Source organism: Streptomyces sp. NPDC034084, assembly GCF_055575535.1.
On the sequence record NZ_JBVISK010000005.1, the window covers coordinates 1 to 56,674 of the forward strand.

General features: G+C 72.5%; 45 protein-coding genes, 8 tRNA genes and 1 riboswitch. Of the genes, 20 read left to right on the forward strand and 33 right to left on the reverse strand.

The genetic code is table 11. The annotated features are described in order from the left end of the window. Window positions 1–456: 456 nt before the first annotated feature. The gene (locus tag ACZ51I_RS18500) at window positions 457–1,023 is read right to left on the reverse strand and encodes a MarR family winged helix-turn-helix transcriptional regulator (protein ID WP_468876878.1); all 567 of its coding nucleotides are present in this window, start codon (window positions 1,021–1,023) and stop codon (window positions 457–459) included. Between the two features lie 154 nt (window positions 1,024–1,177). On the opposite strand from ACZ51I_RS18500, the gene ACZ51I_RS18505 reads away from it, so the two are divergent. Continuing rightward, window positions 1,178–2,452: an MFS transporter gene (locus ACZ51I_RS18505; RefSeq protein ID WP_468876880.1), complete on the forward strand. Its 1,275-nt coding sequence runs from the start codon at window positions 1,178–1,180 to the stop codon at window positions 2,450–2,452. Window positions 2,453–2,478: 26 nt separating this feature from the next. Here ACZ51I_RS18505 and ACZ51I_RS18510 read toward each other — a convergent pair whose 3' ends face one another. Further along, the gene (locus ACZ51I_RS18510) at window positions 2,479–4,119 is read right to left on the reverse strand and encodes an ATP-binding SpoIIE family protein phosphatase (RefSeq protein ID WP_468876882.1); all 1,641 of its coding nucleotides are present in this window, start codon (window positions 4,117–4,119) and stop codon (window positions 2,479–2,481) included. 106 nt (window positions 4,120–4,225) lie between these two features. After that, entirely contained in the window at window positions 4,226–5,590 is a 1,365-nt protein-coding gene (locus ACZ51I_RS18515) for an NAD(P)/FAD-dependent oxidoreductase (protein ID WP_468876884.1), read from the reverse strand. A gap of 357 nt (window positions 5,591–5,947) precedes the next feature. Between ACZ51I_RS18515 and ACZ51I_RS18520 the strand changes: the two genes are divergently transcribed. After that, the gene (locus ACZ51I_RS18520) at window positions 5,948–6,733 is read left to right on the forward strand and encodes a TetR/AcrR family transcriptional regulator (RefSeq protein ID WP_468876885.1); all 786 of its coding nucleotides are present in this window, start codon (window positions 5,948–5,950) and stop codon (window positions 6,731–6,733) included. Window positions 6,734–7,000: 267 nt separating this feature from the next. Next, window positions 7,001–9,166: a sigma-70 family RNA polymerase sigma factor gene (locus ACZ51I_RS18525; protein ID WP_468876887.1), complete on the forward strand. Its 2,166-nt coding sequence runs from the start codon at window positions 7,001–7,003 to the stop codon at window positions 9,164–9,166. On the opposite strand, the gene ACZ51I_RS18530 is transcribed toward ACZ51I_RS18525, so the two are convergent. The 3 genes from ACZ51I_RS18530 to ACZ51I_RS18540 form a co-directional block, all read right to left on the reverse strand. After that, window positions 9,153–12,455, reverse strand: a complete 3,303-nt coding sequence (locus ACZ51I_RS18530) for an ATP-binding protein (RefSeq protein ID WP_468876889.1) — start codon at window positions 12,453–12,455, stop codon at window positions 9,153–9,155. The genes ACZ51I_RS18525 and ACZ51I_RS18530 overlap by 14 nt on opposite strands. A gap of 58 nt (window positions 12,456–12,513) precedes the next feature. Continuing rightward, complete coding sequence (locus tag ACZ51I_RS18535) at window positions 12,514–12,909, reverse strand: Uma2 family endonuclease (protein ID WP_468878177.1); 396 nt, start codon at window positions 12,907–12,909, stop codon at window positions 12,514–12,516. A gap of 97 nt (window positions 12,910–13,006) precedes the next feature. Beyond that, on the reverse strand, window positions 13,007–15,193 hold the full coding sequence (locus ACZ51I_RS18540; protein WP_468878179.1) for an asparagine synthase-related protein: 2,187 nt from the start codon (window positions 15,191–15,193) through the stop codon (window positions 13,007–13,009). Between the two features lie 589 nt (window positions 15,194–15,782). Here ACZ51I_RS18540 and ACZ51I_RS18545 point away from each other — a divergent pair. The 4 genes from ACZ51I_RS18545 (at window position 15,783) to ACZ51I_RS18560 (ending at window position 20,736) form a co-directional block, all read left to right on the forward strand. Further along, complete coding sequence (locus ACZ51I_RS18545; protein WP_468876891.1) at window positions 15,783–17,222, forward strand: MFS transporter; 1,440 nt, start codon at window positions 15,783–15,785, stop codon at window positions 17,220–17,222. Between the two features lie 76 nt (window positions 17,223–17,298). After that, window positions 17,299–18,483 carry an L-2-hydroxyglutarate oxidase gene (gene lhgO / locus ACZ51I_RS18550; protein ID WP_468876893.1) on the forward strand — a complete coding sequence of 395 codons (1,185 nt, stop codon included), beginning with the start codon at window positions 17,299–17,301 and terminating at the stop codon, window positions 18,481–18,483. Window positions 18,484–18,601: 118 nt separating this feature from the next. Continuing rightward, window positions 18,602–19,321: a tRNA (guanosine(46)-N7)-methyltransferase TrmB gene (gene trmB / locus ACZ51I_RS18555; protein WP_468878181.1), complete on the forward strand. Its 720-nt coding sequence runs from the start codon at window positions 18,602–18,604 to the stop codon at window positions 19,319–19,321. Window positions 19,322–19,404: 83 nt separating this feature from the next. Next, the gene (locus tag ACZ51I_RS18560) at window positions 19,405–20,736 is read left to right on the forward strand and encodes a PrsW family intramembrane metalloprotease (RefSeq protein WP_468876895.1); all 1,332 of its coding nucleotides are present in this window, start codon (window positions 19,405–19,407) and stop codon (window positions 20,734–20,736) included. Here ACZ51I_RS18560 and ACZ51I_RS18565 read toward each other — a convergent pair. The 9 genes from ACZ51I_RS18565 to ACZ51I_RS18605 all read right to left on the reverse strand — a co-directional run bounded on the left by ACZ51I_RS18565 (window position 20,733) and on the right by ACZ51I_RS18605 (window position 28,914). Beyond that, window positions 20,733–21,680 (reverse strand): aldo/keto reductase, encoded by a 948-nt coding sequence (locus tag ACZ51I_RS18565; protein ID WP_468876896.1) that lies wholly within the window; start codon window positions 21,678–21,680, stop codon window positions 20,733–20,735. The genes ACZ51I_RS18560 and ACZ51I_RS18565 overlap by 4 nt on opposite strands. A gap of 52 nt (window positions 21,681–21,732) precedes the next feature. Continuing rightward, window positions 21,733–22,845 (reverse strand): M23 family metallopeptidase, encoded by a 1,113-nt coding sequence (locus ACZ51I_RS18570; RefSeq protein ID WP_468876898.1) that lies wholly within the window; start codon window positions 22,843–22,845, stop codon window positions 21,733–21,735. Between the two features lie 11 nt (window positions 22,846–22,856). After that, window positions 22,857–23,021, reverse strand: a riboswitch (cyclic di-AMP (ydaO/yuaA leader). Window positions 23,022–23,233: 212 nt separating this feature from the next. Next, window positions 23,234–24,445 carry a PP2C family protein-serine/threonine phosphatase gene (locus ACZ51I_RS18575; protein WP_468876901.1) on the reverse strand — a complete coding sequence of 404 codons (1,212 nt, stop codon included), beginning with the start codon at window positions 24,443–24,445 and terminating at the stop codon, window positions 23,234–23,236. 184 nt (window positions 24,446–24,629) lie between these two features. After that, the gene (locus tag ACZ51I_RS18580; RefSeq protein WP_468876903.1) at window positions 24,630–25,847 is read right to left on the reverse strand and encodes an MFS transporter; all 1,218 of its coding nucleotides are present in this window, start codon (window positions 25,845–25,847) and stop codon (window positions 24,630–24,632) included. Then, window positions 25,844–26,866: a PLP-dependent cysteine synthase family protein gene (locus ACZ51I_RS18585; RefSeq protein WP_468876906.1), complete on the reverse strand. Its 1,023-nt coding sequence runs from the start codon at window positions 26,864–26,866 to the stop codon at window positions 25,844–25,846. Before ACZ51I_RS18585 ends, ACZ51I_RS18580 begins: the two co-directional genes overlap by 4 nt. A 62-nt stretch (window positions 26,867–26,928) precedes the next feature. After that, entirely contained in the window at window positions 26,929–27,306 is a 378-nt protein-coding gene (locus ACZ51I_RS18590; protein ID WP_468876909.1) for a hypothetical protein, read from the reverse strand. A gap of 104 nt (window positions 27,307–27,410) precedes the next feature. Next, a complete protein-coding gene (locus tag ACZ51I_RS18595; protein ID WP_468876912.1) occupies window positions 27,411–28,151 on the reverse strand; it encodes a MerR family transcriptional regulator in 741 nt (246 codons plus the stop codon). Window positions 28,152–28,292: 141 nt separating this feature from the next. Beyond that, a tRNA-Met gene (locus tag ACZ51I_RS18600) sits at window positions 28,293–28,366 on the reverse strand. A 53-nt stretch (window positions 28,367–28,419) separates the two neighbouring features. Further along, the gene (locus tag ACZ51I_RS18605; protein ID WP_468876915.1) at window positions 28,420–28,914 is read right to left on the reverse strand and encodes a rhodanese-like domain-containing protein; all 495 of its coding nucleotides are present in this window, start codon (window positions 28,912–28,914) and stop codon (window positions 28,420–28,422) included. A gap of 185 nt (window positions 28,915–29,099) precedes the next feature. Between ACZ51I_RS18605 and ACZ51I_RS18610 the strand changes: the two genes are divergently transcribed. Then, window positions 29,100–30,032: a sigma-70 family RNA polymerase sigma factor gene (locus ACZ51I_RS18610; RefSeq protein WP_468876916.1), complete on the forward strand. Its 933-nt coding sequence runs from the start codon at window positions 29,100–29,102 to the stop codon at window positions 30,030–30,032. Between the two features lie 30 nt (window positions 30,033–30,062). Here the strand turns inward: ACZ51I_RS18610 and ACZ51I_RS18615 are convergent, their stop codons facing one another. From ACZ51I_RS18615 to ACZ51I_RS18640, 6 genes are all read right to left on the reverse strand, one after another. After that, window positions 30,063–30,644, reverse strand: coding sequence for a phosphatase PAP2 family protein (locus ACZ51I_RS18615; RefSeq protein ID WP_468876919.1), 582 nt, complete (start codon window positions 30,642–30,644; stop codon window positions 30,063–30,065). 41 nt (window positions 30,645–30,685) lie between these two features. Beyond that, a complete protein-coding gene (locus ACZ51I_RS18620) occupies window positions 30,686–32,095 on the reverse strand; it encodes a diacylglycerol/lipid kinase family protein (protein ID WP_468876922.1) in 1,410 nt (469 codons plus the stop codon). 152 nt (window positions 32,096–32,247) lie between these two features. Then, window positions 32,248–32,320: transfer RNA gene (locus ACZ51I_RS18625), tRNA-Lys, on the reverse strand. A 198-nt stretch (window positions 32,321–32,518) separates the two neighbouring features. Next, the gene (locus tag ACZ51I_RS18630) at window positions 32,519–34,834 is read right to left on the reverse strand and encodes a DEAD/DEAH box helicase (protein WP_468876925.1); all 2,316 of its coding nucleotides are present in this window, start codon (window positions 34,832–34,834) and stop codon (window positions 32,519–32,521) included. Between the two features lie 198 nt (window positions 34,835–35,032). Beyond that, complete coding sequence (locus ACZ51I_RS18635; RefSeq protein ID WP_468876927.1) at window positions 35,033–35,596, reverse strand: hypothetical protein; 564 nt, start codon at window positions 35,594–35,596, stop codon at window positions 35,033–35,035. 264 nt (window positions 35,597–35,860) lie between these two features. Further along, complete coding sequence (locus ACZ51I_RS18640) at window positions 35,861–36,211, reverse strand: metallopeptidase family protein (protein WP_468876930.1); 351 nt, start codon at window positions 36,209–36,211, stop codon at window positions 35,861–35,863. 104 nt (window positions 36,212–36,315) lie between these two features. Here ACZ51I_RS18640 and ACZ51I_RS18645 point away from each other — a divergent pair. The 3 genes from ACZ51I_RS18645 to ACZ51I_RS18655 all read left to right on the forward strand — a co-directional run bounded on the left by ACZ51I_RS18645 (window position 36,316) and on the right by ACZ51I_RS18655 (window position 36,599). Beyond that, window positions 36,316–36,388, forward strand: a tRNA-Glu gene (locus tag ACZ51I_RS18645). Between the two features lie 41 nt (window positions 36,389–36,429). Next, window positions 36,430–36,503 (forward strand) — tRNA-Asp (locus ACZ51I_RS18650). A gap of 22 nt (window positions 36,504–36,525) precedes the next feature. Further along, window positions 36,526–36,599, forward strand: a tRNA-Phe gene (locus ACZ51I_RS18655). A gap of 166 nt (window positions 36,600–36,765) precedes the next feature. Here ACZ51I_RS18655 and ACZ51I_RS18660 read toward each other — a convergent pair. Genes ACZ51I_RS18660 through ACZ51I_RS18670 form a run of 3 tightly spaced genes read right to left on the reverse strand, consistent with a single transcriptional unit; the run spans window position 36,766 to window position 38,753 of the window. Next, window positions 36,766–37,599, reverse strand: coding sequence for a cytochrome c biogenesis CcdA family protein (locus tag ACZ51I_RS18660; RefSeq protein WP_468876932.1), 834 nt, complete (start codon window positions 37,597–37,599; stop codon window positions 36,766–36,768). After that, window positions 37,596–38,339: a DsbA family protein gene (locus tag ACZ51I_RS18665; RefSeq protein ID WP_468876934.1), complete on the reverse strand. Its 744-nt coding sequence runs from the start codon at window positions 38,337–38,339 to the stop codon at window positions 37,596–37,598. The genes ACZ51I_RS18660 and ACZ51I_RS18665 overlap by 4 nt, the downstream gene beginning before the upstream one ends. A gap of 57 nt (window positions 38,340–38,396) precedes the next feature. Then, window positions 38,397–38,753 carry a hypothetical protein gene (locus ACZ51I_RS18670; protein WP_468876936.1) on the reverse strand — a complete coding sequence of 119 codons (357 nt, stop codon included), beginning with the start codon at window positions 38,751–38,753 and terminating at the stop codon, window positions 38,397–38,399. A gap of 112 nt (window positions 38,754–38,865) precedes the next feature. On the opposite strand from ACZ51I_RS18670, the gene hrpA reads away from it, so the two are divergent. The 3 genes from hrpA to ACZ51I_RS18685 all read left to right on the forward strand — a co-directional run bounded on the left by hrpA (window position 38,866) and on the right by ACZ51I_RS18685 (window position 43,333). After that, the gene (hrpA, locus tag ACZ51I_RS18675; protein WP_468876938.1) at window positions 38,866–42,843 is read left to right on the forward strand and encodes an ATP-dependent RNA helicase HrpA; all 3,978 of its coding nucleotides are present in this window, start codon (window positions 38,866–38,868) and stop codon (window positions 42,841–42,843) included. Window positions 42,844–42,942: 99 nt separating this feature from the next. Beyond that, a tRNA-Asp gene (locus ACZ51I_RS18680) sits at window positions 42,943–43,016 on the forward strand. 125 nt (window positions 43,017–43,141) lie between these two features. Continuing rightward, the gene (locus ACZ51I_RS18685) at window positions 43,142–43,333 is read left to right on the forward strand and encodes a DUF6274 family protein (protein WP_468876941.1); all 192 of its coding nucleotides are present in this window, start codon (window positions 43,142–43,144) and stop codon (window positions 43,331–43,333) included. Between the two features lie 380 nt (window positions 43,334–43,713). On the opposite strand, the gene bldC is transcribed toward ACZ51I_RS18685, so the two are convergent. Together bldC and ACZ51I_RS18695 are read right to left on the reverse strand one after the other, a co-directional pair. Continuing rightward, complete coding sequence (bldC, locus tag ACZ51I_RS18690; protein WP_003949541.1) at window positions 43,714–43,920, reverse strand: developmental transcriptional regulator BldC; 207 nt, start codon at window positions 43,918–43,920, stop codon at window positions 43,714–43,716. Window positions 43,921–44,454: 534 nt separating this feature from the next. Next, window positions 44,455–45,315: a DUF8083 family protein gene (locus tag ACZ51I_RS18695; RefSeq protein WP_468876943.1), complete on the reverse strand. Its 861-nt coding sequence runs from the start codon at window positions 45,313–45,315 to the stop codon at window positions 44,455–44,457. A 155-nt stretch (window positions 45,316–45,470) separates the two neighbouring features. Here ACZ51I_RS18695 and ACZ51I_RS18700 point away from each other — a divergent pair, with 155 nt between their 5' ends. Further along, on the forward strand, window positions 45,471–46,562 hold the full coding sequence (locus ACZ51I_RS18700; RefSeq protein WP_468876945.1) for a Leu/Phe/Val dehydrogenase: 1,092 nt from the start codon (window positions 45,471–45,473) through the stop codon (window positions 46,560–46,562). 312 nt (window positions 46,563–46,874) lie between these two features. Next, a complete protein-coding gene (locus ACZ51I_RS18705) occupies window positions 46,875–47,129 on the forward strand; it encodes a DUF3073 domain-containing protein (RefSeq protein WP_468876947.1) in 255 nt (84 codons plus the stop codon). A 132-nt stretch (window positions 47,130–47,261) separates the two neighbouring features. On the opposite strand, the gene purM is transcribed toward ACZ51I_RS18705, so the two are convergent. The 4 genes from purM to ACZ51I_RS18725 form a co-directional block, all read right to left on the reverse strand. Then, a complete protein-coding gene (gene purM / locus ACZ51I_RS18710) occupies window positions 47,262–48,341 on the reverse strand; it encodes a phosphoribosylformylglycinamidine cyclo-ligase (protein WP_468876950.1) in 1,080 nt (359 codons plus the stop codon). A gap of 49 nt (window positions 48,342–48,390) precedes the next feature. Next, window positions 48,391–49,917: an amidophosphoribosyltransferase gene (gene purF, locus ACZ51I_RS18715; RefSeq protein WP_468876953.1), complete on the reverse strand. Its 1,527-nt coding sequence runs from the start codon at window positions 49,915–49,917 to the stop codon at window positions 48,391–48,393. Between the two features lie 216 nt (window positions 49,918–50,133). Then, a complete protein-coding gene (locus ACZ51I_RS18720) occupies window positions 50,134–50,940 on the reverse strand; it encodes an META domain-containing protein (protein ID WP_468876955.1) in 807 nt (268 codons plus the stop codon). 38 nt (window positions 50,941–50,978) lie between these two features. Next, the gene (locus tag ACZ51I_RS18725; protein ID WP_468876957.1) at window positions 50,979–51,767 is read right to left on the reverse strand and encodes a maleylpyruvate isomerase family mycothiol-dependent enzyme; all 789 of its coding nucleotides are present in this window, start codon (window positions 51,765–51,767) and stop codon (window positions 50,979–50,981) included. A 67-nt stretch (window positions 51,768–51,834) separates the two neighbouring features. Between ACZ51I_RS18725 and ACZ51I_RS18730 the strand changes: the two genes are divergently transcribed. Next, on the forward strand, window positions 51,835–52,242 hold the full coding sequence (locus ACZ51I_RS18730) for a nuclear transport factor 2 family protein (RefSeq protein WP_468876960.1): 408 nt from the start codon (window positions 51,835–51,837) through the stop codon (window positions 52,240–52,242). A 51-nt stretch (window positions 52,243–52,293) separates the two neighbouring features. Here ACZ51I_RS18730 and purL read toward each other — a convergent pair whose 3' ends face one another. Genes purL through purS form a run of 3 tightly spaced genes read right to left on the reverse strand, consistent with a single transcriptional unit; the run spans window position 52,294 to window position 55,501 of the window. Beyond that, on the reverse strand, window positions 52,294–54,579 hold the full coding sequence (purL, locus tag ACZ51I_RS18735; protein WP_468876961.1) for a phosphoribosylformylglycinamidine synthase subunit PurL: 2,286 nt from the start codon (window positions 54,577–54,579) through the stop codon (window positions 52,294–52,296). Beyond that, window positions 54,579–55,259 carry a phosphoribosylformylglycinamidine synthase subunit PurQ gene (gene purQ / locus ACZ51I_RS18740; protein ID WP_225804323.1) on the reverse strand — a complete coding sequence of 227 codons (681 nt, stop codon included), beginning with the start codon at window positions 55,257–55,259 and terminating at the stop codon, window positions 54,579–54,581. Before purQ ends, purL begins: the two co-directional genes overlap by 1 nt. Then, window positions 55,256–55,501: a phosphoribosylformylglycinamidine synthase subunit PurS gene (purS, locus tag ACZ51I_RS18745; RefSeq protein ID WP_015035032.1), complete on the reverse strand. Its 246-nt coding sequence runs from the start codon at window positions 55,499–55,501 to the stop codon at window positions 55,256–55,258. Before purS ends, purQ begins: the two co-directional genes overlap by 4 nt. Before the next feature lie 366 nt (window positions 55,502–55,867). Between purS and ACZ51I_RS18750 the strand changes: the two genes are divergently transcribed. From ACZ51I_RS18750 to ACZ51I_RS18760, 3 genes are all read left to right on the forward strand, one after another. Next, on the forward strand, window positions 55,868–56,230 hold the full coding sequence (locus ACZ51I_RS18750) for a histone-like nucleoid-structuring protein Lsr2 (RefSeq protein WP_468876965.1): 363 nt from the start codon (window positions 55,868–55,870) through the stop codon (window positions 56,228–56,230). A 134-nt stretch (window positions 56,231–56,364) separates the two neighbouring features. Beyond that, a tRNA-Gly gene (locus ACZ51I_RS18755) sits at window positions 56,365–56,436 on the forward strand. An 80-nt stretch (window positions 56,437–56,516) separates the two neighbouring features. Further along, a tRNA-Gly gene (locus tag ACZ51I_RS18760) sits at window positions 56,517–56,589 on the forward strand. Window positions 56,590–56,674: the final 85 nt, after the last annotated feature.

Here is a 56,674-nt window from a genome sequence, read left to right on the forward strand (position 1 = left end):
GCTGTTGAGTTCTCAAGGTGCGGACGCTTCCTTCGTTCCTGTTTCCAGGCCCTCCGGGCGCTTCCTTCGTTTCCGACTCTATCAGATCTTTCCGACCCGATTTCCTCGGTGCTTTCCGGTCCCGTTCGCTTTCGCTCCGGGCCCTTCCGGCGTTTCCGACTCTATCAGATCCTTTCGGCGTCTGATTCCCAGTCAGGGGGGTTTGTCTTTCCGGCTGTTGGGCCGTTCCGACGTCTCGAACTCTAGCGGTTCTCCCCGGCGACTCATAATCGAGCCATTCGAAATGAATTTCGGCATGCCGAAATTCATCCCGGTGGGGAGTTCGTGCTGAGTAGAGGTGCCGCATCAGCGGCGGGAGTGGTCGACGCAGAACCGTTCCGGCTCCGTGACAACTCGGAGAACACTACGCATCGGGGAAGGGTGTGTCAACCCTCGCCCAGGGGCCCTCGCAGGAGGTCAGTCCAGATCCGTCAGGCGGCCGCCGGCGTCCGGTTGGGTGAGCTCCACGCGGCGGAGGAGACGGATGAGCACATCGCCGAGGACGCCCTTCTCCTCCGTCGTCAGGTCCTGGAGCAGGTCCTCCTCGAAGCCGGTGGCCATGCGCATGGCCTCGAGCCACTTCGAACGGCCCTCGTCGGTGAGCTCGACGATCACGCGGACGCGGTTGTTCTCGTCGCGGTCGCGGGTGACCAGGCCCTCGCCGGCCATGCGGTCGATGCGGTGGGTCATCGCGGCCGGGGTGAGGCCAAGACGCTTGGCGAGCTCGCCGGGGCCCAGGCGGTAGGGCTCTCCGGAGAGGACCAGGGTCTTGAGGACCTCCCACTCGGCGTTGCTGATGCCGAGGTCGGCGAGTTGGCGGCCGTACGCCACGTTCATCCGGCGGTTCAGCCGGCCGAGGGCGGAGACGACCTTCTCGACCTGGGGGTCGAGGTCGCGGAACTCGCGCTGGTAGGCGGCGATCTGCTCGTCGAGGCTCGGCTCCTGTGGAGCCTGCGGGCCGGACCGCTCGGGGTTGTCGGACATGCGGGCGAGTATCCCACGGTGGCGTTGGCGTTGAAGTCCTTCGGTGTGTACTGTTAAGGATCGAACTTTAGTGTTGAAGTCTTGAGGGTTCAGGCGTACAGCTCTGAACTCGCTACCGAAGTGGGTGAGTGTGACCAAGGCGAGGGGCGCTGCGATGCGCCGGATTCAGACAGGCAGCGCGCTGAGCGCGTTCGGACTCGGCTTCACCGTGCCGTACCTCTACGTGTACGTGGCGCAGGTGCGGGGTCTGGGCGCGGCCACGGCAGGGATCGTGCTGGCCGTCTTCGCCATGGCCGCCCTGGTGGTGCTGCCCTTCAGCGGGCGGGCCATCGACCGACGGGGGCCCGTGCCGGTGCTCCTGGTGGCCTCGGTCGTCGCCGCCGTGGGGGCGGTGGCGATGGGCTTCGCCTCCAGCGTGCCGGCGGCCGTGGGGGCCGCGGCGCTGCTCGGTGCCGGTACGGCCGTGCTCCAGCCGGCCCTCGCGACGATGATCGTCTGGTGCTCGGAGCCCGTGGGTCGGACACGGGCGTTCGCGATGCAGTTCTTCCTGCAGAACCTCGGCCTCGGCATCGGTGGTCTGATCGGCGGCCTGCTGGTCGACACGAGCCGGCCGGGCAGCTTCATCCTGCTGTTCTCGATCGAGGCGGCGATGTTCCTCGTGCTGGCCGCGGTCGTCGGGACCGTCCGGATGCCGGGTTCGCCGGCGCTCCAGGACACCCGTCCGTCCGGGGCGGGCGCCGGCGGCGGTGTCCGCGCGCTGCTCGGGCACAAGGCGATGGTGCAGCTGTGTGTCCTCGGCTTCGTGCTGTTCTTCGCCTGCTACGGGCAGTTCGAGTCGGGTCTCGCCGCGTACGGCACGGAGGCCGCAGGCATTCAGCCGTCGGCGCTCGGGATGGCGCTGGCCGCCAACACGGCGGTGATCGTGGTCGCCCAGTTCCTGGTGCTGCGGTTCGTCGAGCGCCGGAAGCGGACCCGGGTGATCGCGGCCGTGGGTCTGATCTGGACCGTGGCGTGGCTCATCGCCGGGTACGCGGGCCTCGGGCACGGCAGCCAGACCATGGCGACGGCGGCCTTCGTCGCCACGTACGCCCTCTTCGGGCTCGGTGAGGCGATGCTGTCGCCGACGGTGGCCCCGCTGGTGGCCGATCTGGCGCCGGAGTCGATGGTCGGGCAGTACAACTCGGCCTTCGCCCTGGTGAAGCAGCTGGCGCTGGCCGTCGGTCCGGCCGTGGGCGGGCCCATGGGGGCCGCGCTGCACGGTCCGTACATCCTGACCTTCGTGTTCTTCTCGCTCGGGATCACGTTCCTGGCCGTCCGGCTCGGCAAGCGGCTCACCCCCGAGCAGAACCAGCCCGCCCTCGCCCTCAAGCCGTCGAAGGTGGTCGCCCGGCACGAGCCGGTGCGCGAGAGCGAGACCGCGACCGCCTAGTCGGGATCGGTCCGGACGCGTCCGGGTCAGTCCGGCAGGGCGAACTCGCACCAGACCGCTTTGCCGCCCCCGGGCGTGCGGCGGCTTCCCCAGGACGAGGCGATCGTCGCGATGATCGAGATTCCGCGACCCGCCTCGTCCTCCGTCTCCGCCCTGCGGCGGCGCGGCAGATGGTCGTCGCCGTCGGTGACCTCGATGATCAGGCGGCGGTCGGTACGACGCAGGCGCAGGCGCATGGGCGGGGTGCCGTGCTGGAGGGAGTTCGCCACGAGCTCGCTGGTGGCGAGGACGCCCAGGTCGCGCAGCTCGACCGGGAAGCGCCAGGACGACAGCACCCCCGAGGCGAAGGCACGCGCGCGGGGAGCGGCCTCCACTCCGCCGAGCAGTTCCAGGGCGGCGTTGTGGAAGAGCTCGGCGTCCGCGCCTTCGCGGGAGGGGTGCTGGACGACCAGGACGGCGACGTCGTCGTCGTGCTCGGCGGTGACCCCCAGGGCGCGCAGGAGCCGGTCGCAGACGACCTGCGGGGTGCCGTCGGCGCCGGCCAGGGCGCGGGCCAGGGCGGCGACGCCCTCGTCGATGTCCTCGCGGCGGCGCTCGACGAGGCCGTCGGTGTAGAGGACGGCGGTGGAGCCGGGCGGCAGGGCGATGGAGCCCGAGGCGTGCAGCCAGCCGCCGGTGCCGAGCGGCGGTCCCGTCGGGCCCTCGGCGCAGCGGACGGTGCCGTCCTCGTCCCGTACGAGGATCGGGAGGTGGCCGGCGGAGGCGTACACCAGCTTGCCCTCGCTGGGGTCGTGGATCGCGTACACACAGGTGGCGATCTGGCTGGCGTCGATCTCGGCGGCGAGGCCGTCGAGGAGCTGGAGGACCTCGTGCGGGGGCAGGTCCAGGCGCGCGTAGGCCCGGACGGCGGTGCGGAGCTGGCCCATGACGGCGGCGGCCCGGACGCCCCGGCCCATCACGTCGCCGATGACGAGCGCGGTGCGGCCCGCGCCGAGGGTGATCACGTCGTACCAGTCGCCGCCGACGGCCGCGTCCGCGACGCCGGGCTGGTAGGTCGCGGCGATCCGGAGGTCGTCGGGCTGCTCCAGCTCCTGCGGGAGCAGGGAGCGCTGGAGGGTGACGGCGGTCTCGCGGTGTCGGCGCTCGCTGGCCCGGAGCCGCTCGGCGGCCTCGGCGTGGTCGGTGACGTCGGCGGCGTGGACGAGGACTCCGCCGCCGTCGACGCGGGTGCTGTCGACGGGCAGGCAGGTGACCGTGTACGAGCCGCCGTCGCGGGTGCGGCGGGACTTGACCGTGCGGGGCTTGCCGCTGCGCAGCACCTGGTCCATGAGGGGCAGCAGGCCGAGCTCCTCGGCCTCCGGGCAGGTGTCGGCGACGGTGGTGCCGGCGGGGCGGGGGCCGAAGGCGGCGGCGTACGCGTCGTTCACGTACGCGATGCGGTGCTCCGGGCCGTACACGAGTGCCACGAGGCCGGGGAGGCGGCCGAGCAGCTCCCGTACGGAGAAGTCCTCCAGGGCGGGGACGTCGGCGGTCTCCCCGGCGCTGTCGGTGAGCTGCTCAAGCTGCTGACCGTACTCACCGCGGGCGGCGGGCACGGAGCCTTCGGGCCCCCGCGCCGCGCGGCGCTGCGTGCCGGGGAGCCGGGCGCTCCAACGGGTGAAGTTCACGGATGTGTATGCCTCGTGGTGTCGGTGCCGTGCAGAGTCACGCTGTGCAGGTGTGAGCCCACCTATGGTCACACGTCCAGTGTGGACGAGTGCACTGACAGTGATGTCAGGACCGCGGCTTGTCGCCGTCGCCGGGGGGTGGCGCGGCGGCGAGTTCGAACTCGGCCCTGGGGTGTTCGAGCGAGCCCAGGGAGACGATCTCGCGTTTGAACAGGCCGGAGAGGGTCCATTCGGCGAGGACCCGGGCCTTGCGGTTGAAGGTCGGGACGCGGCTGAGGTGGTAGGCGCGGTGCATGAACCAGGCCGGGTATCCCTTGAGCTTGCGTCCGTAGACGTGGGCGACTCCCTTGTGGAGGCCGAGGGAGGCGACGGAGCCGGCGTACGCGTGCGCGTACTCCTTGAGCGGCTGCCCGCGCAGGGAGGCGGCGATGTTCTCGGCGAGGACCTTGGCCTGGCGGACGGCGTGCTGGGCGTTGGGCGCGCACTCCTTGCCGGGCTCGTCCGCGGTCACGTCGGGGACGGCGGCGGCGTCGCCGGCCGCCCACGCGTGCGCGACGCCCTCGACGGCGAGGGCGGCCGTGCAGCGGAGCCTTCCGCGCTCGTTCAGCGGCAGGTCGGTGGCGGCGAGGAGGGGCGCGGGTTTCACGCCGGCGGTCCAGACGACGGTACGGGTGGGCAGGCGGGTGCCGTCGCTGAGGACGGCGACCCGGTCCTCGCAGGAGTCGAGGCGGGTGCCCAGGCGCACGTCGATGTTCCGGCCGCGCAGCTCGCGGATGGCGTACCGGCCCATCTCCTCGCCCACCTCGGGGAGGATCCGGTCGGAGGCCTCGACGAGGACCCAGCGGAGGTCCTCGGGCTTGACGTTGTGGTAGTACCGCGCGGTGTAGCGGGCCATGTCCTCCAGCTCGGCGAGGGCCTCCACGCCCGCGTAGCCGCCGCCGACGAAGACGAAGGTGAGGGCGGCGTCGCGGATGGCGGGGTCGCGGGTGGAGGAGGCGATGTCCATCTGCTCGATGACGTGGTTGCGCAGGCCGATGGCCTCCTCGACGGTCTTGAAGCCGATGCCGTGGTCGGCGAGGCCGGGGACCGGGAGGGCGCGGGAGACGGAGCCGGGCGCGATGACCAGCTCGTCGTACGTCATGTCGACGGCGCCGGTGCCCTCCTCCTCGGTGGCGAGGGTGGAGAGGGTCGCGGTGCGCTTGGCGTGGTCGACGGACCGGACCTCGCCGATGACGACGCGGCAGCGGTCGAGTACCCGGCGGAGCGGTACGACGACGTGGCGCGGGGAGATGGAGCCGGCCGCGGCCTCCGGCAGGAACGGCTGGTACGTCATGTACGGCTCGGGCGTGACCACCACGACCTCGGCGGTGCCGGCTCTGAGCTCCGCCCTGAGCTGCCGCTGGAGGCGCAGCGCGGTGTACATGCCGACGTAGCCACCGCCGACCACGAGAATGCGCGCAGGTTCGGTCACTGTCCCATGACGCACTCCCGTCCGCGGTTTGTCCACAGCCCCGGCAAATTGTGTGACCGGAGGGATACGGAGGCGCGGGGTGGCGCGCGGCGGGCGCACGGGGGAATCCGCGCAGGTCACGGCGGCCGGAGAGGGGCGGGAGAGGGGTCGGAATCGGGAGTCTTCCGGTCCTTGCTCCGATCGGGGGGCGCACCGTACGGAACTTCCCCTTCTGAATTGACCCCGACTCAACTATGTTCGTACTTCGTCGGGGTGTCGGATCGGGGCGTGCGCGTGGACCGAAGCGCTCGTCCGCCCGGGGTCCCGTGTCAGGGCGGGGAGTCTCCGGGGGGAGACATCATGAGCGGGGGAACGCTTATGCATATTCAGGATTCACGGTGGCAGTCGGGCGCCGGGACGGTGACCGTCGACGACGGGCACGTCCCGGGGACGGCCGAGTCGCGGGGCGGTACGGCGGTGGTGGGCGGCAGGTCCGCGCCGCTTCGGGTGGACGCCCAGCGCAATCTGGAGCACGTGCTGCGGGCCGCGCGCGAGGTGTTCGGCGAGCTCGGCTACGGGGCGCCGATGGAGGACGTGGCGCGCCGGGCCCGGGTCGGTGTCGGCACCGTCTACCGCCGCTTCCCCAGCAAGGACGTGCTGGTGCGGCGGATAGCCGAGGAGGAGACCTCCCGGCTGACCGAGCAGGCGCGGGCCGCGCTGGGCCAGGAGGAGGAGCCGTGGTCGGCGCTCTCCCGGTTCCTGCGGACGTCGGTGGCCTCGGGTGCGGGCCGTCTTCTGCCGCCGCAGGTGCTGCGGGTGGGCGTGGACGAGTCCGGGGTGCCGCTCGTCGCGGACGACGCGGGCGAGGCGGCGCGGGTGCCGTACCAGCGGGGTGTCGCCGAGCAGGCCGACGCGCGCGTGGTCGCGCCGCGCGGTGTCCCCGCGGAGGAGCGGGACGACGCGGGGACCTCGGAGCTCCTTGAGGTCGTCGGACGGCTGGTCGACCGGGCCCGTGAGGCGGGTGAGCTGCGGGCGGACGTGACCGTGGCGGACGTCCTCCTCGTCATCGCCACCGCCGCCCCGGCCCTGCCGGACGCGGTGCAGCAGGCGGCGGCCTCGGCCCGGCTCCTCGACATCCTGCTCGAGGGCCTGCGCTCCCGGTAGGACCCTTCGGCACCCTTTCGGACGGCTGTCTCCGTGGTCCGGACCCGGTTCGGGCGTGGCCGGGCGGGGTGAGCGGGTGGTCCGGGCGGGGTGAGCGGGTGGTCCGGGCGGACCAATGATCATGACACGAACGTGTGAGCGGTTACGCCCGGATACACGAAGTCGCCCCGGACGAGTGGTAAGTGGACGCGGCGCTTCGGCGTGCCCGCGCGCTGTGGCACTCTGGCCCCCTATTCGGGTCTGAGCGTGCGTACGGGGGCTTCCGCGATGAGCGGTGACAGTCGGGACGATCCGCTGGGCGGCGGTGGCGCGGACACCGGGGGCCTTCCCTCCCGGCAGGTGCCGAGCCAGGGCGGGCCGACAGGGCACGCCGGGGCGCCGGCCTCGCCCGGAGCGCCTGGGGCCTCGCAAGCGCCCGGAGCGCCTGGGGCCTCGGAAGCGCCCGGAGCGCCGGCCTCGTCGGGAGCGGCCGGGCCTGGAGCGTCGGCCGGAGAGGCCGAGTCGCTCGACGCGAGCGTGCCGCAGCAGCGTGAGGGCAAGCCCGCCGGACCGGGTGCCGGAGCCGGGGCCACCGCGGGGGCGGCCGCCGAAGCCCTCGGGAGCGGACCCGGCGAGGAGCTCGGCCCGGGTGCCGACCTCGACGACCTCGACGAGCCTGACGGCGTGCTCCCGCCGCCGCTCGAACTGCCGCCCTCCGACGCCGAGCTCGTCCAGCTCATGCGGGACGGCGACGACTCCGCGTACGAGGAGCTGTTCCGCCGCCACTCCGAGCCCGTCCGCCGGTACGCCAGGACCTGCTGCCGGGACGCGCACACCGCCGACGACCTCACCGCCGAGGTGTTCGCCCGCACCCTCCAGGCGGTACGCGGCGGCGCCGGGCCCGAACAGGCCGTGCGCGCCTACCTCATGACCACCGTCCGGCGGGTCGCGGCGAACTGGGCCAGGACCCAGAAGCGCGAGCACCTCGTCGAGGACTTCGCGCTGTTCGCCGCGGACGCCGCCCGCTCCTCCGAGGTCTCCGACCACGACACGATGGACCTCGGCGCCGACGTCCGGGCCATGCACGAGGCCGAGCAGTCCCTCGCCATGCAGGCCTTCCGCTCGCTGCCCGAGCGCTGGCAGGCCGTCCTGTGGCACACCACCGTCGAGGAGGAGTCCCCGAGCGAGGTCGCCCCGCTCTTCGGACTGACCGCCAACGCCACGGCCGTACTCGCCAGCCGCGCCCGCGAGGGCCTCAAGCAGGCCTACCTCCAGGCCCACGTCAGCCAGTCCCTGACCGCCGGCGGCGACTGCGCCCGCTACGCGGACCGGCTCGGCGCCTACGCGCGCGGCGGGCTGCGGATGCGGGCCGAGCGCGGCCTGCGCAAGCACCTCGACGAATGCGCCAAGTGTCGGCTCGCCGCAGGGGAGCTGGCCCAGGTGAACGCCGGGATCCCCGCGCTCCTGCCCGTCGCCGTCATCGGCTGGTTCGCCGCCGGGTACTCGCTCAAGGCGGCCGGCGTCGCTGCCGGGGGCACCGCCGCCGCGGCCGGCGCGGGCGCGGCGGCCGCCGCCACCGGGTCCTCCGGCGGTGCCGCCCCGGGCGGTGCCGCCGCCGCGGAGGGGCTCGGCGCGCCCGCGAAGGCCGGTATCGCGGCGGCCATAGCGGTCGCCGCGGCCGCCGGCCTCGTCTGGGCTATGGCCGGGGACCCGCAGCCCGTGGCCGCGCCCAAGCCCACGCAACCGGTCGTCACCCCGATCGCACCGCCGGAGCCCGCGCCGTCGGCGAAGCCCTCCCCCAAGCCCGCGCCACCGGCCCCGCCCGTCACCTCCGAGCCGCCGGCGCCCACGCCGCCGCCTCCCCCGCAGCCGACGCCGACGCCCAAGCCCGTACCGAAACCCAGCCCCGAGCCGGCTCCGAAGCCCAGCCCCGAGCCGACGCCGAAACCCACGCCGAAGCCGGCGCCTCCCCACGAGAAGCCCAGCCCGAAGCCGGCGCCGCCGCCCGCGCCGCCGTCCGTCTACCAGGTCGACGAGCTGCAGTACGGGATCCTCGGCGACGGCACCGAGCCCGAGGTGTCCCTCTCGGACAGCAGTTGGATGTGGCAGCGCGACGACCTGTCCATCGGCGGCACCTCGTACGCGCACGGAGTCAGCGTCACCGCGCCGTCCTCGCTGCTCATCGACCTCAACCGGCCGTGCACGAGTTACGACGCGACCGTCGGCGTCGACGACCTGAGCGCCCGGCTCGGCGTCGGCGGCGTCCGTTTCTCCGTCTACGGCGACGGAGAACGGCTCTGGCGCTCCGACGTCGTCCGGGCGGGCGACCCGCCGGTCCCGGTGCACCTCGACCTCTCGGGCCTCTCCACGATCACGCTCGTGGTGGAGGAGCACACGCCGTTCGGCCTGGCCGCGGTCGCCGACTGGGCGGACTCCCGGATCAGCTGCTCCTGACGGCCTTCCCGGCCTCCGGCACGGCGCGCGCGAAGGGCTCGGCGAGGGCGAGGACCTCGTCGAGGCCGAGTCCCGCGCCGGCCGCGCGGGCGGCGGCCACCCCGGGCGCGCCGAGCTGGGCCAGCGCGCGGTCCGTCACGGACTCGACGTCCCGCAGCTCGGGGACCGAGCGGGGCGTGTCCCGGCGCCAGTGGTCGACGGCGGCCATGATCCGTACGGCGAGGTCGGCCTCGCCCGCCTCGGCCAGGGTGACGGCGAGCCCTTCCCCCAGGCCGGTGGTGATGAAGTCCGCGCACTGCGCGTCCCGGGCGGTGCGGAGCGCGGAGACGGCCGTGGCGACGGCGGCGGCGCCCTTGCCCTCGTACGCCTCGACGCGGGCGCCGATTCCGGTCACCACCGCCTCGAAGTGCGGGGGCGCGGTGCCGAGCGCGAGCGTGCGGCCCGCCTCCTCCAGCTGGGCGCGGGCCTCCCCGATGTCGCGGCGGTGGAGGGCGAAGGCGGCGCGGAGGAAGCAGACGAAAGTCTGGGTGTCCCGTACGTGGTAGCGGTCGGCTTCCCGCGCGGCCTCGTCGAGGGTCCGCTCGGCGGCCTCCAGGTCGCCGGTTCGGTAGGACAGTTCGGCCAGGCGGGCGAGGAGGAAGGGGGCCTCGGCGTGGGCGCCGACCTCGCGGGCGAGACCGAGGGCCTCCTCGTACGCCTCGCCCGCCTCCGCGTGCCGGCCGCGCATCGTGTGGGCCTCGCCCGCCGCGCTCGCGATCTGGGCGGCCATCCAGCGGTCGCCGACGCGGCGGGCGATGTCGCGGAGTTCGGCCAGGGCCTCGTCGACACCGGGCATGCCGCCGGGCATGTCGACGACCATGTGCGTACGGAACATGAGGGTGACGCCGACCTCCCAGTCGCCGCCGTGGCGGCGGCAGTTGTCGACGGCGGTGTCGAGGAGGGCGCGGATCGCGGCCGGTTCCTCGGTGAGGTACGCGGTGAAGGGCCAGAGCAGACCGGGGAAGCGGGCCGCCTCGGGGCCGGGGTCCTTGCCGAACGCGTCGCGCACGCGCTGCGCGAGCGCGAGACCCTCCGGCTGATGGAAGTCGCCCATCGTCTGGCTCTCGACGGCGAGGAAGAAGTGGAGCATGCGCAGGTGCATGCGGGGCCAGTGGCGGGGGTCGGCGGGGTCGTCCGGATCCTCGCCGAGGGCGAGCGCGCGCTCCACCCAGGACAGGCCCTCGGGGCGGTAGTTGCGCAGCCACCAGAACCAGCCCATGGCGAAGACGAGCCGGAGCGCGGCGGCCTCGTCGGGCGGGGATCCCCCCTGCCCGGGTGAGGCCGGGGGCTTGGGGGAGGTGCCGAGGGTGCGGTGGAGGGCGGCGCGGATGTTGTCGAGGTCGCGCTCGATCCGGTCGATCCAGGGCAGCTGCTCGGCCGAACGGAGCCGGGGCTCGGCCCTCTCGGCGAGGGCCGTGAAATGGGCGGTGTGGGTGGCCTCGGCGGCGGCGAGCAGCTCCGGTTCCTCGGCGGCGCGCTCGGTCGCGTACTCGTGGATGGTCTCCAGGAGCCGGTAGCGCATCTCGCCGTCCTCGGTGGGGGTGGCGACGACGAGGGACTTGTCGACGAGGGCACCGAGGGCGTCGGCGGCGTACGGGGAGAGGGCCTCGGCGGCGGCCAGGTCCCAGCCTCCGGCGAAGACCGACACCTGGCGGAGGAGGGTGCGCTCGGCCGGGTCGAGCAGGTCCCAGGACCAGTCGACGACCGCGCGGAGGGTCTGCTGGCGGGGCAGGACGGTCCGCGAGCCGGAGGTGAGGAGGAGGAAACGGTCGTCGAGGCGGTCGGCTATCTGGCGCGGGGTGAGGAGGCGCAGCCGGGCGGCGGCCAGTTCGATGGCGAGCGGCAGGCCGTCGAGGCGGCGGCAGATCTCGTCGACGGCGTCACCACCGTCCCGGGCGAGGTCGAAGGAGGGCCGCACGGTGCGGGCCCGCTCGGCGAAGAGGCGGTGGGCGGGGTCGGGCGGGAGGGGCTCGACGGGGCGGACCGACTCGCCGGGGACGCCGAGGGGTTCGCGGCTGGTGGCGAGGATGCGGAGCCGGGGGCAGTGGGTGAGGAGGGTCTCGGCGAGGGCGGCGGCCGCGCCGATCACGTGCTCGCAGTTGTCGAGGACGAGGAGGAGGGGGCGACGGGCCAGGTGCTCGACGAGGTGGGCGGTGGGGTCGTCCTGGAGCGGTACGCCGTCGCGGGTCAGGTTGATCTCGCGGAGGCGGAGCGCGGAGAGGACGGCGCCGGGGACGGCGCCCGGGTCGTCGAGCGGGGCGAGTTCGGCGATCCAGGCGGCGGGGCCGACGGCCCGGAGCGCGGCCTCCTCGGCGAGCCGCGTCTTGCCGGAACCGCCGGGTCCGGTGAGCGTGACGAGCCGGGAGCCGCTCAGGTCCGCTTGGAGCGCGGCGAGCTCGGGCTCCCGGCCGACGAAGGACGTGAGCCGGGGGCGGATGTTGCCGGGCTCGGGGGTGTCGGCGGGGGCGGCGGCCGGGGCGGGGCGCTCGGGAGCGGGCGGGTCCGGAATCACCTCCGGCGCAGGGGCCGGGGTGGCGCCGGTGAGGAGTTCGTGGTGGAGGGCGGTGAGTTCGGGGCCCGGGTCGGCGCCGAGGGCGTCCGCGAGGGTGCGGCGGGCCGTCTCGTACGCGGTGAGGGCGTCGGCGTGGCGGCCCTCGGCCCGCAGGGCGCGGATGAGCTGGGCGCGGAAGGTCTCGTCGTACGGGTACGTGGTGGTGAGCTCGGTCAGCTCCGGTACGAGTCCGTCGGTGGCGCCCCGGCGCAGGTCGGCCTCGACGCGCTGCCGGAGCGCGGCGAGCCGCTGTGCCTCGGGCCGGACGCCCGCCGGGTCGGACAGGTCGGCGAGGGCGGGGCCCCGGAAGAGGCCGAGGGCCTCGCGGAGGAGGGCGGCGGCGGTGTCGGGGTCGCCCGCGTCGAGGCGGGCGGCGCCGTCCCTGACCTTGCGCTGGAAGACGTACAGGTCGATGTCGTCGGGACAGGCGGCGAGCCGGTAGCCGGGGCCGGGGGTGGAGGCGACGGCCTCGCGGCCGAGGGTCCTGCGGAGGCGGCCGACGAGGGCCTGGAGGGCGGCGGGGGCGTCCTGCGGCGGCTCGTCCCCGTACACGTCGTCGGCCAGCTCGCCGACCGAGACGGCCCGCCCGCCGCGCAGGGCGAGGGCGGCGAGCAGCGCGCGCAGCCGGGCACCGCCCAGAGAAAGGGGGGTGCCGTCGGGCCGGAGGGCCTCGGTGGTGCCGAGGATGAGATACCGCACCGGCCCATTGTGTCGGGTGGGCCCGGGGGGCGCCTCGGGGTTTACCCCGGTGCGTCCCTCAGAAGGCGCCGGAGTCCAGGGCGAAGCCGAGCGGCGCGGGGAGGGGGACGACCGTCCCCGGCTTGTGGATGGATCTGTGGCTGTGGTCGTCCCCGTCGGGTTCGGAGCAGACGACGGCCTCGCCGGCCTCGCGGTCGATGAGCAGATAGAGGGGGATGTCGGCGCGGGCGTAGGCCCGGATCTCCTGGACGCGGCCGCGGCTCGCGGTGGACGAGGAGGTCACCTCGGCAACGAGGAGCACGGGGTCGGGAGCGTGCCACTCCCGTTGGTCGTCGAAGCTGTCCCTGGGAGCGATCACGAGGTCCGGGATGACGCGCACGGTGCCGGTGGCTCCGGGAAGGCGCAGGCCGATGCCCGTGGAGTTGCGCAGTTCCTTGTCGACACGGTGGGCAATGACCTGTTCGGCTTAGGTCCGGCGTCGAGTCGAATCCCAGGACGCATTCACTCGAACGAGCGTGCGGTGACGTTTCACCCGAAGGCCGCCGTCGGCCTCACGCCGGGAGCGACCGCCTGGAGGCCGGGATCAGCGGTCCCTGGGCCGCGCGGGGGGCGCGCGGGGTGGTGGTGTCCGTCCAGCAGGAGCCCCTGCGGGCGAGGAGGCGGCGGAGCCAGAGTTCGGTGGAGACGAGGTCGGCGAGGCCGTCGAGGGGGACGGGGGCGCCGTCGGCCGCCGCGCGCAGCGCCTTGCGGACGACACGGGCCTCGATCAGGCCCGCGTCGGCGAGGAGCGGCGCGTCGAACAGGGCGAGGAGCTGCGGGAGCGCGACGCGCAGCCCCGCGCGCGTGGCGGCGGCCGGGACGGCCGGGTGGGGGGCGCCCCAGCCCGGCGGGAGCTCGTGGACGCCGGCGCCGGAGAGGACGGTGCGCAGGACGCCGGCCCGGGCGTCCGGCTGGACCCGCAGCGATTCGGGGAGCGCGCGGCAGGCCCGTACGACCTGGTTGTCGAGGAAGGGGGCGTGCAGCCGCTGTCCCCGGATCTCCGCGGCCTGTTCCAGGACCCGGTGGTCGGCCGCCGCGCGGACGAGGGCGGCACGCGCGCGTGCCTCGCCGGGGCGCTGCACGGAGGCCGGGAGGGTCGCCGCCCGGTTCAGGCGAACCGATACTTCAGCCAGCGCCTCCCCCGTCAGCCAGCGCGCCGCCGGCCCCGGCCTCGACCAGGCGAGGGCGGAGAGCGACGCCTCCAGGGGCCCGAAGCCGTCGGGGGCCGCGCGATTCGCCTCCAGGACCCGCCGGGCCGCCGCCTCCAGACCCGTCCGGTACGGGGTACGGGCCAGCTTCCGCGCCGCCCGGTAGACGGTCAGCGGCACCAGGAGCGCTCCGGCCGACGGCCCAGAGGCCTTGGCGAGCGCCGTCACGGGACGCACCAGGGAACGGCGTCTGCGATCCATCAGGAGGTCGGCGAGGCGCGCCGGGTGCGCGTCCAGGACCTGCTTGGCGCCCATGCCGGTGAAGTGGTCGGCGCTGCCGCCCGCGAGCCGTCTGCGGTGCCGCTCGGCCGTGACGAGCACGGGACCCGGCTCGTCGGTGAGCGGCCCGTCGAGCGCCGCGTACGGCAGGGCCTCCTCGCCGCCCGCGACGACGACGTGGTGCAGCCGCGGGTCTGCCGCTATCGCCCGGGCCCGCTCCAGCTCCGCCGTCCGGCGGGAACCGGCCCGGGTCGCCAGGTCGTTGAAGGTGACGGCGAGCAGCCGCTCACCCGCGCCCGTGCCGTGTCCGGTGATCGTGCCCGGCACCCCGGGGAGGCCCGCCGCGAGCAGGGCGAGGGTGCCGGAGGCGCTGCCCCCGGACAGGTCGGCGCCGATGCCGGGCGCCGGGCCCGCGCCCCGGGCCGCGCGCCGGTCGGCAGGCCCCATGCCGGGGACCGGGCCCGGGTCGGGGAGCGGTGCCTCGGGCGCGTGCCGGGGGGCGGTGAGCCGGGCGCGTACGGCCTCGACCAGGGCGTCCCGTACCCCTTCGACGGCCTGCCGGGGGTCGGCCTGGGGCGCCGCGACGGCGAGCGAGGCCACCTGCTCGTAGCCGGTGATCTCGCGCGAGCCCTCCCGCAGGATCAGCGCGTGGCCGGGCGGCACCCGCCGGACCCCCTCGTACGGGGTGGAGTCGCGCAGGGCCTCCGGGGTCTCGGGGCAGGCGAGCAGGGCGGCGAGGTGGCCGATGTCGAGCTGCGCCTCGACGAGGTCGGCGAGCGGCAGGGCGGCGGTGGCGTACGCGGTGCCGCCCGCCCACGGGGTGTGGAAGACCGGCCGGGCGCCCGCGAGGTCGCCGGTGACGATGACGCGGCGGCCGGTCCTGACGACGGCGGTGTAGCTGCCGGGCCAGGCGGTCAGATGCCGCAACGCGCCCCCGCGCGCGGTGAGCAGGCCGATCCGCAGCTGCTCGTCGCTCGCGGCGCAGCAGCCGAGCACGGCGATGCGGGTGTGGTCGTCGACGGCCAACACGCGGACCTCGTCGGGGCGCCAGTCGCCGACCGCCCAGAGCGGATCGGGGTCGCCCCACAGGAGTTGTGCGCCCACCGGTTGCACCGTGCGCCCCTCGGCCGCGCGGTCGGGACCGTACGGGGAGTGGGAGGCCGAGTCGTACGGAGAGCCCGGACCGTACGCGCCGTTCACCGACTCCGCCCGGCCCCCCGCGGTCGTTGCGAAGCTCGCGGCGACACTGCTCCAGCCCACCAGCCATCGCATCGGCGCCTCCACATCCGTTTCGGTGGAGGACATGCTGCCACGACAACCGCGCGGGGGGCGGAGTCCGGGCGCACGCGCGCGAAAGCCGAATGCGCCCCTGGCATGGGCCGGTTGACCCCACGCGGCACACCGGCGTCATTCGGCCAAATATCGATCCCCGCCGGGGGTTTCGGCCGCCTCCCGGGCGGAAAACCGGTCGCCGGTGGTTGCGGCGGACGACCGGGGACCGGCGGCCCGGGAGGCGCTTCCGCCCCCCGGCGCCGTCCGCCGCCCGCGGGGAATGGGGCGGCGGTGTCCCCCGGCCCACTGGTCCGGGACACCGTTCCCGGGCGGGCGGGCCGACCCACGCGGTACTCATGGAAGCGCTCCCCCACGGGCCGGACGAGAGCGCACGACTGGGCGCACGGCCACACGGCGGGAGCGCGAGCGGCGCCGCCGGGACCGCCCGTCGGGCGTTCACACAACAATCCCGCCATACGGAACACCGCCCCTTAACGGTAGGGATGCGGCGAACTACGCTGTGTTTACGAATGCCGCACGCCTATGCCCGGCGTCGTGGCGGCCGTCTGGGTGGTCGAGGGGTGGCGTCATGTCCAGGGAGCAACGCGGGCCGAACGAAAAGCTCGGCACGGTTCTCGCCCTCGCGGGAATCAGCAACGCCGGGCTCGCCCGGCGCGTCAACGACCTCGGCGCGCAACGGGGTCTGACGCTTCGTTATGACAAGACCTCGGTCGCCCGGTGGGTGTCCAAGGGCATGGTGCCGCAGGGCGCGGCCCCGCATCTGATCGCCGCCGCGATCGGGCAGAAGCTGGGCCGGCCCGTGCCGCTGCACGAGATCGGTCTCGCGGACGCCGACCCGGCGCCCGAGGTCGGGCTCGCCTTCCCCCGGGACGTGGGCGAGGCGGTCCGCTCCGCCACCGACCTGTACCGGCTGGATCTCGCCGGGCGGCGGGCCGGCGGGGGCGGCATCTGGCAGTCGCTCGCCGGTTCCTTCGCGGTCAGCGCGTACGCGACGCCCGCGTCCCGCTGGTTGATAACCCCGGCCGACCCGTCGGTGGAGCGCGAGACCCCGCGCCCCGGGGCGGGCGCCGGCACCTCGGGCCCGGAGCACGCGCGCGTGGGGCACAGTGACGTCGCCAAGCTCCGGGAGGCCGCCGAGGACGCGCGTCGCTGGGACTCCAAGTACGGCGGCGGGGACTGGCGTTCGTCGATGGTGCCCGAGTGCTTACGGGTGGACGCGGCGCCGCTGCTGCTCGGCTCGTACTCGGACGAGGTCGGCCGGAACCTGTTCGGCGCGACGGCCGAGCTCACCCGGCTCGCCGGCTGGATGGCCTTCGACACCGGGCAGCAGGAGGCCGCCCAGCGTTACTACATCCAGGCCCTGCGGCTCGCCCGCGCCGCAGCCGACGTGCCCCTCGGCGGCTACGTCCTCGCCTCCATGTCCCTCCAGGCCACCTACCGGGGCTTCGCCGACGAGGGCGTCGACCTCGCCCAGGCCGCCCTCGAACGGAACCGGGGCCTGGCGACCGCCCGCACCATGTCCTTCTTCCGGCTCGTCGAGGCCCGCGCGCACGCCAAGGCGGGCGACGGGGCCGCCGCCGCGGCCGCGCTCAAGTCCGCCGAGGGCTGGCTGGAGCGCTCGCGGGAGGGCGACGCCGACCCGACCTGGCTCGGCTTCTACTCGTACGACCGGTTCTGCGCCGACGCCGCCGAGTGCTACCGGGACCTGCGGATGCCGCGCGAGGTGCGGCGCTTCACCGAGCAGGCGCTGTCCCGGCCGACGGAGGAGTTCGTCCGCTCGCACGGGCTGCGGCTCGTCGTCTCCGCCGTCGCCGAACTGGAGTCGGGCAACCTGGACGCGGCCTGCGCGGCGGGCACGCGCGCGGTGGAGGTGGCGGGGCGGATCTCCTCGGCGCGGACGACCGAGTACGTACGGGACCTGCTGCACCGGCTCGAACCGTACGGGGACGAGCCGCGCGTCATGGAGCTGCGGGAGCGGGCGCGGCCGCTCCTCGTCGCCCCGGCGTGACACGCGTCCCACGACGTGGGCGTTTAGCGGCATTGTCAGTGGGCCAGTGCACTATCGGGGGTGGGAGGTGGCGCTGGTGTTTGACTGTGACGTGCTGGTGATCGGCGGCGGGATCGTCGGCCTGTCGACGGCGTACGCGCTGACGCGTGCCGCCCCCGGCACCCGGGTCACGGTCCTGGAGAAGGAGCACGCCCTCGCGCGCCACCAGACGGGGCGCAACAGCGGGGTGATCCACAGCGGGATCTACTACCGGCCCGGTTCGCTCAAGGCGCGGTTCGCGGTCGAGGGCGCCGCCGAGATGGTCAAGTTCTGTGCGGAGTGGGACATTCCGTACGAGGTGACGGGGAAGCTCGTCGTCGCCACCGCGCGCGAGGAGCTGCCCCGGCTGCACGCGCTCGTGCAGCGCGGCCGGGAGAACGGCATCCCGGTGCGCGAGCTCGGCCCGGCGCAGATCAGCGAGTACGAGCCGCGGGTGCGCGGGCTCGCCGCGATCCACGTCGGCACGACCGGGATCTGTGACTACGGGGCGGTGGCGGAGCGGCTCGCCGAGTCCTCCGGGGCCCGGATCCTGTACGGGGCGGAGGTCACCGTCGTCGACCGGCGGCCGTTCGGGGTGGCCGTGCGGACCGCCGACGGGCGCGTGGTGCGGGCGAAGGTCCTGGTGAACTGCGCGGGGCTGCACTGCGACCGGGTCGCGCGGCTCGCGGGCGACGACCCGGGCATGCGGATCGTTCCCTTCCGGGGGGAGTACTACGAGCTCGCGGACCCCTCGCTCGTGCGGGGCCTGGTCTATCCGGTGCCCGACCCCGCCTTCCCCTTCCTCGGGGTGCATCTGACCCGGGGCATCGACGGCGGCGTCCACATCGGGCCGAACGCCGTCCCCGCGCTCGCGAAGGAGGGGTACGGCTGGTCCGTCGTGCGCCCGCGCGAGCTGGGGGCCACCCTGGCGTGGCCCGGCTCGTGGGCGATCGCCCGTGAGCACTGGCGGTACGGCGCGGGCGAACTGCACCGGTCGCTCTCGAAGCGGGCCTTCACGGAGGCGGTGCGGCGACTCCTTCCGATCGTCGAGGAGTCCGACCTGCGGCGGGCGGCGCCGGGGGTGCGGGCGCAGGCGGTGCTGCGGGACGGGACGCTGGTCGACGACTTCCTGTTCCGGGAGGCGCCGCGGACGGTCCACGTGCTGAACGCGCCTTCGCCCGCGGCGACGGCATCCCTCCCGATCGGCCGCGAGGTCGCCCGCCGAGCCTTGGCCCAGCTGTAGCGGCGTCGCCCCGTCGGCCCGGCCCCGTAGACTTGGTCGCATTGTGTCTGAGCAGATTGAGAGCGGGCCGCAGCCCGTCGACGACGTCGGTCAGCCCGTCGCGCGCCGGGGCAGTCGGATGTTCGCCCCCGGTGAGGGGCCCATGCCCGACCCCGCCGGGGCCCATCACGAGCGCCGGATCCGGAGCTTCCAGCCGCGCCGCAGCCGGGTCACGTACGGGCAGGCCGAGGCCATGCTGAAGCGGTGGCCCGACTGGGGCCTCGACATCGACGGCAAGCGCGTCCTCGATCTCCACGAGATGTTCGGGGGTCTCCCGGTCGTTCTCGAGATCGGCTTCGGCATGGGCGAGGCGACCGCGCAGATGGCCGCCGCCGACCCCGGCACCGGCATCCTCGCCGTCGACGTGCACACGCCCGGTCAGGGCAACCTCCTCGGTCTCGCCGACCGCAACGGCCTCACCAACGTCCGGGTCGCCAACGGCGACGCGGTCATCCTGCTCCGCGAGATGCTCACGGACGCGTCCCTCGACGGCTGCCGGGTCTACTTCCCGGACCCCTGGCCCAAGGCGCGCCACCACAAGCGGCGGCTCATCCAGCCCGAGTTCCTCAGCCTCCTCGCACCGCGGATGAAGCCCGGGGCCGTGCTGCACTGCGCCACGGACTGGGAGGAGTACGCCGAGCAGATGCTGGAGGTGCTCTCGGCGCATCCGGACTACGAGAACACGCAGCCCGACGGCGGCTACGCCCCCCGCCCCGACTTCCGGCCCCTCACTCGCTTCGAGGGCCAGGGGCTCGACAAGGGGCATGTCGTGCACGACCTGCTCTTCCGGAGGAAGTGACCGGAGGAAGCGGCCCGGAGGAAGTGACCGAGAGCGCTTGACCGCGTCGACCGCTGTCGGTGCCGGTCGTTAGGGTCGCTCACGTGTCGAATCCAGCCCCCAGCGACCTGACGGACGCCGCTCCCGTCCCGCACCGGGACACCGAGGAGCCGGCCTTCCCCGCCGCCGCCGACCGATCCCAGTGGCGCTACCGGCCCCGCCGGGCCTTCTGGCGCAGCCGGGTGGTCCGCGCGGTCGCCGTCGTGACGCTGCTCGCGCTCTGCGCCCTGGTCATCCTGGCGCTGGTCCGCGAGCAGACCGGCACGCAGGGCTTCCTCGTCGGCCTGGGCCTCGCCGTGCTTCCCGTACCGCTGCTGATGTCGGCGTTCCGCTGGCTCGACCGGGTCGAGCCGGGTCCCTGGAAGAACCTGCTGTTCGCCTTCGCCTGGGGCGCCTTCGCAGCCGCGCTCGTCGCGATCCTGGCGAACTCCTTCGCGGTCCGCTGGATAGCCACCGCCACGGCCGATCCGGACTCCGCCGACACCCTCGGGGCCACCCTCGTCGCGCCGGTGGTGGAGGAGAGCGCGAAGGCCGCCGCGATCCTGCTGCTGTTCCTCTTCCGCCGGAGGAACTTCGGCGGTCTCGTCGACGGGGTCGTGGTCGCCGGTTTCACCGCGACCGGCTTCGCCTTCACCGAGAACATCCTCTATCTCGGCAACGCCTTCGGCGAGGACCAGGAGTTCGGCTCCTCCGGCATCGGCTCGGTGACCGCCGCGACCTTCTTCGTACGGGTCGTGATGTCGCCGTTCGCGCACCCGCTGTTCACCGTGCTCACCGGCATCGGCTTCGGCTTCGCCGCCCTCGCGCCGCGCGGCAAGCGGCTGCGCCGGGTGCTGCTCCCGCTCGCCGGGCTGCTGCTCGCGATGGGCCTGCACGCCGCCTGGAACGGCTCGGCCACCTTCGGCGGCCCGCTGGCCTTCTACGCGGTGTACGGGGCGCTCATGGTCCCGGCCTTCGGCCTGCTGACCTGGCTGGCGGTCTGGAGCCGGCAGCGCGAGCTGCGCACGATATCCGGGGAGCTCCCGGCGTACGCGGCGGCCGGCTGGCTCGCCCCCACCGAGCCGCTCGCGCTGTCGTCGATGCACGCCCGGCAGGTGGCCCGCTCGTTCGCCGCCCGGACGTACGGCCCGCCCGCCGCGCGCGCGGTCGGTGAGTACGAGTCCTTCGCGACGACCCTCGCGTTCCTGCGGGACCGGGCCCGGCGGGGCACGGCGGGACCCGATTTCCCGGCCCGGGAGCAGGAGCTGCTGCACCACCTGTGGCAGCGCCGCGCGGTCGCCTCCCCGGCCCTGACGTACGCGGCGCGGGCGACGGGCCGGGCCTGGGCTCCGCCGCAGTACCTGGACTACGACGGCTACAACCCGTACCGAAGTTAGACCGCGGAGGCCTCGGTGAGGAGCGTCAGCTCGGCCTCCGTGAGGGTGAGGTCAGCGGCCGCGACGAGGGCCGGGAGCTGTTCGACCGTGCGGGCCGAGGCGATCGGCGCGGCGACGGTCGGCCGGGCGGCGAGCCAGGCGAGGGCGACGGTGGCGAGCTCCGCCCGGTGCGCCTCGGCGACCGTGTCGAGCGCGGAGAGCACGGCCCGGCCCCGCTCGGTCTCCAGGTGCTTGGCGGCGCCGGAGGCCCGCACGCTGTCGATGTCGGCGCCGGGACGGTACTTGCCGGTGAGGAAGCCGGCGGCGAGCCCGTAGTACGGGACGGCGGAGAGCCCGGCCTGCTCGACGGTCTCCAGGAGCGGGCCCTCGTAGGTGTCGCGGGAGACCAGGTTGTAGTGCGGCTGGAGGGCGACGTACCGGGCGAGGCCCTCCGCCTCGGCGAAGTCGAGGGAGGCGCGCAGCCGCTCCGCGGAGATGTTGGAGGCGGCGACGGCGCGCACCTTGCCGTCCTTCACCAGCTGGTCGAGGGCGGTGACGATCTCCTCGACCGGGACGGTCTCGTCGTCGAAGTGCGTGTAGTAGAGGTCGATGTGGTCGGTGCCGAGACGGCGCAGCGACTCCTCCGCGGCCGCCTTGATCGTGGTGGCGGACAGGCCCTTGAAGTGGGGGTGGGCGCCGACCTTGGTGGCGACGACGATGTCGGAGCGGTTGCCCCGGGAGGCGAGCCAGCGGCCGATGACCGTCTCGGACTCGCCGCCCTGGTTGCCCTCGGCCCAGGCGGAGTAGACGTCGGCGGAGTCGACGAAGTTGCCGCCGGCGGCGGCGTAGGCGTCGAGGACGGCGAAGGACGTGGCTTCGTCCGCAGTCCAGCCGAAGACGTTGCCGCCGAGGGCTACGGGGAAGACGTGCAGGTCGGAGCTGCCCAGCGGGCGGAGAGACGTCATGCGTCGGTCAACGGTCTCCGCCGCCGGGCCTATTCCGTACGGGCTGCGGGGATCAGAGCGAGAGGCCCTTGGAGCGGAGCCAGGACGCCGGGTCGATGCCGTCGCCGCCGGGCGTGTGGACCTCCATGTGGAGGTGGGCGCCCGTGACGTTGCCGGTGGCGCCGACGCGGCCGATGGTCTCGCCGGTGCCCACGGTCTGGCCGGCGCCGACCGTCATGGACGAGAGGTGGCAGTACCAGACCTCGGTGCCGTCCTCCAGCTCCAGGACGATCCGGTAGCCGTAGGAGCCCGACCAGCCCGCCGACTTGACGGTCGCGCCGTGGACCGCCTTGAGCGGGGTGCCCGTGGGGGCGGCGAAGTCGAGGCCGGTGTGGTAGCCGGAGGACCACATCGAGCCGGACTGCATGTAGGTGGCGGTGAGGGTGTACGAGGAGACCGGCAGCGAGTAGCTGGCGGCGAGCTGGGCGAGGCGCTCGGCCTCGGCCTTGGCCTTGGCCTCCGCTTCCGCCTTGGCCTTGGCCTCCGCCTCGGCCTTCGCCTTCGCCTCGGCGGCTGCCTTCTCCGCCGCGGCCTCCTTGGCCTCGGCCTCCGCGGCGGCCTTCTCGGCGGCGGCCTTCTCCGCCGCGGCCTTGTCGGCGGCATCAGCGGAGGCCTGCTGCTGCTCGGCCTGCTGGAGGATGCGGGCGCGCAGGGCCTCGCCCGCGGCGGGGGCGGTGGCCGCGGTGGCGGTGGCCTGCTCGGCCCGCCCGGTGTGCTCGTCGGCGGCGGTGGCGTAGGTGGCGGCGGTGAGCGGGTTCGGGTTGGCGCGGGCCGCGGAGACGGGCGCCGCCTCCTCCTCGGCGAGGAGGGCGCCGACGCCGGGGAGGTCGCCGGCGTCCGGCAGGTCCAGGTCGGGGAGGTCCGGCAGCGAGATGGTGACCGGGGGCTTCTCCTGCGCGGTGGCGAGGCCGCCCGCGCCGACGGCCGCGATGACGCCGACGCCGAGGACGGTGGAGGAGCGGGCGAAGTTGGAGCGTTGCTTGACGACCCGGTGCCGGCCGCCGGCGCGGTTCTCTGCGCGGAGGGATCCCTCGGTGGGGTTCCACTCGGTGCCGGGGGCGGAGGGGGCCGCACCGCTACCGAAGGCATCGAAGGGGGCTTCGGGTGCGGGGGTGTTGGACGCCACGTGGGCGCGCTCCTTTCCTTCCTTCTCGCCTACCGGGTTAGCTGACGGGTTCGGAGCAGGAAGGTCTCCTACGGGCTCGACCGCACGGGTGCGTGACACGCACGGGTGCGGAGGGGCCCGATTCACCCCAAGTGGTGGTTCCCCGGTTCCTTTTCAGGATTCGGCGCGTGCGCACGGTGCCGTCTCTTGCGACGGCTGGGACGACCGCGCTGCGTTATCGAACGTTAATAGACACGGGGTCCCGATTCCAAGCCGTTCCCCTTGATCATCTACTGAATTAGGGGGCTATCGCCCGAGTTGAGGCCCCTTCAGTGAGACCGGTCGCGGATTCGACGAAACCCCCGAGATCTGACGTTAAGTCAATTGTTATCGCAGGGACACCTTTCGACTACGCCTGGTGACGGGGCCGGCCCGGGGGCACCACCGGCATCGTCCGGCGCCGCTCGGGCTGCCCCGTCGCCGGGCGGCTCAGCGCGAGCAGCGCCATGTCGTCCGTCGACCCGCCGCCCGTGTGGAGCCGTACGTCGCCCACGAGCGCGTCGAGCAGCTCCTCGGGACCCGGGAAGATCCGGCCGGCGAGCCGCGCCGCCGGATCGTAGAAGACGCCCTGCGCGTTCCGCGCCTCCGAAAGTCCGTCCGTGTAGAAGAGTAGCGTCGCGCCCGGCGGGAACGGCCGCGCCTCGGCCCGGTCCGGCCACGCGGCCAGCTCGCCCATCCCGAGCGGCAGCGCCGCCTCGCCCGGCTCCAGCGGGTCCAGCCTCCCGTCCGCGTACAGCATCAGCGGTGGCGGATGCCCGCGGTTGACCACCCGTACGAAGCCGTCGAAGGTCCCGCTCCCGTCGGAGCGCGGGATCTCGGCCAGGACGGCGGTGGTGAACCCCTCGACGGCGTCGAGCCCGTCCCGCCGGGTGCCCTCACGGGCCAGCGCCCGTTCGAGGCGCTGCGCCACGCCCTCCAGGGTCCGCTCCTGCTCGGCCGCCTCCCGGAAGGCCCCGATGACGACGGCGACGGCCTCGACCGCGTCCATCCCCTTGCCCCGCACGTCCCCGACCACGAGCCGCACGCCGTGCGGGGTGTCCTGGACGGCGAACAGGTCGCCGCCGATGAACGCGTCGGCCTGCGCCGCCTCGTACCGCGCCGCGCACTGCAGCCCGCCGATCCGCTCGGCGGGCGTCGGCAGCACCGCCTTCTGCGCCGTCTCCGCGATGACCCGCGCCGAGGCGAGCCGTTCGCCGCTGCGGCGCACGACCCGGTTGATGAGGAGGGCGAGCGCGGAGACGGTGAGGACGGTCAGGGTCTCCGTGAGGGAGGCGATCTCGTCGACGGTGCCGTTGTAGACGTGCAGCCCGACGGAGGCGAGGACGGCCGCGATGCCGGTGAGCAGCGTGGTCAGCAGCGAGAAGAGGGGCGCGGCGATCAGCGGAGCGGCGGAGAAGAGCGGGGCCGCTGTGTACGCGGGCGGTGTCGACAGGTCGAAGACGACACCGCCCGCGATGACCAGCGGAGGCAGCGCGCGGATGAACCGCCGGGCACCGCCGTACGCGGGGCGGCCCTCACCGCCCCGCCGTCCTCCGCCCACCGTTCCTAGGGGGTGCCCCACCTGTGCTCTCCTGCCCGGTCCGACCGGCCGCGGTCCGCACCGCGCCCTCCCAGGGTCACCGCCGCCGCCCGGGGCGGCGACCCCGGGGGGCCGAGTGGCGTACGGGAAGGGCCGAGCGCCCGGCGCACGCCCCCAGCCGCCGCCCCGTACACCCCCGCCTCGGTCCCCGCCGTACGCCCCCGCCTCAGCCGCCGCCCGCCTCCGCGAGCCGGCCGCCCCGGGCGAGCAGGGCCATCGCCGCCGCGCACCCCAGGCCCACCGCGCACAGCGCGAGCCACGGCGCCGCCGACCAGCCGGTCACGTCGAGGAGCGCGCCCGTCCCCAGGTTCCCGAGGGTGATCCCGACCCCGCACACCGTGTTGTAGAGCCCGTAGTGGGTGGCCACCCAGCGCCCCCGGGACAGGGCGACGACGGTGTCCATCTCGTACGGGTAGAGCACCGCGTTCGCCACGGACAGGACCGCCGCGCACAGCAGCAACGCCACCACCCCCCGGCCGAGGACCGCGGGCACCAGGAACGCCCCGCCCATCAGCCCGAGCCCGAGGACGAGACAGCGCTCCCTGGTGAGGCGGCGCCGGCACCAGGCCGTGATCCGCAGCTGCCCGGCGAGCGCGACGAGCGCCGAGACGACGAACAGCGCGGTCGTCACCCCCGTACCGCCGGCCGCGAGCGGCAGCGCCAGATAGACCTGGAAGGACAGCACGTACGAGCCGGTCATGGCGAGCGAGAAGAGCCAGAAGGTGCGGTGGGCGAGGACCGTACGGAACTGCCCCCGCTCCCCCTCCCCGGCCGCACCGGACACGGCCCGTACGGGCAGACGCCGGAGCTGTACGAGGGTCAGGCCCGCGAACAGCACCGCTGCCACCGCGCAGGTCAGCCGGAACGACACCCCTGTCAGGGCCACCCCGACGAGCGGCCCGAGCAGAATGCCCGCCTGGTAGTACGCGTTGAACAGCGCGAAGGCCTCCACCCGCCGCTCCTCGCCCGCCTCCGCCGCGAGGCATGCCCGCACGGCGGGGTTGAACAGCGCCCCCGCGAGGCCGGTGGCGAGCGAGGCGGCGATCAGCATCGGCAGCGACTGGGCGAAGGCGAGCGCCCCGAAGCCGACCGTCCGCAGCGCGCAGCCGGCCACGATGAGCGGCTTGAAGCCGAACCGGTCGGCGAGCGCCCCGCCGACGAGGAACATGCCTTGCTGGGAGAGGTTCCGGGCGCCGAGGACGAGACCGACGGCCCAGGCGGCCATGCCGAGCCCGTCCGCGAGATGCGCGGCCAGGTACGGCATGAGCATGTAGAAGCCGAGGTTGATCGTGAGCTGGTTGAGGAAGAGGAGCCGTACGGCCGGATCGAAGGTACGGCTCTGCTTCCAGACGCCGCCCGCGGCGGACGTGGTCGCCGTCGTCACCGGGCACGCTCCAGGACCCGGCGGGTCCAGCCGCTGACCGTGTCCTCGGAGACGTACGCGGCGGGGTTCTCCCGTACGGGCCCGTCGAGCAGCCCGTGCGCCGCGCAGAACTCGTCGTTGAAGACCGTGTCGAAGTACCGCTGCGGCCCGTCCGGGAAGACGGCCGCGATCCGGGTCCCGCGCGGCCGCGTGCGGGCCAGCCAGCCGGCGACGAGGGCGACCGCTCCCACGCTCCAGCCGCCGGTCGCGAACTGCCGCGAGGCCAGTCGGCGGGCCGCCCTGACCGCCTCGGCCGGGCCCACCCAGTGCACCTCGTCGAAGGCCGCGTGGTCCACGTTCCCCGGGTGGATGGAGGAGCCGAGGCCGCGCATCAGCCGTTCCCCGGCCGGAAGGCCGAAGACGGTGGAGTTCACCGAGTCCACCCCGACCAGCTCCAGGGCCGGGCTGCCGGTGGCGCGCAGGGCCCGGGAGATCCCGGCCGAGTGGCCCCCGGTGCCGACCGCGCAGACGAGGACGTCGATCCGGCCGAGCTGGGCGGACAGTTCGGCGGCGAGCCCCGTGTACGCGGCCGGGTTGTCGGGGTTCCCGTACTGGTCGGGCCACCAGGCCCCGTGGAGGGTGCCGAGCAGCTCGGCGACCCGGTCCATCCGGGCCTGCTGCCAGCCGCCCTGCGGGCTGGGCTCGGGGACGACGTGGACGCGGGCGCCGTGCGCGACGAGCATCCGCTCGACGATCGGTTCGAGACCGGGGTCGGTGACGACGTGCACGGGGTGGCCGTGGAGCACTCCCGCGAGGGCCAGGCCGAGGCCGAGGGTCCCGGAGGTGGACTCGACGATCGGGGCGCCGGGGCGCAGCTCGCCGCGGCGGCGGGCCTGCTCGACCATGTAGAGGGCGGCGCGGTCCTTGATGCCGCCGAAGTTGAAGCCTTCGAGCTTGGCCCAGTAGCCGTCGTCCGTCCACAGGACGGGGGTGTTGCCGACGGTCTGCCCGTCGGCGGGGAGCGTCAGTGGTGCGGTCATGGGGGTACGTCCTCGGGGTGATACGCGAAAGGGAACCTGGTCACGCGGGTGCGGGACCCGGTTCAGTTCCGGTCCACCCCGAGGGCGATCAGCAGTCGGCCCGGCTCGGGTCCCGGGCCCGCCCGGCCCCGGACGCAGCGCGCGCGGGGATCGGCGCGGTGGTCCGCCGCGTACGGCAGGACGGCGGCTCCGCCGGCGTCGGGCGCGGCGAGCGGTGAGGCGGCGGCCTGCGCCGGGAGGTGGGCGTCGAAGGTCCAGGACTCCCCGGAGCGCTCGCAGCCGTGCGGGAGCGCGGGGGCCGAGACGGTCGCGGTGCCGGAGGCCGGCAGCACGTGCCCGTGGGGGCCGTGGCAGACGCTCACGAGCAGGGCGAGGAGCGCGAGCAGGACGAGCACGGCGGGCGCCCGCCGGCTCAGGTCACTCACACGCTCGTCACTCATGGTGTGCGTGAGACTACGGTGGGAGAGGGCGCGCCCCCAAAGAGGCGGGCACGGTTTCGGCCACCGTTTACTTCAGACGGGCACCGCTCACGTCAGACCGGCTGTCAGAGGTTCCGCTCGGCGTAGACCTTCATCGCGTCCCGGACGAGGATCGCGGTGCCCTCGCCGTGCTTGTCGTAGTTCGCGGTGAAGCGCGGGTCGTCGACGTACATGCGGCCGAGACCGATCACGTACTCCCTGGTCGGCGTCGTGGTCCTCGACAGCCAGACGACCTGGCGCCGCGCGATCGCCTGCACCTCGTCGCTGCCGGCGGCCAGGCCGTCCCGCGCCGCCCGCCCGAAGTCGCGGGCGATGCCGGCCTGCTCTTCCATGAACGCCTTCTTCTGCGCGTCGGTGAGCGAGCGCCACCAGCGGTCGCCCTTCTCGTACGCGTCCCGGCCCCAGCGTTCGGTGACCTCCTCCTCGTACACCGTGTGGTCGAAACCGTCGAACACTTCGTCGGCCATGAGCTCTTCTCCGTTCTCGGTCTTGTGGAGGGTGGTCCGCACGGACGCGATCTGGCGTCCGATGCGCTCGCGCTCCTGCTCCAGGAGGGCGAGATGGGTGCGCAGGGCGGCGGACGTGTCCCGCTGGCCCGCGAGGACCTCGGCGATGGCGGGCAGCGAGAGCCCCAGCTCGCGCAGCAGCAGGATCCGCTGCAGCCGCACGAGCGCCGCCTGGTCGTAGTACCGGTAACCGTTCGCGCCGATCCGGCTCGGCTCCAGCAGTCCGCGCTCCCCGTAGTGGCGGAGGGTGCGGCTGGTGGTACCGGCCTTCTTGGCGATCTCCTGGATCGACCACTCCATACCGAGAACGCTAAATCTTGACGTCGCGTCAAGGTCAAGCGAAGCGCACGGGGAAACGATGAAGCCCGCGAGCCGCGATGAAGTGGGCACACGACGAAGGCCCGGATCGTTTTCACGATCCGGGCCTTCGTTGCTACTGAGTAGCGGGGACAGGATTTGAACCTGCGACCTCTGGGTTATGAGCCCAGCGAGCTACCGAGCTGCTCCACCCCGCGTCGGTAAACATGACTGTACGGCATGACCGGGGCGATCACGAAATCGGTTTACGTCAGCAACCGCAGTCGTCCGAGTCGACCGGCGCCGTGAGGGGGTCGGCGGCCTTCTCCGCGGGCCCCTCCCAGGTCTCGTACGCGAAGCCCTCGCGCACCCAGTACTCGAAACCGCCGAGCATCTCCTTCACCTGGAAGCCCAGCTCGGCGAGGGCCAGCGCGGCGCGCGTGGCGCCGTTGCAGCCGGGGCCCCAGCAGTACGTGACGACCGGGACGGAGCGGTCGAGCAGCTGCTCGGCCTGCTCGGGGACGAGCGCGGTCGGCAGGTGGATCGCGCCGGGGACGTGGCCCTGGTCCCAGGAGGCGGTGGACCGGGAGTCGATCACGACGAAGCCCGGGTCGGTGCCCTCGGCGGCGGCGGTGGCGAGCGCGGAGGCCACATCGGAGACGTCGGCGTGGAAGGCGAGGCTGGCGGAGAAGTAGGCGGCCGCGGCGGCGGGGGAGGCCGGCGGGGTGCGGAGCACGGGGTTGACCTGCGTCGTTGTCGTCGTCATGGTGATCAATCTACGGACGAGGATCACCGGGCAGAAGCGAGGAACCACGGCGGTCGGCACCTTCGACCGGGGAATCCCCGGCGTTCGCCGCGGGAGGCCGGGGATCTCACGTAGCGGGACCTTCCGGCCTGGTCCCGCCGCCGGTGGACGTGTCACATCGGCGGGGTTTCATCCGTCATGACGGCATGACGGGACGCGAACGGGGAGATCGACGAGTGGACCACGACAAGGAATTCCTGGCCCGGCGCTTCGAGGCCGACCGCGGTCATCTGCGGGCGGTGGCCTACCGGATGCTGGGCTCGCTCAGCGAGGCCGAGGACGCCGTCCAGGAGGCCTGGTTCAAGCTCAGCCGCAGCGACGTCAGCGGCGTGGAGAACCTCAGCGGCTGGCTGACCACGGTCGTCGGCCGCGTCTGCCTGGACATGCTGCGCTCGCGCGGCTCGCGCCGCGAGGACCCGCTGGAGTACTACGTACCCGATCCGGTCGTCCGCGTCGTCGACGGCACCGACCCGGAGAACGCGGCCGAGCTCACCGACTCCGTCGGGCTCGCGCTCCTCGTCGTCCTGGACACCCTGGGGCCCGCGGAACGGCTGGCGTTCGTCCTGCACGACATGTTCGCCGTCTCCTTCGACGAGATCGCGCGGATCGTGGACCGCACGCCGGCCGCGACCCGCCAGCTCGCCAGCCGCGCCCGCCGCCGGGTGCAGGACGCGGCGCCGGCCCCCGGTCCGGACCCGCGGCGGCAGCGGGAGATCGCCGACGCGTTCCTCGCCGCGGCGCACGGCGGGGACTTCGAGGGGCTGCTCGCCGTCCTCGACCCGGACGTGGTGCTGCGCGCGGACGGCGGCAGGACGCTCGCGGAGGTCTCCCGGGTCGTCCGGGGCGCGGAGGCCGTCATCGCGCAGGCCCTCATGTACGCGAAGTTCCGTGCGGGCGCGCTGCGGGTCGTGGCCAACGGCCAGCCGGCCGTCCTGTCGGTCATCGACGGGCGCCCGGGGTCGCTCATGACGTTCACGATCGCCGGGGACCGGATCGTCCAGCTGGACGTCCTGGCGGACCCGGAGCGCATCGCGGCGCTCGGCTTCTCGGAGGAGGACCTGGCCGGGGCGACGTACTGAGGTCCTGGCCCTGGCCGGACACCGGAGGGGTCACCTCTTCCTGGCGGACCACCACCTGTCGGCCGCCAGGGAGACGCCCGCGCTCGCGACGCCGAGGAGGCCGCCCGCGGCGACGTCGCCCGGGTAGTGCACCCCGGTGTGGACCCGGGAGTAGCCCACGGTCCACGCCAGGGCCGCGAGGGGCAGCGCGGCGGGCGGCAGCACCGACCCGACGGCGGTGGCGAAGGCGACGGCCGACGCGGTGTGCCCGGAGGGGAACGACGCCGAGGCCGGCATGGGCACATGACGGCTCACCACCACCCGGGCCGCCTCCCGGTCCGGCCTGCGCCTGCGGACGAGCCGCTTGCCCAGCAGGTTCGCCGAGGCCGAAGCCACCGCGACCGCTCCGACGCCGACGAGCGCCGCCCGTCGCGGCCGGCCCGGCACGAGCGCCAGCGCCGCCGCGACGGTGAACGAGATCTTGGAGTGGTCGGCCGCCGCGGAGAGCCGCCGGAACGCCGTGTCGAGCGTGGGCGTCGAGGTGGCGGCCACCGCGGCGTACACCGCGCCGTCGACGGCCCTGATGTCGTGCAGGACCGCCCGGAGGGTCCCGGTCGTCGTGTCGTCCGTCATACGCCGCTCCTAGCAGGTTCAGTGGTGGTGGTACGGGGATGTCAAGGGGTGCGGGAGTCCCAGGGGTTGTCGCGGCCCGGCCCCTCGGGGAAGGCCAGCCGGACCAGGCGCCGCCAGTCGAGGGGCGGCGGGGGCAAGGGCGAACCCGGCCGGCCGCGGGGCACGAGGACCCGTAGGGCGCGCGGGCGGAGGGTGCAGACGACCGGCGTGGGCAGGGTCAGCGCCTCGCCGTCCACGGCGACCGATATGGGGGCGCCGCCCGCGCCGCCGGGACCGCCCCCGACCTCCACCCTACGGGCCGTCAGGACGTTCAGCCCGGTGGCCTGGGTCCCCAGCACGGCCAGTTCGGCCGCCTGGGCGGCGCCGTCCACCCGGATGCCTATGACCCCGAGCAGGCCGCCGTCGAGCCGCGGCCTGCGGGCGGCGACCGTACCGAACGGATCGGGCGTCGCGTACGGGTTGTTGCTGACCAGGAGCGCCTGCTGCGCGGTCAGCGGGGTGGAGTCGGCGGTCGCGTCGAGACGCTCGCCCTCACCGCCCTGGAGCAGATCGGGCAGGACGTCGAGCGCGGTGCCGGCCTTGTCGTCGCGGTACTCGGGGTGCTGGACGACGTCCGCGTACACCCCGAAGGAGACGGTGTTGACGAAGGGCCGCCCGGCGACGTCGCCGAGGTCGACCCGGAGCTCCTCGCCGTCCCTCAGCGCGTCGAGGCAGCGGGACGGGTCGGTGCGGTCGAGGCCCAGGTCCATGGCGAAGTGGTTGCGGGTGCCGGCGGAGACGACGAGGAACGGCAGGTCGTGCTCGGCGGCGACGTCGGCCACCAGCGCCTGCGTGCCGTCGCCGCCGGCCACCCCGAGCAGATCGGCGCCCTCGGCCACCGCCGTGCGCGCGAGCCCGGCGACATCGGCCTGCTCGGACGGATCGATGAGGATCACCCGGGCGCCGAGGGCCTCGGCCCGCTCGACGAGCCCGAAGAGCCCGACCTTCCCGCCGCCGGACTTCGGGTTCATGATCAGGACGGGCCGGCGGGGCCGGGAGGCGGGCGCGCCCCGCATCAGCGCCTCCCGCTCGTCCTCCGGACGGCGCAGGGCGGACCGGCCGCAGGACAGCGCCAGGCCCCACATGCCGAGGGCCACGAGGGCGTTCACCCAGACGCCCCCGACGACGAACAGCACCAGGGTCGCGAGGGGCGCGGCCACCGCGAGCAGCGCCCCGAGCAGCCGCAGCGGCCCACGATGCGCCAGGAGCCACCAGACGCCCACGGCCGACACGGCGAGCCCCACGATCCCGCTCAACAGGATCAGCAGCCCGCCACCGAGGGCGGCGGTCACCACGGCCACGACGGCGGCCGCCATGCTGAACAGCGCGTAACGGGCCGCCCGCTGAGCCTCCCCCGCCGGATCCCCGGAACCGCTCGCCGCCACCGACCCCACCTCACCCTCCGCGTCCACGTTCCCCCGAGCTCCCCGAAGACACCCCCGGAAGGACCCGTTCGGGCGACCGAGTCCGAAGGGTACGACGGAAGCGACGAAGCGCCCCGTCCGGTCGAAACCGGACGGGGCGCTTCCAGCGGTCCGAAGGGTCGCCCCTCCCCCGCTCGCGGTAGGCCGTGTGGGACTCGAACCCACAACCAATGGATTAAAAGTCCACTGCTCTGCCAATTGAGCTAACGGCCCGTGGACGAACACACCTGTGCAGCATAGCCCGAGAGGGCCGGGGAACCGATCGGGTATCCGACACCGGCCGCGCCGCAGGGGCGGTCGGGCGGTTCGGTCGGTGGGCTGGTGGGCGTGGGCCGCCGGGGGCGGGTGCGAGACGGGGCCCGTACGGCACCGAAGTGTCGTGCGGGCCCCGCTCTTTCAGATCAGCCGGTCTCAGCCGTTGCGCTTCCAGCGCGGCTTGTCGTCGCGGCGGCCGAAGGAGCCGCCGGTCGAGCCGGTGCCGCCGGTGCCGCCGCGGTGGTCGTCACGACGGCCGTACGGGCGGTCGCCGCCCGAGCGGAAGCCGCCGGCGGGGCGGTCGTCGCGACGGTCGCGGTTGAACGGACGGTCGCTGCCACGGTGACCGCCGGTGGTGGGGCGGTCGTCGCGGCGCTCGAAGGGACGGCCGCCACGGTCGTCACGGTTGAAGCCACCCGACGGACGGTCGTCACGGCGGAAGCCACCGGACGGACGGTCGTTGTCACGGCGCTCGAAGGGACGGCCACCGCGGTCGTCACGGTTGAAGCCACCCGACGGACGGTCGTCACGGCGGAAGCCACCGGACGGACGGTCGTTGTCACGGCGCTCGAAGGGACGGCCGCCACGGTCGTCACGGTTGAAGCCACCCGACGGACGGTCGTCACGGCGGAAGCCACCCGAGGGACGGTCGTCGCGGCGGAAGCCGCCACGGTCGCCACCGCGGTCGTCACGGTTGAAGCCACCCGACGGACGGTCATCGCGGCGGAAGCCACCGGACGGACGGTCGTTGTCACGGCGGAAGCCGCCACGGTCACCGCCACGGAAGCCACCGCGGTCACCGCGGTCGTCACGGTTGAAACCGCCGCGGTCACGGCGCTCGAAGTTGCCCCGCTCGTCGCGGGACGTCGTCCGCTCCTCGCGGCGCTCCTCGGCCTTCGCGGCGCGCTCGGCCTCCACAGCGGCGGCGGCGACCTCGGCCTCGGCGGCCTCGGTCACCTCGGCCACGGCGGCGTCCGGGTCCTCGCCGCGCTCGCGGGCGGCGCGGGCGACCAGACGGTCGGCCTCCTCGCGGAGTTCGACGGCGCGGCGCTGGAGGCGCTCGAGCTGCTTGGTCAGCTCGACGACCTCGCGCTCGGCCTGCTTGGCCGCGTTGTTCGCGGAGTCGGCCTGGACCTCGGTCAGGGACCGGGCACCGGTGATCTCGGCGACCTCCGGCTCGAAGGCGCCGGCGCTCTGGATGATGTGGCGCGAGGCGTCGACGCCCGCGTCCTCCATCAGGCGGAAGATCTGGCGGCGCTGGTGCGGCAGGGCCAGGGAGACCACGACACCGGAGCGGCCGGCGCGGGCGGTACGGCCCGAGCGGTGCAGGTAGTCCTTGTGGTCGCCGGCCGGGTCCACGTTCAGGACCAGGTCGATGCCGTCGACGTGGATGCCTCGGGCGGCGACGTCGGTCGCGACGAGCGCGTTGACGTAGCCCTTCTTGAAGTCCTCGAGGACGCGGGTACGGGCGCCCTGCGTCATGCCGCCGTGCAGCGCGTCGGCCTTGACGCCGGTTTCCTGGAGCTGCTCGGCGATGCGGTCGGCGCCCAGCTGGGTGCGGACGAAGATGATCGTGCGGCCCTTGCGCGCGGCGATCGCGGCCGTGACCGGCGCCTTGTCCTTCGGCTTCACGACGAGGACGTGGTGGGTCATGGTCGTGACGTTGCCCTGCGCGCTGTCGACCTCGTGCGTGACGGGGTCGGTCAGGTAACGCTTGACCAGGGTGCCGATCTCGTTCTCCATGGTGGCGGAGAAGAGCATGCGCTGGCCGCCGCCGGGGATCTGGTCGAGCAGCTCGGTGACCTCGGGCAGGAAGCCCAGGTCGGCCATCTGGTCGGCCTCGTCGAGGACGGCGATCTTGACGTCCTCGAGGGAGCAGGCGCCGCGGTTGATAATGTCGCGCAGACGGCCCGGCGTGGCGACGAGGACGTCGACGCCACGCTCCAGGGCGTAGATCTGGTTGCCCATGGACGTACCGCCGCAGACGACCTTCATCTTGAGGCCGAGCACGTCGCCGTAGGGCTGGAGGGCGTCCGCGACCTGCATCGCGAGCTCACGGGTCGGCGTGAGGATGATGCCGCGGGGCTTCTTCTTGGCGGTGTGACCGTCCGCCAGGCCGGCCAGCAGCGGCAGACCGAAGGAAAGGGTCTTGCCGGAGCCGGTGCGGCCGCGGCCGAGGATGTCCTTGCCGGCCAGGGCGTCCGGGATGGTCGCCGCCTGGATCGGGAAGGGGCTGGTGACGCCGTTCTGCGCGAGCTTGCGCACGACGCCCTCGGGCAGACCGAGGTCGCCGAAGGTGACGGTGGGCTCGGCGGGCTCCTCGACGGAGGCCTCGGCGGCGTCGGTGTCGTCGGCCTCGATCTCGACGATCTCGACGATCTCGGTGGCCTCAGCGGCCTCCATGGCCTCTACGGCCTCGACGATCTCGTCGTTCTCGGGCATGACGGCGTGGTCAGAACTGAAAATGGACATGCGAAATGCGAAACCTTCCGGAGTCTCGGCACGCGCCCGTCAACTCCGTGATTTCGCAAATCGACCGCCTCAATGCGGTCAGCCACGGCTAGGGAGAGTACGCGCCACACGGCGCTCTTCTGTGTCGGCGCCGGGCAATGGGATCAAACGATCTACTACCATACGCACCCTCCCCCACGCCTGGCAAATCGGACTCCGTCACACCGGTCCGACCTGCGGCGACGCCGTCGGCTCCGGGGGCGCTCCGGACCCGTCCGCCGCCCGCATCGCGCCCATCTGGGTGTCGGTGCCGGACGTCGGCGGATCGGTGGGGTTGGAGGTGGGCTCGGGGGTGGGCTCGGGGGTCGGGACCGTCGGCTCCGGGGTCGGTTCGGGGCTCGCCACGGTCGGCTCCGGCGTGGGTGTGGCCCCGCCGCCGTCCGGACCTCCGGCCCCGCCGCCGCTGCCGCCGTCCCCGCCGCTGCCGCCGGACCCCCCGCCGCCCACGCTGCCGCCGTTCCCGCCACCGCCCGAGCCGCCGCCCGGTTCCTGGTGGCCGCCGCCGGAGGACTGCGAGGTCGACGGCCCCCCGGACCCGCCCGGGCCCTGCACCGGCAGTACCGCGCCCGGCGAGGGCTTCGCCGTGCCCGACGGCGAGCCGCTCGGGACCGGGGACGCCTTGCCCGCACCGGCCGCGGCCGGCCCGCCCTTCTCCGGCCGGCCGTTCCAGGCCCCGCCGTCCCCGCCCTGGACGCCGCCGCCCGCGTCGGTCTCGGCCGCCACGCCCCGCTTTCCCCCGGACGCGCCGGGCGCCGGCTTCGACCCCTCGTCGCTCACACTCATACAGCCGCTCAGACCGGCACAGGCCGCGACGGCCAGCGCGGTGGCGGCCCATCTCACCGGGGTGGGCAAATGGCGCACGGGGGCACCTCCAGGGACACAACGGGCAGGAACGGAACGCGTCACCCTGCCCAACTCCCCGGGCACCACAAGGGACACGGCCCCCGCGCCCCCCACCCGGCCCCCGACCGTGACCGGGCGCCCGCCTCAGCCGTAGCCCAGCGCGTGCAGCCGCTCGTCGTCGATGCCGAAGTGGTGGGCGATCTCGTGCACGACGGTGATCTCGGTCTCCGCGATCACGTCCTCGCGCGACGCGCACATCCGCAGCGTCGGCCCCCGGTAGATCGTGATCCGGTCGGGCAGCACCCCGGCGTACCACTCGCCGCGCTCGGTCAACGGCGTCCCCTCGTAGAGTCCGAGGAGCTCGGGATCGTCCGGGGAGGGCTCGTCCTCCACGAACACGGCGACGTTGTCCATCAGCCGTGTCAGCTCCGGCGGGATCCGGTCCAGGGCCTCGGCGACAAGCTCCTCGAACTCCTCGCGCGTCATCTCCAGCACGGGCCCATTCTCCCCCGCCGGGCAACCGTTTTGGCGATAGCGGCCGGGATCCCATATGCTTCTCACGTCCCCGACGCGCTGAGAAGCGCGCAGGTGAGCCTCTAGCCCTCATCGTCTAGTGGCCCAGGACGCCGCCCTTTCAAGGCGGTAGCACGGGTTCGAATCCCGTTGGGGGCACGTAACACCGTGTGCGAGACTAGTGCTCGCACACAACGCAAGGTCCTGTGGAGCAGTTGGTTAGCTCGCCACCCTGTCAAGGTGGAGGTCGCGGGTTCAAGTCCCGTCAGGATCGCTGAGGTCGGCAATGGCCTCGTGGCTGGGTAGCTCAGTTGGTACGAGCGATCGCCTGAAAAGCGATAGGTCGCCGGTTCGACCCCGGCCCCAGCCACAAAAGAGAAGGCCCCGTTCGAAAGAACGGGGCCTTCTTCGTGTACGCCGGAAGTTCCTTGTACGCCGATTGCAGGAGTACGCCGAAGGCGGCGGTACGGGGAAAGGGCCCGCGCCCCCGAACCGACCCGAAGCCCGGAAGCGCCCGCGCCCCTCCCCCGTACCCCTCAGACCTCCTCGCGCCGTCGCGCCCTGCGGCCCCGCACCGCGAGCGCCGTCGCCACCGTCGCCACGACCGCGACCAGCAGCGCCCAGTCCGGCACCGACCGGCCCAGCGAGGCGACCCGCTCCTCCACGGCGAAGGAGTCGTCCACCGACAGCAGGCCCGGCAGCGCCGTCGTCCCGTCGAAGACCAGGAAGAGGGCGCCGAGGGCGATGAAGAAGAGGCCCGAGAGCAGCGAGGTGGAGTGGACCTCGAAGCGCCCGAGCCGGAGGGGGCGGCCGCGCAGCCAGCGGCGCCGGCCCAGCTCGTAGCGCTCCCAGAGCAGCGCCAGGACGAACAGCGGGACGGCCATGCCGAGGGCGTACACGGCCAGGAGCAGTCCGCCGTACGCCGGGCTGCCGCTCAGCGCCGCCACCGTCAGGACGCTGCCGAGGATCGGGCCCGCGCAGAAGCCCGCGAGGCCGTAGACCAGGCCGAGGGCGTAGACGGAGACCGCCGACGTGGGCCGGATCCGGCCGCTCGCCTCGGCGATCCGCCGGGACGTGAAGCCGAGGCCGAGGATCTGGAGGAGACCGAGCCCGATGATCAGCCAGCCCCCGGCGGTGACCAGGAGGTCCCGGTGGCCGTAGAAGAACCGGCCGGCGAGGGAGCCGGCCGCACCGAGGGGGACGAGAGTCGTCGCCAGACCGGCGTAGAGGATGCCGGTCCGGGCCACGAGCTTCGCGCGCGTGTCGATCGAGTACGCGAAGAAGGCGGGCAGGAGCAGGGCGCTGCACGGGCTGAGCAGAGCGAGGAGGCCGCCGAGGAAGGCGGCGAAGTAGCCGATGCCGGAGGTCACCGGCCGGCCTTCTTCGGGGCGGTCTTCTCGGGGGCGGCCTTCGCTGCGGCCTCGATCGCCTCCGTGAAGGTCTCCAGGGGCTGGGCGCCCGCGATCGGCCGGCCGTTGACCAGGAAGGACGGGGTGGAGGCGACGCCGAGCGCGTACCCCTGCTCCTGGTCCTTCCGTACGGCCTCCCGGGCGGCCGCGCCGTCGCTGTCCCGGCCGAACCGGGCGAGGTCGGGGACACCGGCCTCCGTCGCGAGTGCGGTCAGCCGCTCCTTGCCGAAGCCCTTCTCCTTGGCGCCCTCCGCGTAGGCCGCCTTGTGGAACTGCCAGAACCGGCCCTGCTGACCGGCCGCCCAGGAGGCGCGGGCGGCGGCCTCCGACTCCTCGCCGAAGATCGGGAAGTTCCGCCACTCGATGCGCAGGTTGCCGTTCTCGACGTACTTCCTCACCAGGACGGGCTCGGTGTCGCGGGCGAACTTCCCGCAGTAGCCGCACTGGAAGTCGGCGTACTCGATGAGCACCACGGGCGCGTCGGCGCGGCCGAGGGCGAGCTTGTCGGAGGCGTCGCGGCGGGCGTACGCCTCCAGTTCGGCGTAGACGCCGGCGGAGGGGTCGACGGAGACCTCGGCGACGGACGAGGAGCCGGAGGCACCGGGGGACGAGGGCTTGGTGGCGGTGTACGAGACGACGCCGAGCAGCACGGCGGCGGCGGCCACCCCGGAGACGATCACGGCGGACTTGGACGTGGACATGCGGAAGCGCTCCTGGAGGGAGGGGAAGAGGAAGGACGGCGGAGGACGGCCGTCCGCCTACACCCTCAGGACCGACAGCTCCACCGGAGACGGCGGTACGCGCGCGGGTGGCTCCCGGCCCGGCGACGCGGCCGGGCCGGCCGGCTCCGGCTGCCGGACCCCGGGGGCCACCCGGTCGGCGGCCAGGGCGGGCAGCAGCTCGGCGAAGCCGTGCGCGCGCGGCGGTACGGATGGACCGGCGGCCCCCTCGTCGGCGAGGTGGGCCGGGTCACAACCGGGGACGGCGGCGCCCATGACGACCGGGGCGGCCCCCGGAGCCGTACCGCCGGAAGCGGAAGCACCGCAGGCCAGGAGGCCGAGCACCAGACCCAGGAGCGCGGCGAACGTCGCCGGCGCGCGGCTGGTGCAGAACATGCGAAACCTCTCCGGTCCGTGCCAGATGCCCGAAATACTATGCACGGCCGCCCGCCCCGCCTCGTAAATCGGTTCGCCGCTTCTCGTCCGCAGGTGCGATCCTGGATCCCGTATGTCTACTTCCTTCGCCGCCCTCCAGTCCGTCCTGGCCGAGGTCTCGCTGCGGGACTCCCACCGGCTCGGCCGCCGTCTCGAGGGCGCCCGCCGCATCCGCAAGCCCGAGGCCCGCGCGGCCGTCCTGGACGAGATCGCCGTCGAGGCGGCCAAGGCCAAGGAGCGCGTCGACGGGCGCGCCTCCCGCGTGCCCCCGGTCACGTATCCCGAGCAGCTGCCCGTCTCGCAGAAGAAGGACGAGATCCTGGAGGCGATACGCGACCACCAGGTCGTGATCGTCGCCGGTGAGACGGGTTCCGGAAAGACCACGCAGATCCCGAAGATCTGTCTGGAGCTCGGCCGGGGCGTCCGGGGCATGATCGGGCACACCCAGCCCCGCCGGATCGCCGCCCGCACGGTCGCGGAGCGCGTCGCCGAGGAGCTGAGGACCCCGCTCGGCGAGGCCGTGGGCTGGAAGGTCCGCTTCACCGACCAGGTGAACCCCGACGCGACCTTCGTGAAGCTGATGACGGACGGCATCCTGCTCGCCGAGATCCAGACGGACCGCGAGCTGCGCGCGTACGACACGATCATCATCGACGAGGCCCACGAGCGGTCCCTCAACATCGACTTCCTGCTCGGCTATCTGGCCCAGCTGCTTCCGAAGCGCCCCGACCTCAAGGTCGTGATCACCTCCGCGACGATCGACCCGGAGCGCTTCTCCCGCCACTTCGGGGACGCCCCGATCGTCGAGGTCTCCGGCCGCACGTATCCGGTCGAGGTCCGCTACCGGCCCCTCCTGGAGGAGGACTCCGAGGAGTCCGACCGGGACCAGATCACCGCGATCTGCGACGCCGTCGACGAGCTCCAGGCCGAGGGGCCGGGCGACGTCCTGGTCTTCCTCTCCGGTGAGCGCGAGATCCGCGACACGGCCGACGCGCTGCTCAAGAAGCAGCTGCGCAACACCGAGATCCTGCCGCTCTACGCCCGGTTGTCGCACGCCGAGCAGCACCGGGTCTTCCAGGCGCACTCCGGCCGCCGGATCGTCCTCGCGACGAACGTCGCCGAGACCTCCCTGACCGTTCCCGGCATCAAGTACGTGATCGATCCGGGCACCGCCCGCATCTCGCGCTACTCGCACCGGACCAAGGTGCAGCGCCTCCCGATCGAGCCGGTCAGCCAGGCCAGCGCCAACCAGCGCAAGGGCCGCTGCGGCCGTACCTCCGACGGCATCTGCATCCGGCTGTACTCGGAGGACGACTTCCTCACCCGTCCGGAGTTCACGGACGCCGAGATCCTCCGTACGAACCTGGCCTCCGTCATCCTCCAGATGACCGCCGCCGGCCTCGGCGACATCGAGAAGTTCCCCTTCATCGACCCGCCGGACCACCGGAACATCCGGGACGGCGTGCAGCTCCTCCACGAGCTCGGCGCGATCGACCCGAACGAGAAGGACCCGAAGAAGCGGCTCACCCAGCAGGGCCGGAAGCTCGCGCAGCTGCCCGTGGACCCGCGCCTGGCCCGGATGGTCCTGGAGGCCGACAAGAACGGCTGCGTCCGCGAGGTCATGGTGATCGCGGCGGCGCTCTCCATCCAGGACCCGCGCGAGCGGCCGGCGGAGAAGCAGGCGCAGGCGGATCAGATGCACGCCCGGTTCAAGGACGAGACCAGCGACTTCCTCGCGTACCTCAACCTCTGGCGCTACGTCCGCGAGCAGCAGAAGGAGCGCGGCTCCAGCTCGTTCCGCCGGATGTGCAAGCAGGAGTACCTGAACTTCCTGCGGATCCGCGAGTGGCAGGACATCTACGCCCAGCTGCGGACCGTCGCCAAGCAGATGGGGATCCACCTCAACGAGGAGGACGCGCCGGAGCAGTCCGTGCACGTCTCCCTGCTCGCCGGTCTGCTCTCCCACATCGGCCTCAAGGACGTGAAGGAGAGCAAGGAGAGCCGGGACCCGAAGCGCGAGGGCACCCGGAACGAGTACCTGGGCGCGCGGAACGCCAAGTTCGCGATCTTCCCCGGCTCCGCGCTCTTCAAGAAGCCCCCGCGGTTCGTCATGTCCGCCGAGCTGGTGGAGACCTCGCGGCTCTGGGCCCGGGTAAACGCCCGGATCGAGCCCGAGTGGATCGAGCCGCTCGCGCAGCACCTGGTGAAGAAGACGTACAGCGAGCCGCACTGGGAGAAGGACCAGGCGGCCGTGATGGCCCTCGAGAAGGTGACGCTGTACGGCGTCCCGATCGTCGCCGACCGCAAGGTGAACTACGGGCGGATCGACCCGGAGGTCTCCCGCGACCTGTTCATCCGGAACGCGCTGGTCGAGGGCGACTGGCGCACCCACCACAAGTTCTTCGCGGACAACCGCAAGCTCCTGACCGAGGTCGAGGAGCTGGAGCACCGGGCCCGCCGCCGGGACATCCTCGTCGACGACGAGACGCTCTTCGACTTCTACGACAAGCGCGTCCCCGAACACGTCGTGTCCGGCGCCCACTTCGACTCCTGGTGGAAGCGGAAGCTCCGCGAAGGGGGCGCTGCGGCGGAGTTCCTCGACTTCGAGCGCGAGATGCTCATCAATGAGAAGGCGGGGGCGGTCACCAAGGACGACTATCCGGACTCCTGGCGCCAGGGCGCGCTGAAGTTCCGGGTGACGTACCAGTTCGAGCCGGGCGCGGACGCGGACGGCGTCACCGTCCACATCCCGCTCCAGGTGCTCAACCAGGTGACGGACGAGGGCTTCGAGTGGCAGATCCCGGGGCTGCGCGCGGAGGTCGTCACGGAGCTGATCCGCTCCCTGCCGAAGCCGATCCGCCGCCACTACGTGCCCGCGCCGAACTTCGCGAGCCGCTTCCTGGACGCGGTCGTGCCCGTCCAGGAGCCGCTCACGGGCGCGCTGGCCCGGGAGCTCCAGCGGATGGTCGGCGTCCCGGTCACGGCCGAGGACTTCGACTGGGCGAAGGTCCCCGAGCACCTCAAGATCACGTTCCGGATCGTCGACGAGCGGCGCCGGAAGCTGGCCGAGGACAAGGACCTGGAGACGCTGCGGCTGAAGCTGCGCCCCAAGGCCCGTCAGGCGCTCTCCAAGGCCGCCGCGGCGGCGACGGGCGGCCCCGACGGCTCCGGGCCCTCCCTGGAGCGCACGGGCCTCAAGGACTGGACGATCGGGACGCTCACGAAGGTCTTCGAGACCAAGCGGGCCGGTCAGCCGGTGAAGGCGTACCCGGCTCTGGTGGACGAGGGCGATTCCGTAGCCGTGCGGCTCTTCGACTCGGAGGCCGAGCAGGCGCAGGAGATGTGGCGGGGCACCCGGAAGCTGATCATGCTGAACATCCCGGTGAACCCGGCGAAGTTCGCCTCGGACAAGCTGACCAACCAGCAGAAGCTGGCCCTGTCGTCGAACCCGCACGGCTCGATCCAGGCCCTCTTCGACGACTGCGCCACCGCCGCCGCCGACAGACTGATCGCGGATCACGGCGGCCCGGCCTGGGACGAGGAGTCCTTCCGGAAGCTGTACGACAGGGTCCGCGCCGACCTCGTCGACACGACGGTGCGGACGGTGGGCCAGGTCCAGCAGATCCTGGCGGCCTGGCAGGCCTGCGAGCGCCGGCTGAAGTCGACGAACAGCCTGGCCCTGATCCACAACCTGGCCGACGTGCGGGCGCAGCTCGCCTGGCTGATGCCGGCCGGCTTCGTCACCCGTACGGGCCTGAAGCGGCTTCCGGACCTGATGCGTTACCTGGTGGCGGTGGACCGGCGGCTCCAGCAGATGCCCACCGGGGTCCAGCGGGACACCACCCGGATGGAGAAGGTCCAGGAGATGCAGGACGAGTACGCCTGGCTCCTCGAACAGCTCCCCAAGGGACGCCCGGTGCCGTCCGAGGTCACCGACATCCGCTGGATGATCGAGGAGCTGCGGGTGAGCTACTTCGCGCACGCGCTGGGGACGGCGTACCCGGTGTCGGACAAGCGGATCGTGAAGGCGATCGACGCGGCGGCCCCGTGAACGCCCGCCTTTCGGCCTGGCCGGCCCCGTGCGCGGGACCTCGCCGTCGGTGAGTTCGACCTGACCCCCTGACCTGCTGTACAGTCTGACTCGCAACGAGGTCCTGTGGAGCAGTTGGTTAGCTCGCCACCCTGTCAAGGTGGAGGTCGCGGGTTCAAGTCCCGTCAGGATCGCCTCTGTGAAGGCCCGCATCGCGAGATGCGGGCCTTCGTTGCGTTCCCGTGTCTTGACGGGGCCGCGCGCCCGCCGGTACCCCGGACTTCAGGGAATCGGGGGCCCACACCGGAGGTGGTCGCGCATGGCCGCGGCGTCCGCAGCACGACACGACACTCGGGCACTGCTGCGTGCCCATCTGGCGGCCGCGTCGCGGTACGGACACCTCACCCGCGACTGCGTGGTCTGCCATCGCCTCCTGAGGCTCGCCATGGAGGCTCCGGAGGTCGAGGAGCCGGCGGAGTCCACGGAGGACGAAAGTCCCACCGACCCATGACCAACGGCGGGTTGGGGGCACTCCGCGAAGTGGGAGGCTGTTCCTTGGCAAGACTTCCGCGATGTGACGGGAGTCACTGAAAGCGTTTCAGAAACCCCTGCACTTACACCCTCCCTACACCGGCCCGATTTAATATGTGCAATTGCACCAGAGTTCACGGGGTGGCGCCGGACACAACCCGGCGGCGGGGGACACGACCGGCCGGCGCCGGACACAAAAAGAAGATCGCGCTGGACCCGGCGGAGTCCAGCGCGATCGTTGACGAAGACCTGTTGGGGCAGGAGTCCGTCGGCAGTACTAGGGGTGGGCGGCCGGATTGGGGGATCCGGACGGGCCCGGTGTTACGGGGTGTTGCAGGTCATGCTGGGTATCGCGCGACCTCAGGCCTCGCTGCGCTGCTGCGGAATGCCCGCCAGCAGCGCGCGGACCTCGGCCTCGCGGTACCGGCGGTGCCCACCCAGGGTGCGGATGGACGTGAGCTTGCCCGCCTTGGCCCAACGGGTCACCGTCTTCGGGTCCACACGGAACATCGTGGCAACCTCGGCAGGGGTCAGCAGCGGCTCGGCATCAGGGGTGCGAGCGGTCATGAGCGGCCTCCTCGGGAGAACCGAACCAATCTCGGTTCTTTCCTCTAAATTCTGCACCTTGACCCGCCTTGCCCGAAATGGCAGAAGCGGGTCGAGTCGGTTATAGGACGAACGGCTTGTCCTCGGCACTACAACTACACCATCCGTCCAGCCGCGTCGGCCAAACCGATGGAATTGCCCTCGCAGGTGTTCATCAGCGGCGGAAGTCGACTGACCATGCCATAACGGACAGTCACGCCACTGTGACGATCAGTCACAGGACGATCAGGAGCCCTCAGACCCCCCATAGAGTGCAATGCTGAGCATTCCGCCCGAAGATGGACGGAAGGAACCCTCCCCGGACTCCTTGTCCTATTTTGGCACGAGGGTGGGCGATGGGCGCAAGGGGGCGTTACGTGCTGTCCGTCACGCTTGAGCCAAAGGCCCGGATCGGGACCAACGTCCCTGCGCGGCGTCTCCCACCCGCATGAAGATCATTTACACCCGCCTGACATGTCTTGTCGATACCGACCTGACGAATCTGTCCGACTGATGTCAATTCGCGAAGCGAAGGTCCCTCACCGTCCGCCAGCGCTCCGCGAGCCGCCCGTACACCTCGCCCGCCGCCTCGCCGTCCCCGGCCCGCAGCGCCGCGATCCCCTCCGCCAGCTGGGCCGCCGACCGGTCCTCCGCCAGCCACCGGGCCGGCACGGCGTGCACCAGACCGCCGAAGTCCAGCTCCACGAGCGCCCGCGGATGGAACTCCTCCAGCCAGCGCCCCACCTCGACCAGTCCCTGCGTCATCGGACCGTCGTCGATCGACTCCCGCAGGGCCTTCAGTGCCCGCGCGAGCCTCCGCCGCGCCTGCGCCATCGTCGTCCGGTAGCGCAGCACCGGCGCCCGGCCCCCGTCCCCGCCTCCCGGGTCCCCCGGCTCGTACTCCCGCTCCTCGTCGCCGAAGAGCGCGAACCAGCGCAGCGGCACCTGCCAGACGCCCGTACGGATCCACGGCCGCGCGTCCGGGTTCCTGCTCAGCCACCGCTCGTAGTCGCTCGCCACCTGGGCGCGGACCACCGGCGGCAGCATCGCGTCGAGCACCGGCGCCGGGTACGAGCCGGCCGTCAGCTCCTCCAGGGCCAGCCAGCCGCGCAGCCGGGTCCGCCACGGGCAGATCACCACCGCCCCGTCCAGATGCGCGACGAAGGCCTCCCCGCTCTCGTGGACCGGCACCGGCACCGGGGGCGTCGGCAGCAGGTCCGCTAGCGAGCGGCGCAGCTCCTCCTGCGCCCCCGGGACGCGGGCCCGGCGGGCGTACCGGGCCCAGTGGGACCGCTCCGGCTCGGGGAACGCGGCCAGCGGCTCGTACACCCGGAGATAGGACGCGTAGGGAACGGGGACCGTGGAGGCGACCGACATGTCGCAAATCCTTCCACGGAGGTACTCCCGGAGGGGGTGATCCTCAGCACTGCGGCCGATCTACGCACAGGTAGGACTTACTCTCTTGCCGAACTGGTCCTCCCCCACCCGCAGGGAGGTCCGCCACCGCCGCTTCGTACTTGGGAGTCACCACCGTGACCGATGTGACCGGCGTTCCTGCTGACGTACTGCACACCCTCTTCCACTCGGAGCAGGGTGGCCACGAGCAAGTCGTGCTGTGCCAGGACCGCGCCACCGGCCTCAAGGCCGTCATCGCCCTCCACTCCACCGCCCTGGGCCCCGCCCTCGGCGGCACCCGTTTCTACCCGTACGCCACCGAGGCCGCGGCGATCGCCGACGCGCTCAACCTGGCGCGCGGCATGTCGTACAAGAACGCCATGGCCGGTCTCGACCACGGCGGCGGCAAGGCCGTCATCATCGGCGACCCGGAGAAGATCAAGACGGAGGAGCTCCTCCTCGCCTACGGGCGCTTCGTCGCATCCCTCGGCGGCCGGTACGTGACGGCCTGCGACGTCGGCACCTACGTCGCCGACATGGACGTCGTCGCCCGCGAGAACAAGTGGACGACCGGCCGCTCCCCCGAGAACGGCGGCGCCGGCGACTCCTCCGTCCTCACCGCCTTCGGCGTCTTCCAGGGCATGCGCGCCTCCGCGCAGACCCTGTGGGGCGACCCGAGCCTGCGCGGCCGCAAGGTCGGCGTCGCGGGCGTCGGCAAGGTCGGCCACTACCTCGTCGAGCACCTCCTGGAGGACGGCGCCGAGGTCGTCGTCACCGATGTGCGCGAGGAGTCCGTGCGCCGGATCACCGACAAGCACCCGCAGGTCGCGGTGGTCGCCGACACGGACGCGCTCATCCGCGTCGAGGGCCTCGACATCTACGCGCCCTGCGCGCTGGGCGGCGCCCTGAGCGAGGAGACCGTGCCCTTCCTGACCGCGAGCATCGTCTGCGGCGCGGCCAACAACCAGCTCGCCCACCCGGGCATCGAGAAGGACCTCGTGGAACGCGGGATCCTCTACGCGCCCGACTACGTGGTCAACGCCGGTGGCGTGATCCAGGTCGCCGACGAGCTGCACGGCTTCGACTTCGACCGCTGCAAGGCGAAGGCCACGAAGATCTTCGACACCACCCTGGAGATCTTCGCACGTGCGAAGGCCGACGGCATTCCGCCGGCGGCGGCGTCCGACCGGATCGCCGAGCAGCGCATGGCGGAGGCCCGCCGCGGCTGATCCGGGCGCCCGGCAGCACGGGGGCCGGCCCGCCGCCGGGGCGCCTGAGCGGGGTCCTCAGGGAGACTTCGCTCACGCCCCTCGGCGGGTCGGCCGTCGAGAAGAGGTTAAAATCGCGATTGACCAGCGAGGAAAGGGCTCCTCGAAGGTTCTGTACCGGGGTATGTGATGCGCGCGGCGTACCGTAGACCCACGGAAACAGGTACCGTTGAAGCCCTACGGACCGGTCTCTCTGTCGAGAGTCCGTTCCGAACCATGAACGCGTGTCAAGACTCTGGGGCCGACGAGCCCCGTCACCGAGGGGGTCGAGCCATGGGGCGCGGCCGGGCAAAGGCCAAGCAGACCAAGGTCGCCCGCCAGCTGAAGTACAGCAGCGGCGGGACGGACCTGACGCGTCTGGCCAATGAGCTGGGCGCTTCGACTTCGAGTCAGCCGCCGAATGGCGAGCCGTTCGAGGACGACGACGAGGAAGACGACCCGTACGCCCAGTACGCGGATCTCTACAACACGGACGACGAGGACGAGGACGACCAGTCCGGTCCGAGTGCGTCCCCGCGTCGCGCTTGACCTTCTGAATCACCGAAACCCGGACCGGGGTCACCCGGCCGGGTTTCTGTGCTGTCCGCGCGCTGACGGCGCGGAGAGCGGATACGCCGACGGGGCGCCCCGCAGGAGCGCCCCGCCTCGTACGTCTCGTGTTTACCTCTGGTAGTCCCCGACCAGCTCCGCGCCGGTCGTGTGCGCCCCGCGCTCGGTGATCTCGCCCGCGACCCAGGCCTCGACCCCGCGGTCCTCCAGCGTCGCCAGGGCCACGTCCACGGACTCGGCCGGCACGACGGCCATCATGCCGACGCCCATGTTCAGGGTCTTCTCCAGCTCCAGGCGCTCCACCTGGCCGGCCTTGCCGACCAGGTCGAAGATCGCGCCCGGCGCCCAGGTCGAACGGTCGACCGTGGCGTGCAGCCCGTCCGGGATCACCCGCGCCAGGTTGGCGGCGAGACCGCCTCCCGTGATGTGGCTGAAGGCGTGGACGTCCGTGGTCCGGGTGAGGGCCAGGCAGTCCAGCGAGTAGATCTTCGTGGGCTCCAGGAGCTCCTCGCCGAGGGTCCGGCCGAGCTCCTCGACCCGCTGGTCGAGGGTCATGCCGGCGCGGTCGAAGACCACGTGCCGGACGAGCGAGTACCCGTTGGAGTGAAGGCCCGAGGACGCCATGGCGATGACCGCGTCACCCGTACGGATGCGGTCGGCGCCGAGCAGCCGGTCGTACTCCACGACACCCGTGCCCGCGCCGGCCACGTCGAAGTCGTCCGGGCCGAGGAGGCCCGGGTGCTCCGCCGTCTCGCCGCCGACCAGGGCGCAGCCGGCGAGGACACAGCCCTCGGCGATGCCCTTGACGATGGCGGCGACCCGCTCGGGGTGGACCTTGCCGACGCAGATGTAGTCGGTCATGAAGAGCGGCTCGGCGCCGCAGACGACGATGTCGTCCATGACCATCGCGACCAGGTCGTGGCCGATCGTGTCGTACACGCCCATCTGTCGGGCGATGTCGACCTTCGTGCCGACGCCGTCGGTCGCCGAGGCGAGCAGCGGGCGCTCGTAGCGCTTGAGGGCGGAGGCGTCGAAGAGGCCGGCGAATCCGCCGAGGCCGCCGAGGACCTCGGGGCGCTGCGTCTTCTTCACCCACTCCTTCATGAGCTCGACGGCGCGGTCGCCCGCTTCGATGTCGACGCCCGCGCTCGCGTAGCTGGCGCCGCCTTCGGCACTGAGGGACTCAGACATGCTGGGAACTTTCGTGTCGTACTGCGGTTGCAGCGGTTGCGGCGGGGTCTTACGGACGACGGAGCGCGTCGGAGGCCGCGGTGGCGGCCGGGCCGGCGGCCAGCTCGGTCTCCAGGAGCTGCTTGCCGAGCAGCTCGGGGTCCGGGAGCTCCATCGGGTACTCGCCGTCGAAGCAGGCACGGCAGAGGTTCGGCTTCTGGATCGTGGTCGCCTCGATCATCCCCTCCAGGGAGATGTACGAGAGCGAGTCCGCGCCCAGCGACTTGCCGATCTCCTCGACCGACATCCCGTTGGCGATCAGCTCCGCGCGGGTCGCGAAGTCGATGCCGAAGAAGCAGGGCCACTTGACCGGCGGCGAGGAGATCCGGATGTGGACCTCGGCCGCACCGGCCTCGCGGAGCATCCGGACCAGGGCGCGCTGGGTGTTGCCGCGGACGATCGAGTCGTCGACGACCACGAGCTTCTTCCCCTTGATGACTTCCTTGAGGGGGTTCAGCTTCAGCCGGATGCCCAGCTGGCGGATGGTCTGGGAGGGCTGGATGAAGGTGCGCCCGACGTAGGCGTTCTTCACCAGGCCGGCGCCGAAGGGGATGCCCGAGGCCTCGGCGTAGCCGATGGCGGCCGGGGTGCCGGACTCCGGCGTCGCTATCACCAGGTCGGCCTCGACGGGCGCCTCCTTGGCGAGGCGACGGCCCATCTCCACGCGGGAGAGGTACACGTTCCGGCCGGCGATGTCCGTGTCGGGTCGGGCCAGGTACACGTACTCGAAGACACAGCCCTTGGGCTTCGCTTCCGCGAATCGCGAGGTACGCATGCCGTTCTCGTCGATCGCGATCATCTCGCCCGGCTCGACCTCGCGGACGTAGCTGGCACCGCAGATGTCGAGAGCGGCGGACTCGGAGGCGACCACCCAGCCGCGCTCCAGCCGACCGAGGACCAGCGGGCGGATGCCCTGCGGGTCACGGGCCGCGTAGAGCGTGTGCTCGTCCATGAAGACGAGGGAGAAGGCGCCCCGGACCTCGGGGAGGACCTTCGCGGCCGCCTGCTCGATGGTGAGCGGCGTGCCGTCCTCGTCCACCTGGCCCGCGAGGAGCGCGGTGACCAGGTCGGTGTCGTTGGTGGCGGCGACCTGGGTCGCGCGGCCTTCCTTCTTGGGCAGGTCGGCGACCATCTCGGCGAGCTGCGCCGTGTTCACCAGGTTCCCGTTGTGGCCGAGCGCGATCGAGCCGTGGGCGGTCGCCCGGAACGTCGGCTGCGCGTTCTCCCACACGGAGGCCCCGGTGGTCGAGTAGCGGGCGTGACCGACCGCGATATGACCTTGGAGGGAACCGAGAGAGGTCTCGTCGAAGACCTGGGACACAAGTCCCATGTCCTTGAAGACGAGGATCTGGGAGCCATTGCTGACCGCGATTCCCGCGGATTCCTGACCCCGATGCTGGAGGGCGTAGAGCCCGAAGTACGTGAGCTTTGCGACCTCTTCACCCGGAGCCCAGACACCGAAGACGCCACAAGCGTCCTGGGGGCCTTTCTCTCCGGGAAGCAGGTCGTGATTGAGTCGACCGTCACCACGTGGCACGTTTCCGAGTGTAGACGGGCTCGACCACTGGTCCGAATTGAGGAAATGCGGGGGTGGTCGCACTCGTGCGATCGCACGAAATGATCGATTCGGGGTTGGAGAGGGCCACAGAGCAGGCGGGGTAAGGGATTCCGGCCCCCGGGCCCCGGCGAGCGGACGCTCGTACCAGGCCCGGGGCGGCCCCGCGATGTGACGGACGCCGCAGTCGGCGTCCGCTCAGCGGGCGGTCGCGGTGGCCGTGAGGCCCTTGCCGGAGGCGTCGGTGAGGGTCAGCGTTCGGTGGTTCAACCGATAGGTGAGCGGCCCGTCGAGGAGCTCGTACAGCTCCGTCTCCAGCTTCATCTGCGGGCTCGTGCACATCATCCGGGTCGTCGCGGCCGGGCCCTCGACGGTGAGGGTCCTGGCCTTCTCGTCGAGGCGGGCGGTGGCGGAGAAGTCGTTGCAGCCGAGGTTGCCGGTGATCCGGCCGTCGGCGCCGAGGACGAGCCGGGCCTTGCCGCCGCTTCCGGCGGGCAGGGAGGACGCCGTCTCCTTCGAGACCAGCCCGTCGACCTTCCAGGTGGTGCCGCGGAGCGGGGCGGCCGGTTCGGCGGTCAGCTCCAGGCCGTTCCGGCCGTCGGCGGAGGCCAGCCGCAGGTCCTCGCCCTTCAGCGTCCCCTTCAGCGGACCGGAGAACGCCTTGAGCAGCTCCTTCTCGAAGCGCTGCCGGTCGGCGGGGCACCCGATCTCGGTCACCCCGTCCGGGGAGACGGTGAGGGTGTCGCCCTTCAGCTCGACGCCGGCGTCGAAGGTGTTGCAGCCGGTGTTCCCCCGGGCCCGGCCGTCCTCGAAGGCGACGCGCGCGCCGTCGGGCGCGGTGGACCTGCGGCCGTCGACGGTGACGGCGTCGACCGTCCAGTGCGTGCCGGCGACCGGCAGGTCGGGCTGTCCCGCGCCCCCGCCGCTCCCCGCCCCTCCTTCCGTACCGCAGGCGGTGAGCAGGAGGAGGGGGACCAGGACGACGAGTGCGCGTGGCTTCGACATGTGGATGGGACGGAGCGGGCCGCCGTACGGTTCCTGGGTTAGCCCATCAGGGGCAGCAGGGCCTCCAGATCCGCCCGTTCCCCGCTCGCGCTGACATGCGCCGCGTCCCGTTCCGCCGACCACTCCGTACGGCCCGTCGCGAGCCTGATCCAGGTCAGCGGGTCCGTCTCCACCACGTTGGGCGGGGTGCCCCGGGTGTGCCGGGGGCCCTCCACGCACTGCACCACCGCGTACGGCGGGATCCGCACCTCGACCGCCCCGCCCGGCGCCTTCGCCGCGAGCGCGTCGGCGAGCAGCCGGGTGCAGGCGGCGAGGGCCTGGCGGTCGTACGGGATGCCGGCGCCGGTCGCCGCGTTCAGGTCGTCGGTGTGGACGACGAGCTCGACGGTGCGGGTGACGAGGAAGTCCCCGAGGAGCATCGCGCCGAAGCGGGTCGGGACGAGCCGCTCGTCGGAAGCGGCCGCGACCGCCTCCTCGTACCGCGCGAGGGTCTCCGCGTACAGCGCCGGCAGGTCGCCCGTGTCGATCGCCCGGGTGTCCTCGTCGATGCTCCCCGCCGCCGTCGCCGTGGCCAGAGGCCAGTCGACCAGGGCGAGTTCCCGCCGCGCGGGCTCCGGCTCCGCGAGCTTCCGGGACAGGGACGCGAGCACCATCGTCACGTGCGCCACCAGCTCCCGCACCGTCCACTCCCCCAGCCTGGTCGGCCCGTCCAGCTGCTCCGGCGTGAGCGCCACCACCGCCTCCCGTACGTTCCGGAACTGGGCCAGGACGGCGGCCCGGGTCCTGGCGGAGTCGTAGCTGCGGGTGCGCTTCTTGGCAGGTGGCATGGCCAGAGGCTAGCCCCGAGACTGGAAGGAACGGAGCCGATCCGCAGCGAAAGCAGGCGACGGGACCATGACCCACCACGAGCACCCCGACGCGGCGCTGGTGCGCCGGGGCTACGAAGCGTTCACCGCCGGCGACATGGAGACGCTCATCTCCCTGATGACCAGCGACTGCACCCACCATGCGCCCGGCGACAGCCAGATGTCCGGACACTTCAAGGGCCGGGACAACGTCCTGGGCCATTACGCGAAGCTCTCCGAGCTGACCGGCGGCACCTTCCGCGTGGAGCTCAAGGGCGTCTACCCGGACGGCCGGGGCCACGCCATGTCCGTCCACAAGTGGCACGCCGACCGGAACGACCGGGGCATCGAGATGGAGGGCGGCCTCTTCTTCACGATCATCGGCGGCAAGATCTCCGACATCGACGAGTGCATGGCGGACATCACGGAGTCGGACGCCTTCTGGGGCACCGGCTGAACGCGGACGGCCCCCGCCCGGAAGGGGCGGGGGCCGTCGTACGACGGAACCTCAGGCCAGCAGGGCCGGGATCGTCGCCTCGTGGGCCTCGCGCAGCTCCGTGAGGGAGAGCGTGAACTCGCCCTGGACGTCGATCGCGTCGCCGTCGACGACACCGATCCGGGTCGCCGGGAGACCGCGCGCACCGCACATGTCGGTGAAGCGGAGTTCCTCGCTGCGCGGGACGGCGACGACCGCACGGCCGGCCGACTCGCTGAAGAGGAACGTGAAGGCGTCCAGGCCCTCCGGAACGACCAGCCGCGCGCCGTTCCCGCCGCGCAGGCAGGACTCCACGACCGCCTGGACGAGACCACCGTCGGACAGGTCGTGCGCCGCGTCGATCATGCCGTCGCGGGAGGCCGAGATCAGGATCTCGCCGAGCAGCTTCTCCCGGTCGAGGTCCACGGCCGGCGGCATGCCGCCGAGGTGCTGGTGGATCACCTCGGACCAGGCCGAACCGCCGAACTCCTCCTTGGTGTCGCCGAGCAGGTAGAGGAGCTGGCCCTCTTCCGCGAAGGCGATCGGGGTGCGGCGGTTGACGTCGTCGATCACACCGAGGACGGCCACGACGGGCGTCGGGTGGATGGCGGTCTCACCGGTCTGGTTGTACAGCGACACGTTGCCGCCGGTCACCGGGGTGCCCAGCTGGAGGCAGCCGTCCGCGAGACCACGGGTGGCCTCGGCGAACTGCCACATCACGGCCGGGTCCTCGGGAGAACCGAAGTTCAGGCAGTCCGAGATCGCCAGCGGCTTGGCGCCGGAGGCGGCGACGTTGCGGTACGCCTCCGCCAGCGCGAGCTGCGCGCCCGTGTACGGGTCGAGCTTGGCGTACCGGCCGTTGCCGTCGGTCGCCATGGCCACGCCGAGGTTGGTCTCCTCGTCGATGCGGACCATGCCCGCGTCCTCGGGCTGCGCCAGGACCGTGTTGCCCTGCACGAACCGGTCGTACTGGTCCGTGATCCAGGACTTCGAGGCCTGGTTCGGGGAGGAGACGAGCCTGAGGACCTGGTCCTTCAGCTCGGCGCCGTTCTGCGGTCGGGGCAGCTTGCCGGCGTCGTCGGCCTGGAGCGCGTCCTGCCAGTCCGGGCGCGCGAACGGCCGGTGGTAGGTCGGGCCCTCGTGGGCGACGGAGCGCGGCGGCACGTCGACGATCTGCTCGCCGTGCCAGAAGATCTCCAGCCGCTCGCCCTCGGTCACCTCACCGATGACGACCGCGATGACGTCCCACTTCTCGCAGATCTCCAGGAAGCGGTCGACGTGCTGCGGCTCGACGATCGCGCACATGCGCTCCTGCGACTCGCTCATGAGGATCTCCTCGGGCGAGAGCGTCGCGTCGCGCAGGTGCACCTTGTCGAGGTCGACCCGCATGCCGCCGGAACCGGCGGAGGCCAGCTCGGACGTGGCGCAGGAGAGCCCGGCGCCGCCGAGGTCCTGGATGCCCGCGACCAGCTTCTCCTTGAAGATCTCCAGGGTGCACTCGATGAGGAGCTTCTCCTGGAAGGGGTCGCCGACCTGGACGGCGGGGCGCTTCGTCGGCTTCGTGTCGTCGAAGGTCTCGGACGCGAGGACCGAGACGCCGCCGATGCCGTCGCCACCCGTGCGGGCGCCGTACAGGATGACCTTGTTACCGGGTCCCGAGGCCTTGGCGAGGTGGATGTCCTCGTGCTTCATCACGCCGATGCAGCCGGCGTTGACCAGCGGGTTGCCCTGGTAGCAGGAGTCGAAGACGACCTCGCCGCCGATGTTCGGGAGGCCCAGGCAGTTGCCGTAGCCGCCGATGCCGGCGACGACACCGGGCAGCACGCGCTTGGTGTCGGGGTGGTCGGCCGCGCCGAAGCGCAGCGGGTCGACGACCGCGACCGGGCGGGCGCCCATGGCGAGGATGTCGCGGACGATGCCGCCGACGCCGGTGGCCGCGCCCTGGTAGGGCTCGATGTACGAGGGGTGGTTGTGCGACTCGACCTTGAAGGTGACCGCGTACCCCTGGCCGACGTCGACGACGCCCGCGTTCTCGCCGATGCCGACGAGCATGGCGTCGTTGGCGGGGACCTTCTCGCCGAACTGCTTCAGGTGGACCTTGCTGCTCTTGTACGAGCAGTGCTCGGACCACATGACGGAGTACATGGCGAGCTCGGCGCCGGTGGGACGGCGGCCGAGGATCTCGCGGATGCGCGCGTACTCGTCCTCCTTGAGGCCGAGCTCCTTCCAGGGCTGCTCGCTGTCCGGCGTCTCGCTCGCGTGCTTGACGGTGTCGAGAGATCGGGGGGACGGGGGTCGTCCCCCGGAAGAAGGCAGCATCAGGCGTTGACCAGCTTCTTGAGGATCGAGGTGAAGAAACCGAGGCCGTCCGTCTTGCCGGTGCCGACCAGCGGCTCGACGGCGTGCTCCGGGTGCGGCATGAGGCCGACCACGTTGCCCGCGGCGTTGGTGATGCCCGCGATGTCACGCAGCGAGCCGTTGGGGTTCATGTCCAGGTAGCGGAAGGCGACCCGCCCCTCGGCCTCCAGCTCGTCGAGCGTGCGCTCGTCGGCGACGTACCGGCCGTCCATGTTCTTGAGCGGGACCTCGATCTCCTGGCCCTCGGTGTAGTCCGAGGTCCAGGCGGTCTCCGCGTTCTCCACCCGCAGCTTCTGGTCGCGGCAGATGAAGTGGAGGTGGTTGTTGCGCAGCATCGCGCCCGGCAGCAGGTGGGCCTCGGTGAGGATCTGGAAGCCGTTGCAGATGCCGAGGACGGGCATGCCCGCCTTCGCCTGCTCGATGATGGTCTCCATCACCGGCGAGAAGCGGGAGATGGCTCCAGCCCGCAGGTAGTCGCCGTAGGAGAAACCGCCGGCCAGGACCACGGCGTCGACCTGCTTGAGGTCCTTGTCGCGGTGCCAGAGCGAGACGGGCTCGGCGCCCGCCAGGCGGGCGGCACGCAGCGCGTCCTGGTCGTCGAGGGTTCCGGGGAACGTGACGACGCCGATGCGTGCGGTCACGACTCCACCTTCACGACGAAGTCTTCGATCACGGTGTTGGCAAGGAAGGTTTCGGCCATCTCATGGATGCGGGCGAGGGCGGCGTCGTCGACCGGTCCCTCCACCTCCAGCTCGAAGCGCTTCCCCTGACGGACGTCGGCGATTCCAGCGAATCCCAGGCGGGGCAGTGCACGCTGCACCGCCTGCCCCTGAGGGTCGAGGATCTCCGGCTTGAGCATGACGTCGACTACGACGCGTGCCACTGGCACTCCCGGTGGTGTGTTGCGTGGGCGGTTCCCTCAGCGTACCTGCCTCCAAATTCTACGCGGGTAGAGATCTGAAGGATCCTACAAAAGTCCGGTTCGGAGCGGTGTGCGTCACACGGACGACCTCCACGCGCCCGACACACGCCCCCGCCCAAAATTCGAGTGAAATATTGCGGACCGCATTGCACCGGGACACGCTGAAACAATTGACGGGGCTTCACAATGCGACACCCGCCGCTGTACAAAGGAATCCAGAAGAAAGCAGTATTGTCCCGACACAGCCGTACGGTCGGCATCGTCGCACGTCAGGGGCGCCACAAGCGCCCTCCCGGCCTCGACGGCCGCAGGAAAGGACCGATATCCGTGGCTCAACGTGTGGTGGTCACTCTCTCCGACGACATCGACGGCGGAGAAGCGGCTGAAACGGTCGCGTTCGGCCTCGACGGGAAGATGTACGAGATCGACCTGAATGCTGCCAATGCAAAGAAACTCCGCAAGGCCCTCGCGCCCTACCTCGCCGCCGGCCGCAAGCTGCCGGCCCGGGCGGCGTACGGAGCGGGCGGGACGGCGGGCGGCCGGCGCGCCTCGGCGGACTCGTACACGCACACCGCTCTCGCCCCCGATCCGGCGGCGGTCCGCGCCTGGGCCCAGTCCAACAAGATGGACGTACCGGCCCGGGGCCGGATCCCGAAGCGCGTCTACGAGGCCTTCCGCGCCGCGAGCTGAGGGTGGCCGGCGAGCGGCCGGCCGCAGGGGGCCGAGCGGGTCGGCCGAGCCGATTTGCATTGCACCCCCCATGATCCGCTAGAGTCTGGATCACGCCGAGGGGCGAGGCCGCAGGGCCGAACCCCACGCAGCGTGCGGGTGTAGTTCAGTAGCAGAACAGCCCCCTTCCAGGGGGAAGGCGCAGTGTGCAATTCCTGTCACCCGCTCTGCATCGCGTTACCGAGCACTCCGGTGCATCAGGTAGAGTGGTGCTCGCACCGCCCAGTGAGAGCTGAGCGGCAGCAATGCGGACGTGGCTCAGTTGGTAGAGCATCACCTTGCCAAGGTGAGGGTCGCGAGTTCGAATCTCGTCGTCCGCTCAGGAAGTGCGAAGGCCCCGGTTCTCAGGAACCGGGGCCTTCGTCGTATCCGCGCGCCGGGTGTGAAGGGCCCCACACGATGACG

Bases quoted from the DNA above. Each gene is read 5' to 3' on its own strand.
- ACZ51I_RS18520 (WP_468876885.1), top strand. From the start codon at position 5,948: ATGCATATTCAGGATTCACGGTGGCAGTCGGGCGCCGGGACGGTGACC.
- ACZ51I_RS18725 (WP_468876957.1), bottom strand. From the start codon at position 51,767: ATGCCACCTGCCAAGAAGCGCACCCGCAGCTACGACTCCGCCAGGACC.
- ACZ51I_RS18500 (WP_468876878.1), bottom strand. From the start codon at position 1,023: ATGTCCGACAACCCCGAGCGGTCCGGCCCGCAGGCTCCACAGGAGCCG.
- ACZ51I_RS18545 (WP_468876891.1), top strand. From the start codon at position 15,783: ATGTCCAGGGAGCAACGCGGGCCGAACGAAAAGCTCGGCACGGTTCTC.
- ACZ51I_RS18595 (WP_468876912.1), bottom strand. From the start codon at position 28,151: ATGGAGTGGTCGATCCAGGAGATCGCCAAGAAGGCCGGTACCACCAGC.
- ACZ51I_RS18665 (WP_468876934.1), bottom strand. From the start codon at position 38,339: ATGTCCACGTCCAAGTCCGCCGTGATCGTCTCCGGGGTGGCCGCCGCC.
- ACZ51I_RS18505 (WP_468876880.1), top strand. From the start codon at position 1,178: ATGCGCCGGATTCAGACAGGCAGCGCGCTGAGCGCGTTCGGACTCGGC.
- trmB (WP_468878181.1), top strand. From the start codon at position 18,602: ATGTTCGCCCCCGGTGAGGGGCCCATGCCCGACCCCGCCGGGGCCCAT.
- purL (WP_468876961.1), bottom strand. From the start codon at position 54,579: ATGCTGCCTTCTTCCGGGGGACGACCCCCGTCCCCCCGATCTCTCGAC.
- bldC (WP_003949541.1), bottom strand. From the start codon at position 43,920: ATGACCGCTCGCACCCCTGATGCCGAGCCGCTGCTGACCCCTGCCGAG.
- ACZ51I_RS18585 (WP_468876906.1), bottom strand. From the start codon at position 26,866: ATGACCGCACCACTGACGCTCCCCGCCGACGGGCAGACCGTCGGCAAC.
- ACZ51I_RS18670 (WP_468876936.1), bottom strand. From the start codon at position 38,753: ATGTTCTGCACCAGCCGCGCGCCGGCGACGTTCGCCGCGCTCCTGGGT.
- ACZ51I_RS18730 (WP_468876960.1), top strand. From the start codon at position 51,835: ATGACCCACCACGAGCACCCCGACGCGGCGCTGGTGCGCCGGGGCTAC.
- hrpA (WP_468876938.1), top strand. From the start codon at position 38,866: ATGTCTACTTCCTTCGCCGCCCTCCAGTCCGTCCTGGCCGAGGTCTCG.
- purM (WP_468876950.1), bottom strand. From the start codon at position 48,341: ATGTCTGAGTCCCTCAGTGCCGAAGGCGGCGCCAGCTACGCGAGCGCG.
- ACZ51I_RS18525 (WP_468876887.1), top strand. From the start codon at position 7,001: ATGAGCGGTGACAGTCGGGACGATCCGCTGGGCGGCGGTGGCGCGGAC.
- ACZ51I_RS18605 (WP_468876915.1), bottom strand. From the start codon at position 28,914: ATGACGACGACAACGACGCAGGTCAACCCCGTGCTCCGCACCCCGCCG.
- ACZ51I_RS18685 (WP_468876941.1), top strand. From the start codon at position 43,142: ATGGCCGCGGCGTCCGCAGCACGACACGACACTCGGGCACTGCTGCGT.
- ACZ51I_RS18540 (WP_468878179.1), bottom strand. From the start codon at position 15,193: ATGCGATGGCTGGTGGGCTGGAGCAGTGTCGCCGCGAGCTTCGCAACG.
- ACZ51I_RS18615 (WP_468876919.1), bottom strand. From the start codon at position 30,644: ATGACGGACGACACGACGACCGGGACCCTCCGGGCGGTCCTGCACGAC.
- ACZ51I_RS18610 (WP_468876916.1), top strand. From the start codon at position 29,100: ATGACGGGACGCGAACGGGGAGATCGACGAGTGGACCACGACAAGGAA.
- ACZ51I_RS18720 (WP_468876955.1), bottom strand. From the start codon at position 50,940: ATGTCGAAGCCACGCGCACTCGTCGTCCTGGTCCCCCTCCTCCTGCTC.
- ACZ51I_RS18695 (WP_468876943.1), bottom strand. From the start codon at position 45,315: ATGTCGGTCGCCTCCACGGTCCCCGTTCCCTACGCGTCCTATCTCCGG.
- ACZ51I_RS18590 (WP_468876909.1), bottom strand. From the start codon at position 27,306: ATGAGTGACGAGCGTGTGAGTGACCTGAGCCGGCGGGCGCCCGCCGTG.
- ACZ51I_RS18565 (WP_468876896.1), bottom strand. From the start codon at position 21,680: ATGACGTCTCTCCGCCCGCTGGGCAGCTCCGACCTGCACGTCTTCCCC.
- ACZ51I_RS18705 (WP_468876947.1), top strand. From the start codon at position 46,875: ATGGGGCGCGGCCGGGCAAAGGCCAAGCAGACCAAGGTCGCCCGCCAG.
- ACZ51I_RS18630 (WP_468876925.1), bottom strand. From the start codon at position 34,834: ATGTCCATTTTCAGTTCTGACCACGCCGTCATGCCCGAGAACGACGAG.